The sequence below is a fragment of the Aminobacter sp. 01T433 genome (assembly GCF_056398585.1).
In genome coordinates, this window is sequence record NZ_JBFTPR010000003.1 from 55,759 (window position 1) to 110,709 (window position 54,951).

57 protein-coding genes, 2 tRNA genes and 1 pseudogene (2 of these 60 cut by a window edge) are annotated in these 54,951 nt (G+C 61.1%); 33 read left to right on the top strand and 27 right to left on the bottom strand.

Translation table 11 applies throughout. The annotated features are described in order from the left end of the window. Positions 1 to 169, top strand: the final stretch of a protein-coding gene (locus AC1DLV_RS05545) for an enoyl-CoA hydratase-related protein (RefSeq protein ID WP_476798574.1). It extends 614 nt beyond the left edge of the window; only the last 169 of its 783 coding nucleotides appear in the window; the start codon falls outside the window, past its left edge; the stop codon is at positions 167 to 169. Position 170: 1 nt separating this feature from the next. Beyond that, entirely contained in the window at positions 171 to 761 is a 591-nt protein-coding gene (locus AC1DLV_RS05550; protein WP_476798575.1) for an HD domain-containing protein, read from the top strand. 8 nt (positions 762 to 769) lie between these two features. Here AC1DLV_RS05550 and AC1DLV_RS05555 read toward each other — a convergent pair whose 3' ends face one another. From AC1DLV_RS05555 to AC1DLV_RS05570, 4 genes are read right to left on the bottom strand one after another with little or no spacing between them, the layout of a single operon-like run. Then, positions 770 to 1,270 (bottom strand): GNAT family N-acetyltransferase, encoded by a 501-nt coding sequence (locus AC1DLV_RS05555; protein ID WP_476798576.1) that lies wholly within the window; start codon positions 1,268 to 1,270, stop codon positions 770 to 772. A 5-nt stretch (positions 1,271 to 1,275) separates the two neighbouring features. Beyond that, entirely contained in the window at positions 1,276 to 2,046 is a 771-nt protein-coding gene (locus AC1DLV_RS05560; RefSeq protein ID WP_476798892.1) for an alpha/beta fold hydrolase, read from the bottom strand. A gap of 36 nt (positions 2,047 to 2,082) precedes the next feature. Then, positions 2,083 to 2,598: a DUF192 domain-containing protein gene (locus tag AC1DLV_RS05565; protein WP_476798577.1), complete on the bottom strand. Its 516-nt coding sequence runs from the start codon at positions 2,596 to 2,598 to the stop codon at positions 2,083 to 2,085. A 23-nt stretch (positions 2,599 to 2,621) separates the two neighbouring features. Next, complete coding sequence (locus AC1DLV_RS05570; protein WP_476798893.1) at positions 2,622 to 3,194, bottom strand: cold-shock protein; 573 nt, start codon at positions 3,192 to 3,194, stop codon at positions 2,622 to 2,624. 260 nt (positions 3,195 to 3,454) lie between these two features. Here AC1DLV_RS05570 and gloA point away from each other — a divergent pair, with 260 nt between their 5' ends. Next, positions 3,455 to 3,895 (top strand): lactoylglutathione lyase, encoded by a 441-nt coding sequence (gene gloA / locus AC1DLV_RS05575; protein ID WP_476798578.1) that lies wholly within the window; start codon positions 3,455 to 3,457, stop codon positions 3,893 to 3,895. Between the two features lie 3 nt (positions 3,896 to 3,898). Here gloA and AC1DLV_RS05580 read toward each other — a convergent pair whose 3' ends face one another. Together AC1DLV_RS05580 and ilvA are read right to left on the bottom strand one after the other, a co-directional pair. Further along, positions 3,899 to 4,435, bottom strand: coding sequence for a DUF1697 domain-containing protein (locus tag AC1DLV_RS05580; protein ID WP_476798579.1), 537 nt, complete (start codon positions 4,433 to 4,435; stop codon positions 3,899 to 3,901). Continuing rightward, complete coding sequence (gene ilvA / locus AC1DLV_RS05585) at positions 4,432 to 5,688, bottom strand: threonine ammonia-lyase IlvA (protein WP_476798580.1); 1,257 nt, start codon at positions 5,686 to 5,688, stop codon at positions 4,432 to 4,434. Before ilvA ends, AC1DLV_RS05580 begins: the two co-directional genes overlap by 4 nt. 151 nt (positions 5,689 to 5,839) lie before the next feature. On the opposite strand from ilvA, the gene AC1DLV_RS05590 reads away from it, so the two are divergent. Both AC1DLV_RS05590 and AC1DLV_RS05595 read left to right on the top strand, forming a co-directional pair. Then, positions 5,840 to 7,297: a TrkH family potassium uptake protein gene (locus tag AC1DLV_RS05590; protein WP_476786089.1), complete on the top strand. Its 1,458-nt coding sequence runs from the start codon at positions 5,840 to 5,842 to the stop codon at positions 7,295 to 7,297. Positions 7,298 to 7,476: 179 nt separating this feature from the next. Beyond that, positions 7,477 to 8,556, top strand: a complete 1,080-nt coding sequence (locus tag AC1DLV_RS05595; RefSeq protein WP_476798581.1) for an alpha/beta hydrolase — start codon at positions 7,477 to 7,479, stop codon at positions 8,554 to 8,556. Positions 8,557 to 8,823: 267 nt separating this feature from the next. Here the strand turns inward: AC1DLV_RS05595 and ade are convergent, their stop codons facing one another. Then, complete coding sequence (gene ade, locus AC1DLV_RS05600) at positions 8,824 to 10,635, bottom strand: adenine deaminase (protein ID WP_476798582.1); 1,812 nt, start codon at positions 10,633 to 10,635, stop codon at positions 8,824 to 8,826. 172 nt (positions 10,636 to 10,807) lie between these two features. Here ade and AC1DLV_RS05605 point away from each other — a divergent pair, with 172 nt between their 5' ends. The 5 genes from AC1DLV_RS05605 (at position 10,808) to AC1DLV_RS05625 (ending at position 14,330) form a co-directional block, all read left to right on the top strand. After that, entirely contained in the window at positions 10,808 to 11,659 is an 852-nt protein-coding gene (locus AC1DLV_RS05605; RefSeq protein WP_476798583.1) for an alpha/beta fold hydrolase, read from the top strand. Between the two features lie 190 nt (positions 11,660 to 11,849). Beyond that, positions 11,850 to 12,074, top strand: coding sequence for a hypothetical protein (locus tag AC1DLV_RS05610; RefSeq protein WP_476836126.1), 225 nt, complete (start codon positions 11,850 to 11,852; stop codon positions 12,072 to 12,074). Positions 12,075 to 12,235: 161 nt separating this feature from the next. Continuing rightward, a tRNA-Leu gene (locus AC1DLV_RS05615) sits at positions 12,236 to 12,320 on the top strand. Between the two features lie 250 nt (positions 12,321 to 12,570). Next, on the top strand, positions 12,571 to 13,524 hold the full coding sequence (locus AC1DLV_RS05620; RefSeq protein WP_476798585.1) for a SphA family protein: 954 nt from the start codon (positions 12,571 to 12,573) through the stop codon (positions 13,522 to 13,524). 566 nt (positions 13,525 to 14,090) lie between these two features. Then, positions 14,091 to 14,330, top strand: coding sequence for a DUF2188 domain-containing protein (locus AC1DLV_RS05625; RefSeq protein ID WP_476785200.1), 240 nt, complete (start codon positions 14,091 to 14,093; stop codon positions 14,328 to 14,330). Between the two features lie 77 nt (positions 14,331 to 14,407). On the opposite strand, the gene AC1DLV_RS05630 is transcribed toward AC1DLV_RS05625, so the two are convergent. Continuing rightward, entirely contained in the window at positions 14,408 to 15,379 is a 972-nt protein-coding gene (locus AC1DLV_RS05630) for an alpha/beta fold hydrolase (protein ID WP_476798586.1), read from the bottom strand. Positions 15,380 to 15,503: 124 nt separating this feature from the next. Beyond that, a complete protein-coding gene (gene wrbA / locus AC1DLV_RS05635; protein WP_280223391.1) occupies positions 15,504 to 16,133 on the bottom strand; it encodes an NAD(P)H:quinone oxidoreductase type IV in 630 nt (209 codons plus the stop codon). A gap of 185 nt (positions 16,134 to 16,318) precedes the next feature. On the opposite strand from wrbA, the gene AC1DLV_RS05640 reads away from it, so the two are divergent. From AC1DLV_RS05640 to AC1DLV_RS05665, 6 genes are all read left to right on the top strand, one after another. Beyond that, complete coding sequence (locus AC1DLV_RS05640; RefSeq protein ID WP_476798587.1) at positions 16,319 to 17,059, top strand: competence/damage-inducible protein A; 741 nt, start codon at positions 16,319 to 16,321, stop codon at positions 17,057 to 17,059. 103 nt (positions 17,060 to 17,162) lie between these two features. Next, on the top strand, positions 17,163 to 18,002 hold the full coding sequence (locus AC1DLV_RS05645) for a universal stress protein (RefSeq protein ID WP_476798588.1): 840 nt from the start codon (positions 17,163 to 17,165) through the stop codon (positions 18,000 to 18,002). Positions 18,003 to 18,119: 117 nt separating this feature from the next. Further along, on the top strand, positions 18,120 to 18,617 hold the full coding sequence (gpt, locus tag AC1DLV_RS05650) for a xanthine phosphoribosyltransferase (RefSeq protein ID WP_476787007.1): 498 nt from the start codon (positions 18,120 to 18,122) through the stop codon (positions 18,615 to 18,617). A 154-nt stretch (positions 18,618 to 18,771) separates the two neighbouring features. Then, positions 18,772 to 19,263: an NUDIX hydrolase gene (locus AC1DLV_RS05655; protein ID WP_476798589.1), complete on the top strand. Its 492-nt coding sequence runs from the start codon at positions 18,772 to 18,774 to the stop codon at positions 19,261 to 19,263. A 637-nt stretch (positions 19,264 to 19,900) separates the two neighbouring features. After that, positions 19,901 to 23,683 (top strand): vitamin B12-dependent ribonucleotide reductase, encoded by a 3,783-nt coding sequence (locus AC1DLV_RS05660; protein ID WP_476798590.1) that lies wholly within the window; start codon positions 19,901 to 19,903, stop codon positions 23,681 to 23,683. A gap of 276 nt (positions 23,684 to 23,959) precedes the next feature. Next, positions 23,960 to 24,619 carry a hypothetical protein gene (locus AC1DLV_RS05665; RefSeq protein WP_476798591.1) on the top strand — a complete coding sequence of 220 codons (660 nt, stop codon included), beginning with the start codon at positions 23,960 to 23,962 and terminating at the stop codon, positions 24,617 to 24,619. An 83-nt stretch (positions 24,620 to 24,702) separates the two neighbouring features. On the opposite strand, the pseudogene AC1DLV_RS05670 reads toward AC1DLV_RS05665, so the two are convergent. Then, a pseudogene (locus AC1DLV_RS05670) lies at positions 24,703 to 24,792 on the bottom strand (cupin domain-containing protein); the annotation flags it as partial. Positions 24,793 to 24,875: 83 nt separating this feature from the next. Between AC1DLV_RS05670 and AC1DLV_RS05675 the strand changes: the two are divergent. Continuing rightward, entirely contained in the window at positions 24,876 to 25,751 is an 876-nt protein-coding gene (locus AC1DLV_RS05675; protein WP_476798592.1) for a methyltransferase domain-containing protein, read from the top strand. 31 nt (positions 25,752 to 25,782) lie between these two features. On the opposite strand, the gene AC1DLV_RS05680 is transcribed toward AC1DLV_RS05675, so the two are convergent. The 5 genes from AC1DLV_RS05680 to AC1DLV_RS05700 all read right to left on the bottom strand — a co-directional run bounded on the left by AC1DLV_RS05680 (position 25,783) and on the right by AC1DLV_RS05700 (position 29,457). Beyond that, positions 25,783 to 26,127, bottom strand: a complete 345-nt coding sequence (locus AC1DLV_RS05680; RefSeq protein WP_476798593.1) for a cupin domain-containing protein — start codon at positions 26,125 to 26,127, stop codon at positions 25,783 to 25,785. Between the two features lie 69 nt (positions 26,128 to 26,196). Further along, complete coding sequence (locus AC1DLV_RS05685) at positions 26,197 to 27,480, bottom strand: O-acetylhomoserine aminocarboxypropyltransferase (protein WP_476798594.1); 1,284 nt, start codon at positions 27,478 to 27,480, stop codon at positions 26,197 to 26,199. A gap of 145 nt (positions 27,481 to 27,625) precedes the next feature. After that, complete coding sequence (locus tag AC1DLV_RS05690; protein ID WP_476798595.1) at positions 27,626 to 28,147, bottom strand: CoA-binding protein; 522 nt, start codon at positions 28,145 to 28,147, stop codon at positions 27,626 to 27,628. A gap of 63 nt (positions 28,148 to 28,210) precedes the next feature. Beyond that, positions 28,211 to 28,633: a VOC family protein gene (locus AC1DLV_RS05695; RefSeq protein ID WP_476798596.1), complete on the bottom strand. Its 423-nt coding sequence runs from the start codon at positions 28,631 to 28,633 to the stop codon at positions 28,211 to 28,213. 2 nt (positions 28,634 to 28,635) lie between these two features. Beyond that, positions 28,636 to 29,457, bottom strand: a complete 822-nt coding sequence (locus AC1DLV_RS05700; RefSeq protein WP_476798597.1) for an enoyl-CoA hydratase — start codon at positions 29,455 to 29,457, stop codon at positions 28,636 to 28,638. A gap of 155 nt (positions 29,458 to 29,612) precedes the next feature. Here AC1DLV_RS05700 and AC1DLV_RS05705 point away from each other — a divergent pair, with 155 nt between their 5' ends. From AC1DLV_RS05705 to AC1DLV_RS05720, 4 genes are all read left to right on the top strand, one after another. Continuing rightward, positions 29,613 to 30,077: a PaaI family thioesterase gene (locus tag AC1DLV_RS05705; RefSeq protein ID WP_476798598.1), complete on the top strand. Its 465-nt coding sequence runs from the start codon at positions 29,613 to 29,615 to the stop codon at positions 30,075 to 30,077. Between the two features lie 213 nt (positions 30,078 to 30,290). Next, a complete protein-coding gene (gene rplM / locus AC1DLV_RS05710; protein ID WP_476798599.1) occupies positions 30,291 to 30,755 on the top strand; it encodes a 50S ribosomal protein L13 in 465 nt (154 codons plus the stop codon). A 2-nt stretch (positions 30,756 to 30,757) separates the two neighbouring features. Next, positions 30,758 to 31,234, top strand: a complete 477-nt coding sequence (rpsI, locus tag AC1DLV_RS05715) for a 30S ribosomal protein S9 (RefSeq protein ID WP_476798600.1) — start codon at positions 30,758 to 30,760, stop codon at positions 31,232 to 31,234. 84 nt (positions 31,235 to 31,318) lie between these two features. Next, positions 31,319 to 31,645, top strand: coding sequence for a hypothetical protein (locus tag AC1DLV_RS05720; protein WP_476798601.1), 327 nt, complete (start codon positions 31,319 to 31,321; stop codon positions 31,643 to 31,645). A gap of 12 nt (positions 31,646 to 31,657) precedes the next feature. Here AC1DLV_RS05720 and AC1DLV_RS05725 read toward each other — a convergent pair whose 3' ends face one another. Beyond that, on the bottom strand, positions 31,658 to 32,728 hold the full coding sequence (locus AC1DLV_RS05725; protein ID WP_476798602.1) for a glycerophosphodiester phosphodiesterase family protein: 1,071 nt from the start codon (positions 32,726 to 32,728) through the stop codon (positions 31,658 to 31,660). 200 nt (positions 32,729 to 32,928) lie between these two features. Here AC1DLV_RS05725 and speB point away from each other — a divergent pair, with 200 nt between their 5' ends. The 3 genes from speB (at position 32,929) to AC1DLV_RS05740 (ending at position 35,759) form a co-directional block, all read left to right on the top strand. Continuing rightward, on the top strand, positions 32,929 to 33,885 hold the full coding sequence (gene speB / locus AC1DLV_RS05730; RefSeq protein ID WP_476798603.1) for an agmatinase: 957 nt from the start codon (positions 32,929 to 32,931) through the stop codon (positions 33,883 to 33,885). An 85-nt stretch (positions 33,886 to 33,970) separates the two neighbouring features. Continuing rightward, the gene (argC, locus tag AC1DLV_RS05735; protein ID WP_476798604.1) at positions 33,971 to 34,903 is read left to right on the top strand and encodes an N-acetyl-gamma-glutamyl-phosphate reductase; all 933 of its coding nucleotides are present in this window, start codon (positions 33,971 to 33,973) and stop codon (positions 34,901 to 34,903) included. Between the two features lies 1 nt (position 34,904). After that, positions 34,905 to 35,759: an aminoglycoside phosphotransferase family protein gene (locus AC1DLV_RS05740; RefSeq protein ID WP_476798605.1), complete on the top strand. Its 855-nt coding sequence runs from the start codon at positions 34,905 to 34,907 to the stop codon at positions 35,757 to 35,759. Here the strand turns inward: AC1DLV_RS05740 and AC1DLV_RS05745 are convergent. Then, positions 35,749 to 36,843: a COX15/CtaA family protein gene (locus tag AC1DLV_RS05745; RefSeq protein WP_476798606.1), complete on the bottom strand. Its 1,095-nt coding sequence runs from the start codon at positions 36,841 to 36,843 to the stop codon at positions 35,749 to 35,751. The genes AC1DLV_RS05740 and AC1DLV_RS05745 overlap by 11 nt on opposite strands. A 168-nt stretch (positions 36,844 to 37,011) precedes the next feature. Between AC1DLV_RS05745 and AC1DLV_RS05750 the strand changes: the two genes are divergently transcribed. Further along, entirely contained in the window at positions 37,012 to 37,230 is a 219-nt protein-coding gene (locus tag AC1DLV_RS05750) for a DUF2842 domain-containing protein (protein ID WP_476798607.1), read from the top strand. Here the strand turns inward: AC1DLV_RS05750 and AC1DLV_RS05755 are convergent. After that, positions 37,227 to 38,276: a polysaccharide deacetylase family protein gene (locus tag AC1DLV_RS05755; RefSeq protein WP_476798608.1), complete on the bottom strand. Its 1,050-nt coding sequence runs from the start codon at positions 38,274 to 38,276 to the stop codon at positions 37,227 to 37,229. The genes AC1DLV_RS05750 and AC1DLV_RS05755 overlap by 4 nt on opposite strands. Positions 38,277 to 38,364: 88 nt before the next feature. Here AC1DLV_RS05755 and AC1DLV_RS05760 point away from each other — a divergent pair, with 88 nt between their 5' ends. Further along, positions 38,365 to 39,564, top strand: coding sequence for a GNAT family N-acetyltransferase (locus AC1DLV_RS05760; RefSeq protein ID WP_476798609.1), 1,200 nt, complete (start codon positions 38,365 to 38,367; stop codon positions 39,562 to 39,564). A gap of 105 nt (positions 39,565 to 39,669) precedes the next feature. Here the strand turns inward: AC1DLV_RS05760 and AC1DLV_RS05765 are convergent, their stop codons facing one another. Then, the gene (locus tag AC1DLV_RS05765) at positions 39,670 to 41,871 is read right to left on the bottom strand and encodes a GumC family protein (RefSeq protein ID WP_476798610.1); all 2,202 of its coding nucleotides are present in this window, start codon (positions 41,869 to 41,871) and stop codon (positions 39,670 to 39,672) included. 201 nt (positions 41,872 to 42,072) lie between these two features. On the opposite strand from AC1DLV_RS05765, the gene AC1DLV_RS05770 reads away from it, so the two are divergent. From AC1DLV_RS05770 to AC1DLV_RS05795, 6 genes are all read left to right on the top strand, one after another. Beyond that, entirely contained in the window at positions 42,073 to 42,639 is a 567-nt protein-coding gene (locus AC1DLV_RS05770) for a polysaccharide biosynthesis/export family protein (protein ID WP_476798611.1), read from the top strand. Between the two features lie 15 nt (positions 42,640 to 42,654). Next, positions 42,655 to 43,797, top strand: a complete 1,143-nt coding sequence (locus tag AC1DLV_RS05775) for a glycosyltransferase family 4 protein (protein ID WP_476798894.1) — start codon at positions 42,655 to 42,657, stop codon at positions 43,795 to 43,797. Positions 43,798 to 43,896: 99 nt separating this feature from the next. Beyond that, the gene (locus tag AC1DLV_RS05780) at positions 43,897 to 45,432 is read left to right on the top strand and encodes an undecaprenyl-phosphate glucose phosphotransferase (protein ID WP_476798612.1); all 1,536 of its coding nucleotides are present in this window, start codon (positions 43,897 to 43,899) and stop codon (positions 45,430 to 45,432) included. After that, the gene (locus AC1DLV_RS05785) at positions 45,429 to 46,667 is read left to right on the top strand and encodes an O-antigen ligase family protein (RefSeq protein ID WP_476798613.1); all 1,239 of its coding nucleotides are present in this window, start codon (positions 45,429 to 45,431) and stop codon (positions 46,665 to 46,667) included. The genes AC1DLV_RS05780 and AC1DLV_RS05785 overlap by 4 nt, the downstream gene beginning before the upstream one ends. Positions 46,668 to 46,877: 210 nt before the next feature. After that, the gene (locus AC1DLV_RS05790) at positions 46,878 to 47,123 is read left to right on the top strand and encodes a DUF1344 domain-containing protein (RefSeq protein WP_476798614.1); all 246 of its coding nucleotides are present in this window, start codon (positions 46,878 to 46,880) and stop codon (positions 47,121 to 47,123) included. A 426-nt stretch (positions 47,124 to 47,549) separates the two neighbouring features. After that, positions 47,550 to 47,801, top strand: a complete 252-nt coding sequence (locus tag AC1DLV_RS05795) for a DUF1344 domain-containing protein (RefSeq protein ID WP_476798615.1) — start codon at positions 47,550 to 47,552, stop codon at positions 47,799 to 47,801. 174 nt (positions 47,802 to 47,975) lie between these two features. Here AC1DLV_RS05795 and AC1DLV_RS05800 read toward each other — a convergent pair. The 7 genes from AC1DLV_RS05800 to AC1DLV_RS05830 all read right to left on the bottom strand — a co-directional run bounded on the left by AC1DLV_RS05800 (position 47,976) and on the right by AC1DLV_RS05830 (position 52,546). Next, positions 47,976 to 48,052: transfer RNA gene (locus AC1DLV_RS05800), tRNA-Pro, on the bottom strand. A gap of 123 nt (positions 48,053 to 48,175) precedes the next feature. After that, positions 48,176 to 48,715: a MerR family transcriptional regulator gene (locus AC1DLV_RS05805; RefSeq protein WP_476798616.1), complete on the bottom strand. Its 540-nt coding sequence runs from the start codon at positions 48,713 to 48,715 to the stop codon at positions 48,176 to 48,178. Between the two features lie 113 nt (positions 48,716 to 48,828). Beyond that, positions 48,829 to 49,152: an integration host factor subunit alpha gene (locus tag AC1DLV_RS05810; RefSeq protein WP_055971437.1), complete on the bottom strand. Its 324-nt coding sequence runs from the start codon at positions 49,150 to 49,152 to the stop codon at positions 48,829 to 48,831. Positions 49,153 to 49,280: 128 nt separating this feature from the next. Then, positions 49,281 to 50,252, bottom strand: a complete 972-nt coding sequence (locus AC1DLV_RS05815) for a beta-ketoacyl-ACP synthase III (protein WP_476798618.1) — start codon at positions 50,250 to 50,252, stop codon at positions 49,281 to 49,283. A gap of 12 nt (positions 50,253 to 50,264) precedes the next feature. Next, entirely contained in the window at positions 50,265 to 51,332 is a 1,068-nt protein-coding gene (gene plsX, locus AC1DLV_RS05820; protein ID WP_476798619.1) for a phosphate acyltransferase PlsX, read from the bottom strand. Positions 51,333 to 51,437: 105 nt separating this feature from the next. Then, positions 51,438 to 51,992, bottom strand: coding sequence for a YceD family protein (locus tag AC1DLV_RS05825; RefSeq protein ID WP_476798620.1), 555 nt, complete (start codon positions 51,990 to 51,992; stop codon positions 51,438 to 51,440). Further along, positions 51,989 to 52,546 (bottom strand): ubiquinol-cytochrome C chaperone family protein, encoded by a 558-nt coding sequence (locus AC1DLV_RS05830; protein WP_476836127.1) that lies wholly within the window; start codon positions 52,544 to 52,546, stop codon positions 51,989 to 51,991. Before AC1DLV_RS05830 ends, AC1DLV_RS05825 begins: the two co-directional genes overlap by 4 nt. A 123-nt stretch (positions 52,547 to 52,669) precedes the next feature. Between AC1DLV_RS05830 and AC1DLV_RS05835 the strand changes: the two genes are divergently transcribed. Then, the gene (locus AC1DLV_RS05835) at positions 52,670 to 53,191 is read left to right on the top strand and encodes an outer membrane protein assembly factor BamE (RefSeq protein ID WP_476798622.1); all 522 of its coding nucleotides are present in this window, start codon (positions 52,670 to 52,672) and stop codon (positions 53,189 to 53,191) included. A gap of 159 nt (positions 53,192 to 53,350) precedes the next feature. On the opposite strand, the gene AC1DLV_RS05840 is transcribed toward AC1DLV_RS05835, so the two are convergent. Next, a protein-coding gene (locus AC1DLV_RS05840) for a sodium-translocating pyrophosphatase (protein ID WP_476836128.1) crosses the window boundary here: on the bottom strand, positions 53,351 to 54,951 show its 3' portion. Its footprint extends 547 nt past the window's final position; 1,601 of the gene's 2,148 nt are visible here — the last part of the coding sequence; its start codon lies off the right edge, out of view; the stop codon is at positions 53,351 to 53,353.

The window sequence follows — 54,951 nt, forward strand, 5'->3', positions numbered from 1 at the left end:
GCTGTCGGTGCGCGCCTCCAAGGCAGCGATCCGCGCAGCCTTGAGCCACGATCCAGTCGAAGCCGCGCTTGCCCAGGCGGCCGGCGACGCCACCTTCCTGAGCGACGACTATACCGAAGGCCGCGCCGCCTTCGCCGGCCGGCGCAAACCTGTGTTCAAAGGGCGATGACATGTCTTTCATAGACGACGGCACGAAAACGGAACTGACGAGGCTTTATCAAGCCGACGACCGCCACTACCACGGCATCAGGCACATCGAAGCGCTTTTGGCGCTCGCAACGGAGTATCGCTCCGAACTGAGTGATCCCGAGGCGGTCGAAGCCGCGATCTGGTTCCATGACGCGATCTACAATAGCCGCCGCAAGGACAATGAGGCGCTGAGTGCCGCGCTTGCCGCCGACAAGCTCCAAGGGCAGATCGACGCCCCTCGCCTCGCCCGCATCGTCAAGATGATCGAAGCGACCGCAACGCACGAGATCCCTGATTTCGCCGACGTTGCAGCGAAAAGCGACGCCGCCCTTTTACTCGACATGGACCTGTCGATCCTTGGCGCACCGGCAAGAACCTTCGACGCTTACGAAGACGCCGTCAGGCGCGAATATGGCTGGGTCGCCGATGCCGACTGGCGTGCAGGACGCGGTGCTGTGCTACGCAATTTCCTTGCGCGGCCACGCATCTTCCACACCGACATTTTTGTGTCGCGCTTCGAAGCTAAGGCGCGGGCGAACATGGAGCGCTCGCTCGCAAAGCTCAGCGGCTGACGGACCAGTCAGTCGGGAAAACTCTCCATGCGTTGCGCATAAGGCCTGAAGCCGGCGCGCCGATATGTCGATTGTGCGCCGGGATGATCATTGGTGTCGGTATGCAGCCACACGCGGTGCGGTCTCTGCGACCAGATCGCCCGCAAGCCGTGATCAAGCAGGTAAGGCCCAAGCTTCCTGCCCTGGAACTCCGGGATCAGCCCGAAATGGGTGAGTTCTACTTCCGCCCCACCTGCACCGACGAACTCACAAAGACCTACTGCTTTCCCGTCGACGCGCAGAATATGGACATGGGTGCCTTCGTAGCTAAGCAACGTTTGTAGCGCATTCCCAGGCATGCGCAGCCGCTGGTCCCAATTCAGCGGCTCCCCAACTGCTCGATAAAGCGCGAGATAGTCGGAAAGGCTGGGATGTTCCCTTTCGATCCGCGTCGCGGCGAGCGGAGCCGCAAATGGCTCTCCACCGGGCTGCTCCGTCATCTCCATGTAGGTGACGAGAAGATCGACCATATCCCTCAGATCGGATGTTCGGCCAAAAACTCCAGCACGCGTTTCTTGAACGCCTTGTCGCCGACGGCCAGCATGTGATCGCGGCCCTCGATTTCGAAGCTTTCGCCATGCGGCATCAACTGGGCGAGTTCGCTGGGAGAGCCACCGATGTCGTCCTTGGTGCCGACGGCGACCAAAGTTGGCTGCGTGATCCGACGGATGTCATTGTCGGTCACCAGCTCGCGGGAGGTGGAAATGCAGGCGGCAAGCGCCCGGCGGTCGCTGCGCGTCTGGTCGGCGAAGGCGCGGAACATTTTCGCGCGCGGCTGCGTGATCGTCTCGGGGTCTTCGGCCACCAGCGCAGCAGCGATCGGGTCCCAGTCGCCGACGCCGTCGACCATGCCGATGCCGAGCCCGCCGAACACCAGTGTTGCCACCCGTTCGGGCGCTTCCAGCGCCATGAATGCCGAAACGCGGGCGCCCATCGAGTAACCCATGACATGGGCGCGTTCGATGCCGAGATGGTCGAGCAGCGCAATCGCGTCGCTGGCCATCTTGCTTGGCGTATAGTCGGCCTCGTCATAACTCTTGGTCGAGCCGCCATGGCCGCGATGGTCGAAGGCGATGGCGCGGTAGCCCGCCTCGGTCAGCGTCTTGAACCAGCCCGGCGATACCCAGTTGACGAAGTGGCTGGAGGCAAAGCCATGGATCATCAAGACCGGCTCGCCGCTTCCCGCGCCGGTCGGCGGCAGGTCGAGAAACGCCAGGTCGAAACTTTCGTGGGAAAAGTGATCGATAGCCATCGTCGCTCCGATTGATCGTGGCCCGAAGCCTCAGGGATTGCCGGCGACTGCGGCGATTGCCCGGTGCTTGAGCATGACGCCCTTGGCGATGCCCGTCTTGGCCGCCGTGCCAGCCTTGAGTTCGAGCACAAAACGCGCCGGCTCTTCCGGGGCTATGACCGCTTCGGAAAACGGCGTGCCCGGCAGCACGTCGAGCACCTTGCCGTCGGGACCGGCAAAAACCAGATCGAGCGGCAGCGGCGTGTTCTTCATCCAGAAGCCGACGGGCTGGGTCTGTTCGAAGACGAAAAGCATGCCCTGGTCGTCGGCAAGATCCTTGCGGAACATCAGCCCCATGGCGCGTTCGCCCGGCTCGTCGGCGATCTCGATGCGGAACGGCACTTCGCCCTTGGCGGTCACCGCGATCAGCGGATCGGCATCGACCGGCAAGGCCATCGCCTCTTGCGCAATACTCGGTGCGGTTCCAGCGAGCGAAACGACAAAAGCCGGCACCGCAAGCAATGCGGCACCGAGCGCTCCGGCGATCAACAATCTGCGTAAGGTCATAAAATCCCCGCGGCGGTCTCGACCTAGTGCGAGACCGGCAAGGTGCCTAAATCAGGGTGAATTTCGGCAGCCATAAGGCCTTTGTCGCCTTTGCCGAAACGAACCAGCACCACCTGCCCGGGCCGAAGCTCGGTGACACCAAAGCGGCGCAGCGTCTCCATGTGGACAAAAATGTCCTCGGTACCCTCGCCGCGCGTCAGGAAGCCAAAGCCCTTGGTGCGGTTGAACCACTTGACCAGCGCGCGCTCGAGACCGCTCTCGGCGGTCACCGCGACATGGGTGCGCTGCTCCTGCATTTCGGCCGGATGCACTGCGGTCGAATTGTCGATGGAAAGCACGCGGAAGGCCTGCAGACCACGGTCGCCCTGCTTGACCAGGCAAACGACGCGGGCACCTTCGAGTGCGGTCTGGAAACCGTCGCGACGCAGGCAGGTGACATGCAGCAGCACGTCGCTTCCAACACCGCTGTCGGGGAGAATGAAGCCGTAGCCCTTGGCCACGTCGAACCATTTGATGGCGCCGGAAATTTCGACCAGACCAACGCCATCTGCGCTGTCATCGTGCTCAAATGCATCGCGGCCAGTGCCATTCTGCATCACGAGAGAGGCCTTTTCCCCCATAAGAACGCCCCCTTTTTCCTTGCAAACGCCATTACTGATTCTTGAGATAAGATTAACACTTGCACTTTGGACTTACGCAAGGGCCGTTCCGCCATTTTTCGACTTGGTTCCGAGATAGGCACAAGCTTCGCACCAGTTCCGCACAAAAGTCGCTATGGCGGTTGCCGAGCGCGTGGCGCCCGCCCTATGTATCGGCGAACCCCATCAACCCTAACCCACAAAGCCGAGGAACAGCGATGCGCTATCTCCACACCATGGTCCGCGTCAAAGACGTCGACGCCTCTTTGGACTTCTATTGCACCAAGTTTGGCATGAAGGAGATCCGTCGCTCCACCAATGAGAAGGGCCGCTACACGCTGATCTTCCTCGCCGCTTCCGAAGACGTGGGTGCCGGTAGCGAGCGCCAGACGCCGCTGCTTGAATTGACCTTCAACTGGGACACGGAAGACTATCAGGGCGGGCGCAATTTCGGCCACCTCGCCTATGAGGTCGACGACATCTACGCCACCTGCCAGGACCTGATGAACAAGGGCGTGACCATCAACCGCCCGCCTCGCGACGGCAACATGGCCTTCATCAAGTCGCCCGACGGCATCTCGATCGAGCTGCTGCAGAAGGGCGAGCGCCAGGCGCCGGCAGAGCCGTGGTTGTCCATGCCGAACATCGGCAGCTGGTAACCTTCACGCTTTTCTGGCCATCTCAAGCAACGTCAGCACGGTGCGCCAGTTGCGCATCGTGCCCGGCACCTTGAGGGTGCGCGGCAAAACTTCGGCGAATTTCGATTTGCCTAGACCATCGGGCGCGTGAAGGTAGAGCACTTCGCCCTTGACCTCGAAGCTTTCAGGACCGGTGCAGCGCTCCGCCAGCCGCGCGGTCTCTTCGGCGGTCGGCTCGCGCTCCAGCGCACTCGCATGCAGCTTGGTATGATCCGCGGCCACTTCGGGATAGGGATTGTTTGCCACCAGCGCCTCGAGCCAGCCAAGGTCGCGCACCATGATGCGCGAACGAAAGCCCCAGCGCTCTTCAAACGCCGCTTCGATCTTTGCGGTCAGTGCGGCTGCATCAGCATCCGCCTCGAACACGACATTGCCGCTCTGGATGTAGCTAGCGACGTCGGCAAAGCCGAGTTCTTCGAAGAAGGCCCGGAGTTCCGCCATCTTGACGATGCGGTTGCCGCCGATATTGATGCCTGAAAACAGCGCGACGAACACGCTCATATGATGAATCCGGCCAGCGTTTCGTTGTCGGTGATGTCCTGATACTGCACGCCTTCGACATCGAAGCGCGCCCGAAGCAGGTCGAAATTACGCCGGTCCTTGGTTTCAATGCCGATCAGCACCGAACCGAAATTGCGCGCCGATTTCTTGAGGTATTCAAAACGCGTGATGTCGTCTTCGGGCCCCATGATTTCGAGGAAGTCGCGCAACGCGCCCGGCCGCTGCGGAAAGCGGATGATGAAGTACTTCTTCAGCCCCTCGAAGCGCAAGGCGCGCTCCTTGACGTCGGGCAGCCGCTCGAAGTCGAAATTGCCGCCCGACACCACCGCGACCACGGTCGTGCCCTTCAGTTCTTTCCTGGAAAAATCCTTGAGCGCGTCGATCGCCAGCGCGCCGGCTGGCTCCAGCACCACGCCTTCGACATTCAGCATCTCGATCATCGTGGCGCAGAGCCGGTTTTCCGGCACCAGCTTGACCGCGTCGGCGGGAAAATCCTTGAGATGCTTGAGCGGTTCGCGGCCGATTTCGGCGACGGCTGCACCATCGACAAAATTGTCGACCTTGGCGAGCTTCACGCGCTTGCCGGTTGCAAGGCTGTCGCGCAGGCTGGGAGCGCCAGCCGGTTCGCAAAAGACGAAGCGCGGCGCATTGCCCGTCTCAGCGAAGTAGCGCGTCACGCCTGCCGACAATCCGCCGCCGCCGACGGGTAGAAGCACGATGTCGGGCATGCGCCCGTGCGGCATCTGGGCAGCAATCTCCAGGGCGACAGTCGCCTGGCCTTCGATGATGTCCTTGTGGTCAAAGGGCGGCACCATGTGCCCGCCCGAAGCTTCGGCGAATTCGATGGCCGCGCGGTAGCAGTCGTCGAAGAAGTCGCCGACCAGCTTGATCTCGACGAACTCGCCGCCGAACAGCCGGGTCTTGTCGATCTTCTGCTGCGGCGTCGTCACCGGCATGAACACCACGCCCTTCTTGCCGAAATGGCGGCAAACGAAGGCAAAGCCCTGGGCGTGGTTGCCGGCCGAGGCGCAGACGAACAACTCCGCCTCGTTGCCGGCGGCAAGGGTCTTGCGGAAGAAGTTGAGCGCGCCACGAATCTTGTAGGAGCGAACCGGCGTCAGGTCTTCGCGCTTCAAAAGCACGCGCGCGCCAGTCTTGCGGGAGAGATAATCGTTTTCCTGCAGCGGTGTCTCGGGAAACAACTGCCTTACCGCCTCTGCTGCCAGCGAAACCCTTTCGGCAAAACTGGTCATGGGTAAAGGCTCCTGAAATCCACCGGGCAAATGCTGTGGCCCGTTTGGACGCGCTATTGCATATTCGGCGCGGCGAAGCCACTGTCCGGCCCCGCCGTCAGGTTCAAACCGGCTCATTGGCTCGCCGCGATAGATTTGGGGATACGTCTCGGTGAACAGAATTGCCGTCCGCGCCGCGATCCACATCGCGGCCGTCTTTGCCATCTACCTGTCCGTGGCGATGCTCATCCCGGCGGCCGTCGATCTCTACTACGGCCATGACGACTGGCAGTCCTTTGCCTTTACCGCGATGTTCATGGGCGGTCTGGCTCTAGCGGTGGCACTCGCCACCCAAGGGCGTGTGCCGCCTGCCAACACCCGCTTCGGTTTCCTCCTGGTCAACTTCTTGTGGATCACGCTGGCGATCGCCGGTGCGGTGCCGTTCATGACCTCGTCGCTTGATCTCAGCATCACCGACGCCTTCTTCGAATCGGTGTCGGGCGTCACCACCACCGGCTCCACCGTGATCAACGGCCTCGACACGGCACCGCCCGGCATCCTGATCTGGCGTTCTCTGCTCAGCTTCATGGGCGGCCTCGGTGTCATCGCGCTGGGCCTGTTTCTGCTGCCGTTCCTCAACATCGGCGGCGTGTCCTATTTCAAGATCGAATCCTCCGACATCGAGGACCGCCCGTTCGAACGCTTCCACACCTTCACCGTCAGCCTGATCGGCATCTACACGGTGCTGGTCGTCGCCTGCACCATCTCCTACACAGCGGCCGGCATGGAAGGTTTCCACGCCATCAATCACGCCATGTCGACGGTGGCTACGGGCGGCTTTTCCACCCACGATACCTCTTTCGTGCGTTATGCCGACAACCCCGCCATCCTGTGGACCGGCATCGTCTTCATGTTCATCGGCGGCTTGCCGTTCTCGATCATGATCCTGTTTGCGGTGCGCGGACGCCTCGACGCGCTGCGCGATCCGCAAATCCGCGTCTATGCAGGCTACTGCATCGTCTTTGCGGTGGCTGTGGCGGTCTATCTCCGCGTCAGCATGGGCATGCCGTTCTTCACCGCCCTTACCCATTCGACCTTCAACCTGATGTCGATCATCACCACGGCAGGCTTTGCCAGCGACGACTACAGCCTGTGGGGGCCATTCGCCATCGGCTGCATCTTTGTCGCCACCTTCCTCGGCGGCTGCTCGGGCTCGACCACCGGCGGCATCAAGGCCTATCGTTTCCTGGTCTTGTTCGAACTTCTCTCGAACGGTCTGCGCCGCCTGATCTATCCCAACACAGTGACGCCGGTACGTTATGGCGACCGCACCGTGGCGCCCGAGATGCAAAGTGCGGTTGTGCTGTTCATCGCCTCTTTCATGGTTCTCTGGGCCATCACCATCGTGCTTTTGAGTGCGACCGGCCTCGATTTCATCACCGCTGTCACCGGCTCGCTTACGTCGCTGACCAATGTCGGCCCCGGCCTCGGCCCGGTCATCGGCCCGATGGGGAACTTCTCCTCGCTGCCCGATGCCGCCAAGTGGATATGCTCAGCGGCCATGCTTTTGGGCCGCCTCGAAATCCTCGCCGTTCTGGTGATCTTCACGCCAACTTTCTGGGGTCGCTAACTTCGTGAACTCAGGTACGGAAGTACTTGTTTCCGCCACAATTTTGGCATTCCGGCAACACTCGGCTAGCGATGGCTCCTCGACCTGTCTTTTTCGACTGGACCCGACTTACTTCCGCCACTATCAGACCCTCCCGAAGGTGGCACGCTGAACGCCTTGCCCGTCAGAGAGATCATAATTTGTTGCCGTCGAAGTTCTGCATAGCCATTGCCGCCCTCCTGCTGTCCGGTTGCATCGGGCAGCCGTCCGGGGCGCTGTTGACCGGCGCGGTCGTCAATGTTCCGGTGTCGGAGATCGCCGGAAACCATGCGATTTTCGTAGCGTCCACCCGTCAACACGCTGCCGACGACAAGCAAGTCTTCGATCGCGATCGTTCGGCGACGCTCAATTTCGCGCGTGTCGACGTCACCGTGCCAAGAACCCACAAGACCGGCCAGATCGAGCTGCGCAATCGCAAGGATCCCGATCCGACCAAGTATTTCACCGCGACCAACGCGACCGGCTACGCGACGCAGCCCGAATTCTCCAAGGCGCTCAGCGCCGACATCGCCGCGCGCGGCGGTCGCGCCATGCTGTTCGTGCACGGCTACAACACCTCCTTCGATGCCGGCGTTTATCGCGCCACCCAGATCGCGCATGACTCGGGCTACACCGGCACGCCGGTGCTGTTTTCCTGGGCGTCCGGCGGCAGCACGACCGACTATGTCTACGACAAGGAAAGTGCCGCGGCCGCCCGCGACCAGCTTGAGGTCACGCTGCGCATGCTCGCCCAGTCGGGTGCGCGCCGCATCGATATCGTGGCGCACTCGATGGGCACATGGGTGACCATGGAAGCATTGCGCCAGTTGGCGCTGACCGGCGACCGAGATCTCGGCGGCAAGCTCGGCGATGTCGTGCTCGCCTCGCCCGACATCGACGTCGACGTGTTCAAGGCGCAGATGCGCCGCTACGGCAAGCCGACCAAGCCGTTCTTCCTGATGACGTCGGGCGACGACCGCGCGCTCAAGCTGTCGGGCCTGATCGCCGGCTCCAAACCGCGCCTCGGCGACTACAAAAACGCCGCCGACCTCGCCGAATATGGCGTGATCGTCGTCGACCTGTCCGACGCCAAGAGCGGGGATTCCTTCAATCACACCAAGTTCGCCGACAATCCGCAGATGGTGAAGCTGCTTGGCCAGCGCCTGCGCGCCGACGACGGTTTTGCCAGCGACCGCGAGGTCACCGACCGCATCAACATGCTCGGCGGCGGGCTGCAGTAGGATACGCAGTTCCGCTGGCCGTCTAGCGAAGACGAAACACCAAGGTCGTCATCCCGGCCAGCCGATCCAAGCAAGGGCATGGCCGGGATCCATTGGTGCGGGCATCGTGTAGCGCGGCCGGGCCCTCGCCTCTGCGCGCTTCATGAATACTTCCACACACCGAGAACCCGGCCGCGCGGATCAATAGATCCCGGCTCTCGCTTCGCTCGCCCGGGATGACGCCTTCTTGTCACCGACTGGCCCACAGGCTCTCGTAATTGGACTCGCTTACAAGAACAGATCGACCTTCTCGAAGGTCGTCACATCGACCAGCCCGACGTCGGAAATCCTGAGTTCCGGGATGACCACCAACGCCAGCAGCGAATGCTGCATGTAGGCGTTGTTGAGGCTGCAGCCCATGTCGCGCATCGCCTGCACCAGTCTGTCGGCCTTGGCGGCGACGATCTCGGCGCGTTCGTCCGACATCAGGCCGGCGATCGGCATCTCGACCAGCGCCAGTTCCTTGCCTTCGGAAAACAGCACCACGCCGCCACCGACCTGCCCGAGCCGGTTGGCGGCCAGCGCCATGTCGGCCTTGTTGGTGCCGACGACGATCATGTGGTGGCTGTCATGCGCGACCGTTGAGGCGAGCGCGCAGTCCTTCATGTAGCCGAAGCCTGAAACGAAGGCGTTGGTCACAGAACCGGTGCCGCGATGGCGCTCGACGAGTGCGATCTGGCAGACGTCGTTGCGCCGGTCCATGGCGACCAGACCGTCCTCGACGGCAAGATCAGCCTCCAGCGCGCGCGTCGGCGCCTGGTTTTCGATCACGCCGATGACGCGCACGCGCACTTCGTTTGCGCCTTCGGGCGCCTTGATGTCGAAATCGACGGCCTTGAGCTTCTTGCCCAGCTTCACCGTCTTCTTGGCCTCGGCCGGATAGGCGTAGGCTGGAATATCGATGTCGAGCTTGCCAGCCTTGGCGACGCGCACGCCGCGCGCATAAACCTCGTCGATCTTGAGTTCGGCCAAGTCAGAGACAATCAGCAAGTCGGCCAGCCGGCCCGGCGTGATCGAGCCAAGCTCGCGCTCGAGGCGGAAATGCTGGGCGGTGTTGATCGTCGCCATCTGGATCGCCGTCACCGGCTTCAATCCCTGCTGGATGGCGTGGCGCACGACGCGGTCCATGTGCCCCTCATGCACGAGCGTGCCGGAATGGCTGTCGTCGGTGCACAAGATGAAGCTGCGCGGGTCGATGCCCTGCTCGGTCACCGCCTTGATCTGGCTGGCGACATCGTACCAGGCCGAGCCAAGCCGAAGCATCGCCTTCATGCCCTGGCGCACCCGGGCGATTGCGTCTTCGGCGCGCGTGCCCTCGTGGTCATCTTCAGGTCCGCCAGCGACATAGCCGTGGAACGGCAGGCCAAGGTCGCGGGAAGCGTAGTGCCCGCCCACGGTCTTGCCGGCTTTCACCGTTTCGGCGATCTCGCCCGACATGACCGGATTGTTGGCCGCGACACCGGGGAAGTTCATCACCTCGCCCAGACCGATGATGTTTTCCCAGGTCATCGCCTCGGCAACGTCCTCGACCGTCAGCGCAGCACCCGCATTCTCCAACCCAGGCGCCGAGGGCACGCAGGACGGCATTTGCACATGCACGTTGATCGGCATGGCGAGTGCCTCGTCATGCATCAGCCTGACGCCTGGCAGGCCCAGCACATTGGCGATTTCGTGCGGGTCGATGAACATCGACGTCGTGCCATGCGGGATCACCGCGCGGCAGAACTCGGTCACCGTCACCATGCCGCTTTCGACATGCATATGCGCGTCGCACAGGCCGGGCACGAGATAGCGCCCGCCGGCATCGACAACCTTGGTGCCCTGGCCGATGGCGTGGCTGGCGTTGGGCCCGCAATAGGCGAAGCGCCCGGCAACGATGGCGACATCCGTGCCGGCAATGATCTCGCCCGAATGCACGTTCACCCAGCGGCCGTTGCGGATGACGAGATCGGCCGGCCGTCGGCCCATGGCGACATCGACCAGCGTCGGTGCGGTCTCGGTCCAGGGGCGCGGCTTGGCGAAATTGGTCTTGCTGGGCATTTTCGGGGATTCCTGAACTCTTTCGCGCAACTGTAGCGGAAGCGACGCGGGAATACAGGGGCTTGGCCGGTGGAAGGATTTTTCTCACATCCTTCACGCGATGGTTTTTCCGCCCGTTGACTTTTTCCATGCAAGGGCAGTGACTTGCCACCCTCATCTTGCGGAGGCGACCATGCGTGCATTGTGGACTGCATTGACGTTTGCGTTTCTGATCCTGTTGCCGGCTGGTGCGGCAATAGCCGAGGAGCGTTGGCAAACCCTTCCCGAACCAGTTGCGATGCCCAAGTCGACCGAAAGTGGCTACGCCAAGGTCAACGGCATCGATATGTACTACGCCGTCTACGGTTCGGGCGACCCGGTACTCCTGATCCACGGCGGCCTTGGTCATGCCGATATCTGGGCAAGCCAGGTGATCGAACTGGCCAAGACCCACAAGGTGATCGTCGCCGACAGCCGCGGCCACGGCCGTTCGACCCGTGACGCCCAGCCCTTCGGCTACGACCTGATGGCTTCCGACTATCTCGCTCTGCTCGACCATCTCAAGATCGACAAGACAGCACTTGTCGGCTGGAGCGACGGCGGCATCATCGGCCTGGACATCGCCATCAACCATCCTGAACGGCTGACCAGGCTCTACGCGCAGGCCGCCAACGTGACCACCGACGGCCTCGATCCCGGAGTACTCACCAACAAGACCTTCGCCGCCTACATCGAGCGCTCCGGCAAAGACTATGCCCGGCTGTCCAAGACGCCCGCTGAATACGATGCCTTCGTCGCTCAGATCAGTCACATGTGGGAAAGCCAGCCGAACTGGACCAAGGACCAACTAGCCAAGATCGCCGTGCCGACCGCCATCGTTGTCGGCGACCATGACGAGGCAATCAAGCGCGAGCATACTGAATACATCGCATCCGCCATACCCGGCGCCAAGCTGATCATCCTGCCCAATGCCAGTCATTTTGTGATGCTGCAGGCGCCGGACGAATATACAAAATCGGTGCTCGACTTCATCGACGCAAAGTAGCTGGCGAAACCGAGACGCCTCTTGCACGGCTCTCGACCGCTTGGGTCGTTTTGCGTGCAGGGCCCCAATGGATGGATATGCCCAACAGCGTGTTCAGCCGATTGGCCCGCTTTGCCATCCCTCACCCTCCAAATCGTGTATGGAGGACCAAAGCCGCGCGACTCGCGGCGCTCTGGAACGGCGGACCCCGATGGCAATCAAATTCACTGAAAAGACAACCATCGCGGCAAAGCCGGCTCCCGCCAAGGCGGCCCCGGTAGCGACGGCGCCGAAGGACGTGGCCAAGGACGCACCTAAAAAGCCTGCCAAAAAGGTCGCTCGAAAGGCGCCGAAAGCGGCTGCGGCGGAATCTCCACTGCTGCCGCTCGATGCCAGCCAGGCAAGCGACCTGCCGGAAGATCCAAGCAAGGCTTAAGCGCAGCCCTTGTCTCAAGCCGTCTGTGCCGACTGCTTCACCATGGCTGACGTGCTGGACGAATACACGATTGCCGCGCTCCATTTTCTTGGATGCGCAAGTGACACAAGCGCTTGCCGGGACTTGCAATCTTGCCCGGCTGCTTTACCAGTTCGGGCCAAGCGGACGTGGCGGAACTGGTAGACGCAAGGGACTTAAAATCCCTCAGCCTCGGCTATGCGGGTTCGATTCCCGCCGTCCGCACCAGATTGAAATCGTTACCTTAATCAAGATATCGATGTATGCGCCGCTTTGGGCGGCCACGCTTGGCAACGAGCGCGGCTTTGGCTGGACCTGCAATGCGAGCGACCGCATCAAGCCTGAAGCGCACGGCATGTCGACAAAGCCACGGGAATCAGGAGAAATGCCTGGCAACGGCGAACCATGATACTCTGATTATCGGGGAATTCCCGGCACATCCGTTCGCGGGTGCCGGTCGCATTTGGAGAGGGACGAAATGACCAGATCAGTTGCAGGCCTGCTCGCCGCCGCGTCCGTCATCGCCACCGCCATCGTGCCTGTTCAGCAGGCCAATGCAACCGAGGCCGTCGGCGGTCGCTACATACCGGGTGCTTATGCCCGTCCTGGCGCGGGGATCGTGCCGCCCGTGCCGGGCGCCTACTGGGACATCGCCAATGTTTACTATCATGGCAAAGCAAGCACCAACGTGCCATTTGGCGACAATCAGGTCGCCTTCGGCCTGAAAGCTGATATCTGGACCACGGCACTTGCGGGCGTCTATGTTCCCAAACTTGACCTGCCCGGCAACTGGACCTACGCCGTTCAGGGCGCTCTACCGATAGGCTGGGTCAAGGCCGAGGCAGACGTCGGTGCCTTTGCATCAGTGGACAATGTGGCCGGATTGGGTGACATCGCGTTCGCACCGATCTTGCTCGGCTGGCACAACGACGCCATGAACACGTTCTTTTCGACGTCGCTGACGATAACCGCTCCCACCGGTGAATGGGAGAAAGGCGCCCTCGCCTTCATCGGCCTGAATTACTGGACTTTCACGCCGGCGGTCGCCTTCACATATCTGGTGCCCGAGCACGGCCTCGATTTGTCGGCCAATTTCGGTGTCGACATCAACACCAAGAACACCGCCACCGACTACTACAGCGGCGCGATGGCTCATCTCGATCTTGCCGTCACCAAGAATGTGACTGCGAAATTTGCCTTGGGCGCGGTCGCGGGCTTCCTCTATCAGTTCGAGGATGACCGCAGCACGTTCGCCGACGCCCATGACGGCTTCAAGGGTCGCTCGATAGGTCTAGGGCCGCTTGTCACCTACAAGGCCAAATTCGGCGAAAACACCGAGGTCGATCTGAATCTGAAATGGGTGCATGAGGTGTCTGTCGAAAACCGCATGAAGGGCAATGCTGTCTTCTTCGACGTCGCCGGAAAATTCTGACACCTGGCCGACACGATGGGTTGCCCCTCGGCTGAGTTGGGCATCCGTTGCAGGGGTTTGAAGAAACCAATCTTTCAACCCAGGAGATATGGGTTCGATCCCCATCCACATCATGAAGACGGCTTCGTTCGCTTGATTCGCCGCGAAACACCGTGATTCGTGGCAAATTTGCCACCTTTGAGTCTTTTCGTAACGTCAACCCCACCTTCAAAAATTGCGGACCATTTCGGACTGAAATACAACTGGGCCGGGTGGTGAATGAGTGGGGAGTTGCGTATGCAGTACAATTGGGAACGCGCGCCATATTTCTGGGAAAAACACCGCAGCGCCTGTTACGGGCTCGCAGCCGCGATATGCGGCCTGTGGATCGTGCTCTACACAGTGCCGCTCTGACCAAGTCGCGAGCAACTGCTGTCGATCTTCGCTGTGCGATGCAACCAATCGGCCCCGGCAACGTTTGAGCCGGCATGACCGTCGTCGAGGACGCGCCGGACAGCCCTTATGGCTGCGGTGGATGCCGAGGCGCTGGCGGCCAAGGACATCGCATCCTTCAGCGAGGGAAAATGATGGCAAAGCTCTTCTATGAAGTCGTGCAGCACGACGGCGGCTGGGCCTACAAGGTCGGCGGCACTTTCTCCGAGACGTTTCCCAACCATGAAGACGCCCTGCGCGCCGCTGAAACAGCGGCCGCCGAACAGCGCGTCTCAGGATCAACCGACGGCATCCAGTACGAAGACAGCGAAGGCCGCTGGCACGACGAGCTTGCAAAGGGCGACGACCGTCCGGACACGGAAGTTTCGGATTAGCGGCGACGGCCGCAGGGATTTTACGGCTCACAGCGTTCGAAGCACTGCAGGTGCTGGAACTGCGTTTGCACTGACGCCTATGCAAAGGCTTTTGCAGCAGTCCGCCTGATCAAGGCTGCAACCCGCTCGGGCTCGATGAACTGCGGCATGTGGCCTAGCCCCTCGACCAGATCGACTTCCAGATTGCCGATGCGGCCGGCCAGCGACTGGCCGTTCAGCCGGTAGTCGATCACGCGGTCGCCCGTGCCGACGAGCACGCCCACCGGCATGGTGATCTCCTCATAACGTGCCTCGACGCCGCCAAGATCCCGTTCGATCGCCACAAGGTCGGCGGACGTTGCGTAGATGTGGCTGGGCCGAAGGCCAGCCAACCCGCCACCTGATATGCCATAATCCTTGGTCGGCTGCTGCGGCCCGAAAACGAAAGCAAGCGTCTGCGGCGCATATTTGAGAGATGTCGGCACCCACACCGTCCGTGCCATGAGATGGCGCAGCAGGGGCGAGCGGACATAGAGCGACCTGAACTCCGGCCGCAACTCGTCTTCAAGGTGGGTCAGCGGCGACAGCAGGACCAGTCCGGAAACGGCTTCGGGATGTTCGAGCGCCAGCGTCAGAGCCACCGCGCCGCCAAGCGAATGGCCAACGACCAGCGGCTTTTGCAGCCCCAGCTTCTCGATGAAGCGCAATACCAGTTCAGCTTGCTCGCTCAAGCTGCCGGCGAAATCCGACGGCCGCGCCGAATAGCCCGACCCCGGCCGGTCCAGTGCTATCAGCCTGAAATCGCCGTCCAGCTGCGAAAACAGCGTACCGCGGAAGTGGTGCAACTGCCCGCCGAGCCCATGGATGAACAGGATCGGCCTGCCCCGCCCTTGCTCGACATAGTGGATGCGGTGGCGGCCAAATTCGACAAACTTGCCCGATGCCGGCACGGCGCGTTCTGCCTCCTTCGCAATGCGGCTGGTCGCCAGCACGAAATAGCCGACGACGAAGGCTGTCGCGAGCACCAGAAAGCCGCCGAGCCACACCAGAACCGAACCGACCGTCGCCAAAAAGCTCTCCTTCAAACGATGGCGGTCAGCTTAGTCGTCAGGGTCACCGCGACAAGCCCGGCACAACGCAAAACGGGCGACCTTGAGGCCGCCCGTTCACAAAAATCACTTTAGCTGAAGGCTGTTAGGCAACTTCCTTCACAGCATTCGAGCCCTTGCCGTGCAGGCGGATGGCGATCTCGGCCACGCGCTTGCCCTGGAAGTGGGCGCCTTCAAGTTCCTGTGCCGAAGGCTGGCGCGAGCCGTCACCATCCGAAGTGGTGGTCATGCCGTAAGGCGCGCCGCCGCGGACCACGTCGTTGCCCATCTGGCCCTGGTAGGCGTAGGACAGCGGCACGATCACCATGCCATGATGCTGCAGGTGGATCTGGGCGTTGATCAGCGCCAATTCGGCGCCGCCATGCTGGGTCGCGGTCGAAACCATCACCGAGCCGACCTTGTCGAGCAAGGCTCCCTTGGCCCAGAGCGGACCGGTCTGATCGAGGAAGTTCTTCATCTGCGAAGCCATGGTGCCGTAGCGGGTGGCGGTGCCGATGATGATGCCGTCATAGTCGGCCAGTTCGAGCGGATCGGCGATCGGCGCTTCCTGGTCGAGCTTGTAGTAGGCAGCCTTGGCGACACCCTCGGGCACCAGTTCGGGAACGCGCTTGAGGGTCACCTCGGCGCCGCCGGCACGCGCACCTTCGGCAGCGGCCTTCGCCATCTGCTCCATGTGGCCCCAGCTCGAATAGTACAGAACAAGAATCTTAGCCATTTCATCGCTCCAAATCTCGGGAAATCTCGCGGCGCCGTCTTGGGTCGGCGTCTGGGGAGAGATGTAATGCAAAGCCCGTTCAATGAAAGCGGTCCAATGCGTGACGCATCGTTCACAGAATGGCGACTATTGCTCGCTTGCGCTGCCGGCGCTATCTGACGAGGGCCCACAATGGAGCTTTCAAAATGGCCGACATCGTCACCGCAGCAATGGTCGTCATCGGCGACGAGATCCTGTCCGGCCGTACCAAGGACAAAAACATCGGCCACCTCGCCGAGATGATGACGGCCGTGGGCATCGACCTCAAGGAAGTGCGTATCGTGCCCGACGACGAGGACGAGATCGCCGCTGCGGTCAACGCCGTTCGCGTGCGCTACGACTATGTCTTCACCACCGGCGGCATCGGCCCGACGCATGACGACATCACCGCGGACTCGATTTCCAAGGCGTTCGGCGTGCCCTGCGAATACGACACCCGCGCCTATGCCATGCTGGAGGCCAACTACGCCTCGCGCGGCATGGAGTTCTCCGAGGCGCGCAAGCGCATGGCGCGTATGCCGCACGGTGCCGACCTCATTGAAAACCCGGTGTCTGTTGCGCCCGGCTTCCGCATCGGCAACGTCCATGTCATGGCCGGCGTGCCCTCGATCTTCCAGGCGATGCTCGACAATGTCATGCCGACACTGAAAACCGGCACCAGGCTTTTGTCGACGACCGTTCAGTGCCCGTATGGCGAAGGCACCATCGGCGGGCCGCTCGGCGAGATCCAAAAAGCGCATCCCGACACGATCATCGGGTCCTATCCGAAATATCTCGACGGCAAGTTCTGGACCGAGCTTGTTGTCCGCTCGCGCTCCATGGAAGCCATGGACGCCGCACGCATTGCCATCGAGGCGATGCTTGCCGACATAGCAAAAACGGCGTGATCGCAAACACGCCAGCCAATTGATCCAAGTCACATTGGAACAAGTATGGGCATGATAGTGTTTCTTTGCTGAGCGCATTTCGGCTCGCGCGCAGGAGGTTGCCATGCCGTTCAAGACAATCGTTGCCATCATCCAGAGCGAGCGCGATGTCGCCCGCGTGCTTGATGTGGCGATCCCCTTTGCCGAGCGGCATGAAAGCCACCTGATCGGCGTGCATGCCGAAGCGCTTGCCATGCCCTACACCACGGCCGTCGGTTTCCCCGACACCGAGTTCATCCAGGCCAATGCCGAGCTGTGCAAGGAACGCGCCGAAAAGGTGCAAAAGGCCTTCCTAGGCCGTATCGAGACATCGGGCGTGTCGTTCGAATGGCGCAGTTTTGAGAGCTTTTCCGGCGACAGCGCCCTTTCAGGCGTCGAAAGCGCGCGCTGCGCTGATCTTGTGATCGTCGCCCAGGCGTCGCCCGACGCCAGGGATTCGATTGCAGCCGACATCGACTCCCTGATCTACGAAGCCGGCCGGCCGGTGCTGGTGGTACCCCATTCGGCGCCGCTGATCTCGACCTTCAGCAACATCCTGATTGCCTGGAACGGCAGCCGAGAGGCCGCACGTGCCGCCTTCGACGCTTTGCCCTTCATCCTCGAGGCGGATTCGACCGAAATCCTCGTCATCGACCCCATCGAAACCGCAGCACTCAGCATGGAAACCGCCGGAGCGGAAATCGCAGCCGCCTTTGCCCGCCATGGCGCCAAGGTTTCGGTCAGCGTTGAAGAGTCCCGCGGGCACACGGTCGACGCGGTCATTCACAACAAGGTGGTGGAAACCGGCGCCGACCTTCTGGTGATGGGCGCCTACAGCCATTCGTGGCTGCGCGAGTTCCTGTTTGGCGGTGTCACGCGCAACGTCCTGCAGGCCGGCGACGTGGCAATATTGCTGTCGCGTTGAGCAAGCCCACGAAACTCGGCGCCCCGCCCTTGCCAAGGACGGGGCTTTCCGGCTAATTCCGCCTGCATTCCCCTATTTCCGCGCCATGTGGCGCGCCGAGCCGGAGTGCTGCGTCACATGTCCCTTCCAGAAAAAGCCTTTCCCGTATCCTGGGACCAGTTCCACCGCGATGCGCGTGCGCTCGCCTGGCGTCTTGCCGGCGTCAATCCGCAGTGGAAGGCGATTGTCTGCATTACCCGTGGCGGGCTCGTGCCGGCAGCCATCATCTCGCGCGAACTCGGCATCCGCCTGATCGAGACGATCTGCATCGCGTCCTACCATGACTACACCTCGCAGGGTCAGTTGCAGGTGCTGAAGGAGATCACGCCATCCCTGCTCGAAGGCGAAGGCGAAAACGTTCTGATTGTCGACGACCTGACCGATACCGGCAAGACGGCCGCTATTGTCAGGGCGATGATGCCCAAGGCGCATTTCGCCACCGTCTACGCCAAGCCCAAGGGCCGACCGCTTGTCGACACCTTCGTCACCGAAGTGTCGCAGGATACCTGGATCTATTTCCCCTGGGATCTGGGCTTCACCTACCAGAAGCCGATCGCCGACGACCACAAGGGCTGACCGCGCGGCTGTCAGCCAAAGCTGCTCGAACGATTCAACGCCCGGCCATGTTCGCCGGGCGTTTTCGTTAGGAGTCTATTTACTTTTGTTACGGAGAATTAACCGTACAATTTGTGACACGGCGCATGATTCTACAATTTGGGTAGGGCTGCCGATGCTGATGAAACCTGTCTATCACAACCATCTGGTCGAGCGGATTCGCCGACTGTTCGGCGCACCCGCCTGCAGGCTCCAGGTCGCCGCCCTGCCCTGGCACCGAACCACCACCGGTATCGAGATCATGCTCATCACCAGCCGCGACACCGGCCGCTGGGTTCTGCCCAAGGGCTGGCCGGAAACAGCCGAACGGCTGTGCGAGACTGCGGCGCGCGAAGCGAGCGAAGAAGCCGGCCTCAGCGGCTCCGTCGACCCCCACGAGGCCGGGCGTTATTTCTATCTGAAGGAACTTTCCAGCGGCGAACAGGTCGCCTGCGAGGTGCTCGTCTTTCCGCTTGAAGTGCGCAAGGTCGCCGAAAAGTGGAAAGAGCGGCGTCAGCGCACGCGCAAGTGGGTTTCACCCAGCGAGGCCTCGCGCATGGTCAACGAGCCCGATCTTTGCCGGCTGATCTCGTCTTTCGGCGCGGCCCAGCAAAAATTCGCAGCCTGAGAGGCATCGGGCGCAGCTGACAGGCAGCTTGCAGCAGGCATTTTGGGACTCTGCCGTTGTTGCGCCGGCTTCGTTCACGAAGCAGGTTCTCCCCGTTATCCACATTAGTGACACACAAGATGTTGGGGTCATTAAATCTATAAGAACGACTCCTTGACGTTGGATGCCGAGTCGCCTTTTATGACTCAGGCGCGCTTGTTGAGTGTGCGGCCGGATTGTTAAGAGCCCGGTCTTTTTCCCAGATTTTGTGCGTATCTGCTCGCATTTACCTCCGCCCTGCGGGGCGCCGAAGCGTGCGGTTTCCTGATGTCCAAGGGGTTGGATGATAAAAATGTGGGACTGGCGGAAATCTTCTGTTAACACTATATTTAGCGTTTGCGAGCAGCCTGATCGCTAGATAGTGTGAGTAGCCCTCCATGAGGGAATCGCAACCAAAGTTTCAGTTTCAAGGACCCGCAACGGTCCGCAGGCTGGCGGGAGCAGGCTCCGAAAGGAGCTTTCCAGGTCAGGCAGCGACAGTGCGGGATAGGGCAATCGGCCGTTGACGCGGCCGGATCAAGCGGGTTTGCGCCTTTCGTACACGCAACGGGAAATTTCCCGCGAAAGACGCTATATATAGACAAAAGGAAATCGACCGATGCGCATCGAGCGGCGTTTCACCAAGGATGGACAATCGGCCTATGCGGAGATCGAATTCCGCAAGGCGCTTTCCGAGATCAAGAATCCGGACGGCTCGGTGGTCTTCCGGCTCGACAACATCGATGTGCCGGCGCAGTTCTCCCAGGTCGCCGCCGACATCCTGGCGCAGAAGTATTTCCGCAAGGCCGGCGTGCCCGCACGACTGACGAAGGTCGAAGAAAACGACGTCCCCTCCTTCCTGTGGCGCTCGGTCGCCGACGAAGTCGAACTCGCCAAGCTGCCCGAAAACGAGCGCTACGGCTCCGAGATCGACGCCCGTCAGGTCTTCGACCGTCTTGCCGGCACCTGGACCTACTGGGGTTGGAAGGGTGGCTACTTCAAGTCGGAAGACGACGCCCGCGCCTTCAAGGACGAGCTGTCCTACATGCTGGCCACCCAGCGCGTCGCGCCGAACTCGCCGCAGTGGTTCAACACCGGCCTGCATTGGGCCTATGGCATCGACGGTCCCGGCCAGGGCCATTTTTATGTCGACCCCTTCACCGGCAAGCTGACCAAGTCGAAGTCGTCTTACGAACATCCGCAGCCGCATGCCTGCTTCATCCAGTCGGTCGCCGACGATCTCGTCAACGAGGGCGGCATCATGGATCTGTGGGTGCGTGAAGCGCGCCTGTTCAAATATGGCTCGGGCACCGGCTCCAACTTCTCGCATCTGCGTGGCGAAGGCGAAAAGCTTTCGGGCGGCGGCAAGTCGTCTGGCCTGATGAGCTTCCTCAAGATCGGTGACCGCGCTGCCGGCGCCATCAAGTCGGGCGGCACCACGCGCCGTGCGGCCAAGATGGTCGTTGTCGACGCCGACCACCCCGATATCGAGGCCTATATCGACTGGAAGGTGAAGGAAGAGCAGAAGGTCGCAGCACTCGTCACCGGCTCCAAGATCGTCAAGCAGCACCTCGCCAAGATCATGGCGGCTTGCGTCAACTGCGAAGGCCATGACGACGACTGCTTCGATCCGCTGATCAACACCGCGCTCAAGCGCGAGATCAAGGCCGCCAAGAAGAATTCGGTGCCGGAGAACTACATCTACCGTGTCATCCAGTTCGCCAAGCAGGGCTACACCTCGATCGATTTCAAGACCTACGACACCGATTGGGATTCGGAAGCCTACCTCACCGTCTCGGGCCAGAACTCCAACAATTCCGTCTCGCTGAAGGATGATTTCCTCCAGGCGGTCGAGAAGGACAGCGACTGGCACCTGACCGCCCGCAAGGACGGCAAGGTCATGAAGACGCTCAAGGCGCGCGACCTGTGGGAAAAGATTGGCTACGCCGCCTGGGCGTCGGCTGATCCGGGCCTGCACTTCAACACCACGATGAACGACTGGCACACCTGCGCGTCGGCGGGCGCCATCCGTGCGTCGAACCCGTGCTCAGAATACATGTTCCTCGACGACACCGCCTGCAACCTGGCGTCGATCAACCTTCTGCCCTACCGCAACACCGACGGCACCATCGACATCGCGGCCTATGAGCACACAGTGCGCCTGTGGACCATCGTTCTCGAAATCTCGGTGATGATGGCGCAGTTCCCGTCCAAGGAAATCGCCAAGCTCTCCTACGAATACCGCACGCTCGGCCTCGGCTACGCCAATATCGGCGGCCTGCTGATGACCTCGGGCATTCCTTATGACTCCGACGAAGGCCGCGCCATCGGCGGCGCGCTGACCGCGATCATGACCGGCGTGGCTTATGCCACCTCGGCCGAGATGGCCTCCGAGCTCGGCGCCTTCGCCGACTACGACCGCAATGCCGCAAACATGCTGCGCGTCATGCGCAACCACCGCCGTGCCGCCTATGGCGACAAGGACGGCTACGAAAAGCTGTCGGTCCACCCGGTGCCGCTGGTTGCCTCCGACCTCAAGCAGCAGGAACTGGTGACGCATGCCCGCGCTGCCTGGGACCGCGCCATCGAACTCGGCGAGGAGCATGGCTACCGCAACGCCCAGGCAACCGTCATCGCGCCCACCGGCACGATCGGCCTTGTCATGGATTGCGACACCACCGGCATCGAGCCTGACTTCGCGCTGGTCAAGTTCAAGAAGCTCGCCGGCGGCGGCTACTTCAAGATCATCAATCGTGCGGTGCCCGAAGCACTGCGCACGCTTGGCTACACCGAGGCCCAGATCGCCGAGATCGAGGCCTATGCCGTCGGCCACGGCAACCTCAACCAGGCCCCTGGCGTCAACCCCGGCTCGCTGAAGTCGAAGGGCTTCACCGACGAGAAGATCGAGACGTTGAACGCTGCTCTCAAGAGCGCCTTCGACATCAAGTTCGTCTTCAACAAGTGGACGCTCGGCGAAGACTTCTGCAAGGACGTGCTCGGCCTCACCGACGCGCAGCTCAACGACTTCTCGTTCGAGATGCTGCCGGCACTCGGCTTCTCCAAGCGCGAGATCGAAGCCGCCAACATCCATGTCTGCGGTGCGATGACGCTGGAAGGCGCCCCCTTCCTCAAGGACGAGCACCTGGCCGTCTTCGATTGCGCCAATCCGTGCGGCAAGATCGGCAAGCGTTATCTCAGCGTCGAAAGCCACATCCGCATGATGGCGGCAGCCCAGCCCTTCATCTCGGGCGCCATCTCCAAGACCATCAACATGCCCAACGAGGCGACGGTCGAGGACTGCAAGAGCGCCTACATGCTCTCGTGGAAGCTGGCGCTCAAGGCCAACGCGCTCTACCGCGACGGCTCCAAGCTGTCGCAGCCGCTCAACGCCTCTCTCATCGCTGATGAGGACGAGGACGAAGACGACGCCGTCGAGGCTCTGATTGCAGCACCTGCTGCCGCCAAGGCGGTGCAGGTCACCGAAAAGATCGTCGAGCGTGTCATCGAGCGCCTCTACCGCGAGCGTGAAAAGCTGCCCAACCGCCGCAAGGGCTACACCCAAAAGGCCGTCGTCGGCGGCCACAAGGTCTATCTCCGCACCGGCGAGTTCGATGATGGCCGCCTCGGCGAGATCTTCATCGACATGCACAAGGAAGGGGCCGCCTTCCGTGCGATGATGAACAACTTCGCCATCTCGATCTCGCTTGGCCTGCAATACGGCGTGCCGCTCGACGAATATGTCGAGGCCTTCACCTTCACCAAGTTCGAGCCAGCCGGCATGGTCATCGGCAACGATGCCATCAAGAACGCCACCTCGATCCTAGACTATGTCTTCCGCGAGCTCGCCGTCAGCTATCTCAGCCGCCACGACCTCGCCCATGTCGACCAGTCGGATTTCGACAAGACGGCACTTGGCAAAGGCATCACCGAAGGCAAGGCCCTGCCCTTCTCCAAGGGCCTGACCCGCGGCGCCTCCCCACTCAAGGTCGTCTCCGGCGTCACCGGCAACGATCCCAAGGGCATGGCCGCAGGCAGCCAGCCGGCGCGTGTCACGCCGGTCACCGCCTTCTCCGGCTCTAACGTGCTGTCGCTCAAGACCGCGATCTCAGTGGAAGAATCGACCGCCTACAAGCGCGACTACGAGGAGCGGGCCAAGGAACTGGTCGAAGAGATTGCGATCGAAGAGACCATCGAGGAAACCTCGGTGACGACGTCGCTGTTCACCGACGCAGCAGCCCAGGAAGCCGCCGAGGCCAAGAAACTCGCCGCCGACCGCCGCGCCAAATCGATGCTGCAAGGCTACACCGGCAATTCCTGCGCGGAGTGCCAGAACTTCACCATGGTGCGCAACGGCACCTGCGAGAAGTGCGACACGTGTGGTTCGACGAGCGGGTGTTCGTGAGAAAAATCTGATCGTTTAAACTTTAACGCGCTCGGCCCGGTCGCAAGATCGGGCCGAAAGCACAAAGGAGAACAAAACGAGAAACACATAAAGAGAGCTTTATGTGCAAAGCCTGAAACGCCAAAGCCGACCCTTTCGGATCGGCTTTGGAAACCGCGAATGAGCCGAAGCCCACGCGGGATGAAGAGACCTGACGACCTCAACCTGTAGCAAGGTCACCATAGGGGGAGTCGGTTCTCGGAGTCGAGGTAGCTAAGGCAAAACCGGACTGAAAAAATGCCCGCATTTGGAACTTCAGCCTACCTCAAACTAATCTCCCTTAATCCCAAACCTCAACGATCCGAGGTTCGCAAGCGGCTTACTCCGAGTGACAACGCTTACGATTTTCATCGGTCGCTCAGACTTCACGCCAATCGATTGCTTGCGAAGGGCGAGAGCCTTGAAAGCGTGCTTGAGTCTGTGGGACGCATCGCAAAGCTACCAGAAAGGACATCGGTCCAAACGGGCCTTACGGCTCTTATGAATTGGCGTACCTCGCATTCCGCCGAACTTTTCGAGGTAGAGCGCCAGCTTCACCTTAGTCCAAATGGCGTCTTCAAACTCAGTTTCTCTGCTGACTTCGGCACTGTGATCGACGGCAAGCGATGTGCCGTCCATCTTTGGAACACAAAGAAGCCAGCCCTGTCCGAGCGGCTAACGTCTGGAACATTGTCAATGCTCAAGACGAGCTATCCTGATGTGGACAATCTGGTCGTGCTGTCCCTGATTGACTCTCAACTCATCTGGTCAGTCGATGACGCTCGTTATGCCGCTGTTGGACACAATCTCTCACTTCGGATCGAAGAGGTAATTCTGGGTGTAGAGGAAGAACTTCGAGTGCCTGAAAACGGTCGTCGCGCTCCGCCTACACCACCCCACCCCTTGGCTGGAGCGTAAAATACACGGCCACCTTCTCCATTGCCAGAGAAGGTGGCCGACAATACGCGGGCACATGCTTCGCCGATCCCGCGCCGGCAACTTCAAAGCCTGATCACATATTCCCTACGAGTCGTTTCAAGCACTTCCCAACTTTCCCTAGAGCCGGGTCTCAGCGCGAAATTGCCGCCAGCGCACGGGTCGCTTCCAGCGCTTCTGTCTTCCAACTCCCCTCGCTCCGGCAGGCTCCGCTCCGATTGACCCAGCGGTAGCTCTGATGCAGATTGGCTGCGCTGCATTTTCGTTGCCTGACCTGCTGACGGGAGAAGGGCGTGCTTCGATGAAGCAAGACGATTATTTGCTGGGACGCGGCAAGGCCGAGGAAGCGAGACTCCGGCGACAGATCGCCAACCTCGCCCCTGACTCCGATGCACAGTTCGAAAAGATCGGGATCAGGCAGGGCGAGCGTGTTGTCGACCTGGGATGCGGCCCCGGAGGGGTCTTGCATCTGTTGGGTAAACGCGTGGGTCCGACCGGCTCGGTTCTCGGGATCGAACGCAGTGCTCATTTTGTCGACATCGCTCGCCGATTTACGAACGAACTCGCGCTACCTCAGGTCGAAGTGCGCGAGGGCGATGCCTACGAGACTGGACTGCCGCGCGCATCCTTTGATGGCGCGCATATGCGACTTGTTCTTGTCAATGTTCCCAAACCAGAGCTCATCGTCAAAGAGATGGTTGCTCTGGTGCGCCCGGGCGGGTGGGTGGCGAGCTTCGAGGCGGACTATCTCACACATATCTGCGACCCGCCGTCACCAGCCTGGACGCGGCTTCTTGATGCATACACGGCCTATTCGTCAGCGCAGGGAATTGACCTGTTCGTCGGTCGCCGCACCCATAGGCTGTTTCGCGACGCGGGCATCGCGAACATTACCGTGGACCCCGTCCTTCACACCTACCCTCCGGGTCACGACCGGCGGCCGATTCTCTGGGATTTCATCAACAATGTTCGAGACAAGTTGACCGAAGGAGGGTTTATCGGGCGCGACGAACTCGAGACAGACATGGCTGCCCTCGACAAACACCTTTCAAATCCTGAGGTGCTCGTCGTATCGCACCTTTTCTTCAGGCTGTCCGGCAGAGTCCCGAATTAGCCACGGCACAAACGACTTGCCACGCGCGACGTCAGAGCCGGATCACATATTCCTTGCGAGTCGTTTCAAGCACTTCCCAGCTTCCCTTAAAGCCGGGTCGCAGTACGAAACTGTCACCTGTGCGAACGGTGCGGGGCGCGGCGCCGTCTTCTGAGATGACCGAGACGCCAGACAGTATGTGGCAGAACTCCCACTCGTCATATTCGATCCGCCACTTGCCCGGCGTCGATTCCCAGATGCCGGCATAAAGCCCGCCATCAGCCTCCTCGGCGTTCCAGGTCCGGAATTTTGGATCGCCTGAAATCAACCGGCCTTCGGCCGGCGCGCCTGATTCCGGCTCGATGCCGCTTACGTCGATGGTGAGAAATCTCGGCAAAATCCAGCTCCCAGACAGCAAAAGGCCCCGGCAGCATAGCGCTGCCGGGGCCAAGTCTTGCACGACCGATCAGACCTTGGCCAGCGCCTGTTCGAGATCGGCGACGATGTCGCTGACGTCCTCGATGCCGACCGACAGACGCACCACATCAGGTCCGGCACCGGCTGCCACCTTCTGCTCGTCGGAAAGCTGGCGATGGGTGGTCGAGGCCGGGTGAATGACCAGCGACTTGGTGTCGCCGACATTGGCGAGATGCGAAAACAGCTCAAGTGCTTCGACGAACTTGACGCCGGCTTCGTAGCCGCCCTTGAGCCCGAAGGTGAAGACGGCACCCGCGCCCTTGGGCGAATATTTCTTCATCAGCGCGTGGTTCTTGTCGCTCTTGAGGCCGGGATAAGAGACCCATTCGACCTTGGGATGATCTGAGAGCCAGCCTGCAACGGTGAGTGCATTGTCGCAATGGCGCTGCATGCGCAGCGGCAGCGTTTCGAGACCGGTGAGGATGAGGAACGAGTTGAACGGCGAGATTGCCGGCCCAAGGTCGCGCAGGCCAAGCACGCGCGCGGCGATAGCGAAGGCGAAATTGCCGAAGGTCTCGTGCAGCACGACGCCGCCATATTCCGGACGCGGCTCCGACAGCATCGGATACTTGCCCGACTTCGACCAGTCGAAGGTGCCGCCGTCGACGATGACGCCGCCAATCGAATTGCCGTGGCCGCCGATGAACTTGGTCAGCGAATGGACGACGATGTCGGCGCCATGCTCGATCGGGCGGATCAAATACGGGCTCGCCAGCGTGTTGTCGACGATCAGCGGCAGGCCGTGCTTGCGGGCGATGTCGGCCACCTTTTCGATGTCGACAAAGGTACCGCCGGGATTGGCCAGGCTTTCGATGAAGATTGCCTTGGTCTTTCCGTCGATCTGCTTGTCGAAGCTCGATATGTCGTTGGTGTCGGCCCAGCGTGCTTCCCAGCCGAAGTTCTTGAAAGCATGGCCGAACTGATTGATCGAGCCGCCGTAAAGGCGCGTTGCGGCAACGAAATTGTCGCCCGGGCGCATCAGATTGTGGAAGACGAGCAACTGGGCGGCATGACCGGAGGCGGTCGCGAGGGCAGCGGTGCCGCCTTCAAGGGCCGCGATACGCTCCTCGAGCACGGCCTGGGTCGGGTTCATGATGCGGGTGTAGATGTTGCCGAAGGCCTTCAGCCCAAACAGCGAGGCGGCATGGTCGGCATCGTTGAAGACATATGACGTCGTCTGGTAGATCGGCGTGGCGCGGGCGCCGGTTGCCGGGTCGGGCTTGGCGCCGGCGTGGACCGCAAGCGTGTTGAAACCAGGAGCGCGCTGGGACATTTGATCCTCCAAGATTATGTCAGTCGAATTCGGCGGCTATCTTTGGCGGAGCCGCTGCCAGAAAGCAAAGACGAATATTCCTGGGCGTGCTGAAGTTGCAGCACGATTTTTCCAAGAGTTCGAGCAAACGTGGAGGTTGCTGCGGCTATTTTGCGCGAATGCCGAAGCTCTGGAACCCTTGGCGCATCACCGGACGCTTCGCGGACAGCACGCCGGAATTGACGCCATTCCAGCCGATCTCGCCGGCAAGCCTGGCATACTCGATCTTGGGACAGCGGTTCATGACGACCCTGATGCCGGCCGCCTCGGCGCGCGCGGCCGCCTCATCATCGCGCACGGTCAGCTGCATCCAGATGACTTTGGGCAGCGGTTCGAGCTTGAGCACATCATCGACGATGCCTGATACCGCAGCCGATGCCCGGAAGACATCGACCATGTCGATTGCCACAGGAATGTCGGCAAGGCTGGCATAGGTCATGCGGCCAAAGATCTCCTTGCCGGCATGGCCCGGATTGACCGGAAAGACCTCATAGCCCTTGTCGATCAGATATTTGGTGACGAAATAGCTCGGCCGGATGTCGTTGGCCGAGGCCCCGACCACGGCGATGGTGCGGACCGAATTCAAGATGTCGGCGATGTAGGCATTGTCGTAAGCGTCGTGGTTCATGGCCGTCCTCGTTCGCCGGTCCGGAATACCGGTTTTCGGCGAACCACGCAAAGGCGTCGCGTTTCACGGCAACGAAATACTGCCGTCCTTGGCGATCGGAAAATCGGGATTGTGGGCAACTTCCCACAAATGGCCCTCAGTATCGGCGAAATAGCCGTACCAACCACCCCAGAAGGCGCGCTGTGCCGGCTTGACGATGCGCCCGCCCGCGCGCTCGGCATCGGCCAAGACCTCGTCCACCTCGGCCTCGGAACGCGTGTTGTAGGCCAGCGACACGCCTGAGAAGCCACCTTTCGTCGCTGCGATACCCGCGTCGACGGCAAGCTGGTCGCGCCCCCACAGGCCGAGCACCAACCCGCCCATCTGGAAAAACGCAACACCTTCGGTGATCGTCTTGTTTCGTTGCAGCCCCATCGCTTCGTAGAAGCGCACGGCGCGGTCGAGATTGTCGACCCCCAGGGTCACAAGAGAAATTCGCTGTTCCAAGCCTATTCCCCCTTCCACTCCGCATCGCGCTTTTCGATGAAGGCGCCGATGCCTTCCTCGGCATCCCTTGCCAGCATGTTCTCGACCATCACCCGCGAGGCGTGATCATAGGCTTCCGCAAGCCCCATATCGGCCTGGGCGTAGAACGCTTCCTTGCCGATCTTCAGCGTCAAAGGTGATTTTGAAACAATGGTTTGGACGTATTTTCCGACAATGTGATTCAGGTACTCACGTGGCACCACGCGATTGACCAGGCCGAAGTCGCGCGCGGTCGTGGCATCGATCGTCTCACCGGTGAGAAGCATCTCCATCGCCTGCTTGCGCGAGACATTGCGCGAAAGGGCGACCATCGGCGTCGAGCAGAACAGGCCGATATTGACGCCCGGCGTGCAGAATGTGGATTGGTCCGACGCGATCGCGAGATCGCAGCTTGCAACCAGTTGCAACCCGGCCGCCGTGGCCAGACCATCAACTTCGGCGATGACCGGCTTGGGATGACGCACGATGGATTGCATCAGCGTCGAGCAGTGCAACATGGTCAGCTCAAAGAAGGCGCGGCCGCGGTCGGCATCGCTTCTGCGTGCCGTCATTTCCTTGAGATCATGTCCGGCGCAAAACACCTTGCCTGACGCCGCGAGCACGATCACCCGCACAGCCTTGTCGTCGCGCGCGCCGTCAAGTTGTGACTGAAGTGCGGCCATCGTTTCGAGCGAAAGCGCATTGGCCGGCGGATTGGCGAGCGTCAGGCGCAACACGCCCTTCTCCAGCGTGGACCATACCGGTCCATCCGGTTCGCTGCGCTTGATGGCGACGATTTCAGCCATATTGTCCCTCTTCGTTCGATGCAGCGAAAGAATCGCCTGCATCGAAGCATAAGCGTATACGCGCAGCCTTGAACCTTAGTTCCCAACTATGTCTTGTTGGCGACAGATCACACGCGGGAACCGGAACGCGGCTTGCGCAGGGGGAAGACCAAAATATGCCGAACCAGAGTGGATTGAAGCCGCTGATGACCGCGGCCGAGGTCAACGACCTCCTCAGGGAGGTCTACCCGCAGCTCAATGAGCACTATGATTTCTATCAGGTGACCGAAGTGTTCCCAGGCGGCTGCACCGTGCGGCTCAACGCCGATGACCGCCATCTCAGGCCGGGCGGCACGGTCTCCGGTCCGTCGCTCTTCACCCTTGCCGACATTGGCGGCTATGTCTGCGTGCTCAGCCACGCCGGGCCCGATGCGCTCTCGGTGACGACCAATCTCAACATCAACTTCATGCGCAAGGCCGAGGCCGGTCCGATCGACGGCCACTGCCGCATCCTCAAGCTTGGCAAGAGCCTGATGGTCTTCGACATCGACATCGTCGCCGGCCCTGATCAGCAGACCGTCGCGCATGCAACAGGTACCTATTCAGTGCCGCCAAAGCGTCAAGGTGGTGCGGTAAAATAATACCTCTTGCGCATCCCATTGTTTTCGTTGAATTTTATAGGAAATATGGCCTGCCGCTTCGCTTGACGCGTCGTTGACGCTCACCTATAAGCCCACTCAAAGCAGCGGCCCGCATTGGGTCGCCGTTTTGTTATTGGCTAGGGCTTCGGCCTTTGCCAATGAAAGCAACAAGAAACGCCTTCTCCGGAAGGTCCGAACCGAAAGCATATAACCATGACAACCTTTTCGCAGAAGCCTGCGGACGTGGTGAAGAAGTGGGTGCTGATCGACGCCGAAGGTCTCGTCGTCGGCCGTCTCGCCTCCATCGTCGCCAACATCCTCCGCGGCAAGAACAAGCCCACTTTCACGCCCCACGTCGACGACGGTGACAATGTCATCATCATCAACGCCGACAAGGTCGCGTTCACCGGCAAGAAGTTCACCGACAAGGTGTACTACTGGCACACCGGCCATCCCGGCGGCATCAAGGAGCGCACCGCGCGCCAGCTGCTCGAGGGTCGTTTCCCCGAGCGCGTCCTGGAAAAGGCCATTGAGCGCATGATCCCGCGTGGTCCGCTTGGCCGTCGCCAGATGAAGAATCTCCGCGTCTATGCAGGCGCCGACCATCCGCATGTCGCTCAGCAGCCAGTGACGCTCGACGTCGGCGCGCTGAACGCCAAGAACAAGAAGGCCTCGTAATCATGGCTGATCTCAGCTCGCTCGCAGAACTCGGCACCGTGACCGCTTCGGTGCAGCCTGCCGCTCCGGTTCACGTCCAGAAGCTCGACAAGAGCGGCCGCGCCTATGCCACCGGCAAGCGCAAGAACGCCATTGCTCGCGTCTGGATCAAGCCGGGCACTGGCAAGATCATCGTCAACGGCAAGGAATTCGCGGCTTACTTCGCGCGCCCCGTGCTGCAGATGATCCTGAACCAGCCGATCGTCGCGGCTGCCCGCGTCGGCCAGTACGACGTCATCGCCACCGTCGTCGGCGGCGGTCTCTCGGGCCAGGCCGGTGCTGTTCGTCACGGCGTCTCCAAGGCTCTGACCTACTACGAGCCGGCGCTGCGCGGCGTGCTCAAGAAGGGCGGCTTCCTGACCCGCGACAGCCGTGTCGTCGAGCGTAAGAAGTACGGCAAGGCCAAGGCCCGCAAGAGCTTCCAGTTCTCCAAGCGCTAAGCGCCGAGACTGCATTCTCGAGAATTTTGGAAGGGGCCGGTCAAAACCGGCCCCTTTCTTTTTGTCCCTTTGCATAAATGCCGTATGATCTTCGCAACCGGTCGGATGTCACCCACGATGCGAACCGTCATTCTTCCCATGATTGGCTGGATAGCGGCGGCTGTTATCGCCGGGAGTGGGACGGACGCCGAAGCGGCAGCGAACAGCAAGTACCAGAAGCGTGCCAGCTACTACGATACGTGTTGGCAGCGGACGGCCGACAAGGCGATAGCCAAGGGCGCCGACGAGAAGAAGGCGGCCAAGAAAGCTGATACACACTGCAAGAAACTGTCGAAGAAGCTACTGAGCGCCGGCGGTTCGAAATACGACATCAAGGACCGGCAAAGGTCGCTCCGGCAGTCGATCGACTGATCAAGTGGCACCTCAGTTCGTCGGCGCATTGCCCCGACCAAGGGCGCCCTGCCCCATTGCCGCCGCTACCGACTCTTCGACGTCCGAATAGGGCGCGCGATAGCCATTGGCAGCCAGCCATTGGATGGCTGCTTTGGGCTCGTCAGTCTGGATCATCGTTGCGCCACGCTCGGCCCAGAAGCCGAAGGTTTCTCCGGGAAAGCCTGCGGCAACTGCAAGCTCGTCGCCGCGCCCGCCGGACAGGAAACCACCAGGCTTGTTGACGATGGCATGGGTGTCGACCCAGATGTGCCAATTGCCGCGTACGGAAGCCGCCCTCACCTTGGCGGAAAACAGTGGCCCGCCTGATACTGTCATCGTCTCGGCATCGCCACGCCAAGTGATCATCTCGACCGCGCGGGCGGAAAACGCCTTGCTGGCTACCTCGACGAAGCCGGCATCGCGCACCGCATCGTCGGCGATGATCGGCATGAACTGAAAGCCCTGGCCAACCCGACGCATGGTTTCCTTGACCGTGGCCACGCGTTCGGCATCCCAAAGGTTCGCCTTCACGACAACTTGTTCCTCCATGCCCATGTCGCGCGCTATGGCAACCATGTCAGCGAGATCGGCGGTTTCCAGCTTGTTGTCGAGATTGACCAGGATCTTGCCCTTGGTGACGCCAAGCATTTCGCGCAAGGTCGGTACCGGCTCGCTGCTCACCTCGCCCGTTCCCTCAACGACGAGGTGGCAGTGACGCAATTCTTCTAGCGTGCGGGCAATCACTTCGCCTTTGCAGTTGGTCGTTCGGTCGAGCCAGCTGTCATGCATGACGATCAGTTCGCCATCCCTGGAGCGCCGTATGTCGATCTCGACCATTTCCGCGCCAAGCGCGATGACGCCGCGCACCGAGGCGATGGAATTTTCGGGATAAAGCCCTTTGCCTGCCGCCAAGCCGCCGCCGCGATGGGCCACCACCATGACGTGGTCACGCCACTGGTTGGCATCGTCGAAACGCTCGAGGATCTGCTCGGCCCGCGTTTCTGCATGCCCCACCGAGGGGCCGCCAAAGACAAGGAGTAGGACTGCCAGAACTGCCCGCATGGGAATCGCTCCATGGCCGAAGGATGCGACAACGAGTTAGCCAGCACCGATGACAAGGGCATGTAGGGCGGATGACAGAGACATGAACGCTCGGGAAAGCCGACCCGTCACACGCATTGCACCTCGGGGCTGGCATGTTGCGGCCGGCTTCTGTAGTTCTTGCCCCTCGAATTCCGATAGACCGACTGCGGAGACTGCCCATGCCCACTTCATCGATCGATCACGCCTTCACCGCGCGGACAAACACCGGCCGCTCGGGTGATCCGACCTATGCAGGGGCCCTGTCTTTCATGCGACGCAAATATTCGAAGAACGTTGCGGGCGCCGATGCGGTGGTCTGGGGCATTCCTTTCGATGCTGCGGTCACCAACCGGCCGGGCGCGCGCTTTGGTCCGCAGGCCATCCGCCGCGCCTCGGCGATCTTCGATTGCGACCCGCAATATCCTTTCAACCGCGACCTGTTCGACGATCTCGCCGTCATCGACTATGGCGATTGCCTGCTCGACAGCGGCAACCATCAAAAGACGCCAGCGACAATCGAACGCGAGGCGGCAAAAATCCTGAAATCGGGCGCGTTCCTTTTGACGCTCGGCGGCGACCATTTCGTCACCTGGCCGGTGCTCAAGGCACATGCAGCGATCCACGGCCCAATGGCGCTGGTGCAATTCGACGCCCACCAGGACACCTGGCCGGACGACGGCAAACGCATCGACCACGGCTCCTTCGTCGGCCGCGCGGTGAAAGAAGGCATCATCGATCCCGACCGTTCGATACAGATCGGCATCCGCACCCATGCGCCTGACGATTTCGGCATCAAGATCCTTTATGGCCACGAAGTCGAGGAGATGCGGGCCGCCGATATCGCCTATGCGATCGCCGAGCGCACCGGTGGCAAGAAAACCTATGTCACCTTCGATATCGACTGCCTCGACCCGGCCTATGCGCCAGGAACCGGAACCCCAGTGGCGGGTGGCCCTTCCTCGGCCAAGATCTTGTCGGTGCTGCGCCAGATGACCCAGATCGATATTGTCGGCGCCGACGTCGTCGAGGTTGCACCGGCCTACGACCATGCCGATATTACGGCCATCGCGGGCTCGACGGTCGCCATGCACTATCTTGGCCTGCTGGCCGAGAAAAAGGCACGCGACAAAGCCTGAGACGACGTTTCAAGGACTTGCCGACTTGAGTCCGAATCCGGCCATAAGCTTATGAAATGCTAAAACTTTCGACGGAACGACAGACATGAAACCGAAAATCTTCATCGACGGCGAACACGGCACCACCGGTCTGCAGATCAGGGCGCTGCTCGCCGGGCGCCATGACCTCGAAGTCATTTCGGTGCCTGTCGAGCGCCGCAAGGAACTGGCGGCGCGCGCCGAATTCCTCAACGCGGCCGATGTGGCGATCCTGTGCCTGCCCGACGATGCGGCGCGCGAGAGCGTCGCACTGATCGAAAACAACACCACCCGCGTCATCGACGCTTCGACCGCGCACCGCGTGGCAGACGGCTGGACCTACGGCTTTCCGGAAATGGACGAAGCGCAGATGAAGGCGATCGCGGCATCGAAGCGCGTCGCCAACCCCGGCTGCTGGCCACAGGGGCCGATAGCCGGCCTGCGGCCGCTCGTCACCGCAGGGCTTCTGCCGGCGGACTTCCCTGTTACCGTCAACGGTATCTCGGGCTATTCCGGCGGCGGCCGCCAGATGATCGAAGATTACGAGGCGCAGGGCGAGGATTCGCCCGAATTCCTGCCCTATGGCCTTATGCTCAAGCACAAGCACGTGCCTGAACTGCGCACCTACGCCAAGCTCGCGCACGATCCGATCATGCAACCGGCCGTTGGCAATTTCGCGCAGGGCATGATCACCGTGGTTCCGCTGCAACTGGGCCGTCTTGCCAAGGTGCCGACCGGTGCGGAATTGCACGCGGCACTCGCCGACCACTATGCAGGCCTCAAGGGCGGTGTGATCGAGGTCGCGCCGCTCATCGACTTCGAGCGCAGCGACGACATCCAGCCCGAGGTCTTCAACGGCACCAACAAGATGAAGCTCTATGTCAGCGCCAATGACAGCCGCGCGCAGGCATTGCTGATCGCTGTCTACGACAACCTCGGAAAGGGCGCCTCAGGCGCCGCGGTCCAGAATATGGACCTGATGCTCGGGCTCAAGCACTAGGGTGGATCAAGCTGCCGTTCCAGGCCGCTGGCCAGATTATTGGAATGTCAGCGATCCCGACCTCATTGCTGAAACATTCTCCAGCCGCATCTGGAAGGTGCGGCTGGCAGACGGCAGCCCTGCCGTGGTCAAGGCGCTCAAGCCGTTCGACGATGTCGCCGACGAGCTTCGCGGCGCGCATTATCTGTCTTGGCGCGATGGCGTGGGCGCAATCCGGCTGCTTGGCTTCGAGGGGCACAACATGCTGCTCGAATATGCCGGCGACCGACTGCTTGTCGATGAACTGAACGAGCGTGGCGACAGGCACGCGACCGACATCGCCAATGCGGTGATGGCCAAGCTGCTTTCGCCCTCCAACACCCCTCCTCCTGCCGACTTGCAGCCGTTGCGGGAGCGTTTTTCCAGTCTTTTCAAGAAGGCTGAGCTCGATCGTAACGCAGGACTGGAAAGTGTGTATACAGAGGCTGCGGTCATTGCGGAACGCCTGCTGTCAAACCCGCACGAACTGCGCGTGCTGCATGGTGACCTGCACCACGACAATGTCCTGCGCGGCGAACGCGGCTGGCTGGTGATCGACCCCAAGGGCATCGTGGGCGATCCAGGATTCGACGCCGCGAATTTCTTTTACAATCCGCTCGATCGCCAGGCCGATCTCTGCATCGAGCCGGAGCGCATCGCATATATGGCGGAGATTTTCGCCAAGACGCTCGGACAGCGGCCTGACGCGATCCTTGATCATGCCATCGCCTGGGGCTGCCTCTCGGCATCGTGGCATGCCGAAGACAGCAATGACGCCGACGAAAACAGCGAACTCGCCGTGGTCGCCGCAGTCCGCGACGTGCGGACTAGCTTCTGATCTCGACGTCGTTTTCCAAGGGATAAGCACCCTTGGTGCCGCGCCAATGGGCGGTGGCGAAGATCAGCACGATCAGCGCAAAGCCCTGGTGCAGCAGCGCCCAATGCATATGCGCCTGCATCAGCAATGTGCCAACGCCAATGGCCGCCTGACCAAGGATCAAGACCACCAGCATCCAGGCCCGGCGCGCATGCGTCGTCTTGGGCGCTGCCCGCATGGTCGATAAGGCATGCCAAAGTGCAACCACCAGCACGGTGTAGGCGAACATGCGGTGGATGAACTGTACGGTCTTGGGGCTTTCGAAGAAGTTGCGCCACACAGGCTCGATGACCAACAGATCGCCCGGAATGATGGCGCCATCCATCAGCGGCCAGGTGTTGTAGGAAAGGCCGGCATGGAGACCGGCGACCAACGCCCCGAGATAGATCTGAAACAGCACCAGCAGCACCATGATGCCCGAAAAACGCTGGACCTGGCGATTGGCCGGCGCTTGCGAGTAGGTCGCTAGCCCACGTGCGATGTAAGCGACCGCCGTGACGATGATACAGGCAAAAGTCAGGTGGATTGCCAGGCGGTACTGGCTGACCGAGACGCGTTCCGACAGCCCCGAAGCGACCATCCACCAGCCGATGAAGCCTTGCAGACCGCCGAGCGCCAGCAAACCTACCAAACGCGGCTTGAGCCGGCGTTCGAGACGGCCTGTGAGCCAGAAAAAGGCAAGTGGAATGGCGACAAGGAAACCGACACCACGGGCGAGCAACCGGTGCGCCCATTCCCACCAGAAGATACCCTTGAACTCGTCAACGGTCATGCCCTTGTTGACCTGCTCATATTGCGGGATCTGCTGATATTTTTCGAACTCTTCCTGCCATTCCGCCTGATTGAGCGGCGGGATGACGCCATGGATCGGCTTCCATTCGGTGATGGAGAGGCCAGAACCAGTCATGCGCGTGGCACCGCCGACCATGACCAGCGCGAACAGAACCAGCAGCACAATGTAGAGCCAGCCGCGAACGAGCGCCCGGTTGTGCAGTTCCCTGTCACGTTGAGCAAGCGGTGCAGCAGTGTTGGTCATCGCGGACATGACAATCGTTCCCGGCTCGTTCGAAACTCGCCGGACTGGTGGACCATAGCGGCTTCGCTGGCAAGTTCGACCCACGCGACACGCAGTCGCGCCGCATAGCGGCGTATCCTCGGCGGTTGCGTCGGCTGGCCGGAGCGACTATGCGAAGCCTGGATAAAGGATCAAGAAATGCCAGTTCGCGTCAAGAAGCTGATCGGAACCGTGCTGCTGGTGCTGCTGGTGATCGTGTACGCGCTGATTGCAACCATGGTGGCGGTCGCGCAGCTTTCCCAGTCCGGCCCCGTCGTGCACCTGGCCTTCTTCTTCTTCAGCGGCCTGCTCTGGATCCTGCCGGCGATGTGGATCATCAAATGGATGGTCAAGCCGCCCAAATCAGCCAAATCCTAGACAGTCACGAGACGACGGCCGCGATTTGACATCAGGGTCGTCGCGCCTGACAGCATGGCTCGCATCGCCGTCAGTTCCTGGTGACGCCCATTGACAGAAAGACGCGGCAGCGCGTGCAGGCTGCCAGCATGTTCGGGCCGAAGCACGCCGTGGCGTGTGGTCACGGCCGAGACATAGCCAGCCTCACGCGCGAGTTCGGTTTCGCGCAAGCCCACCGCCGCCGCATAGCCATAGGGATAGGCGAAATGGCGCGGCGCGCGGCCAAGCTCGGCCTCGATCATGTCGCGCGAACGATACATCTCGCGCAGTGCTGCTTCCTTGCCCAGCCGCCTGAGATTGTAATGATGGACCGTATGCGCACCGATGGTCACCAGCGGATGCGCGGCGCAGCGCCTGACCTCGTTCCAATCCATCAAAAGCTTGCGGTTGGGGGCGGAAGCATCGACGCCCGCCATGCCGGCCCAGCCGCGCAAGACCGTACGCTGATCTTCTTCCCGCACCTCGCTGGTGATGTGGTCGGCCAGGCGCCGGAACGCTTCAGAGCGACCTTCCGGCGTCGAACAATCGAGCTTCAGTTCGCCGCCCGGCATGGCAATCGAAAGCGACCTGCCCGCCTCGACTATGTCATCGAGAACTTCCCACCATAGATCAACCTCGCCGCCCGTCAGGCCCGGCGCGACATAGATCGCAATGGGCGCGGAATGCTTTTCCAAAACCGGGAGAGCCTCGGTCAGGTTGTCGCGATAAGCGTCGTCGGCGGTTAATGCTACAAACAGTCCGCCCTTTGCGGCCATGCGCAAACGCGCCACGGCCTCGTCCATCGTCACGAAGGCATAGCCCATGCGCTTCATCTCGCCGAGCAGCGCATCGAGAAAGAGCGGTGTTACGCTGAGGTGGCGGTTCGGGCTTTCCGGACGTTCGAGAAACGCGGTCACGCGATGAAGCATGAGGATCGCGCCGACGCTGCCGACCAGCGGCCTGGCAAGTGCGCTCAGACCGCCATATCCGATGAGCAGGAAGGCCAGCTTTCGGGCTACGTCGATCATTCCTTCACCTTTGGCACTTAGGCTTGGTCGCATCGAGCATGCCGAGGACTGCTCCAGGTGCCGATCAATAACCGGCAAGGATTGAAGTATGGTTGACGCCACTGCCGCCAAGAAAAACAGCGCCTTGCGTCCGGCTGCAGATTTCGGCGACACGGCAACGGCTGTTGCCTTTCCGCTCTCAAGCGAAGTCCTCGACGCCTACGGGAGCTTCACCGACATCTACGCACCGGCGCAGAGCCCAGAATGGGTATCCGCCTGGACCGACACCAACAAGCCCGACGCGATCATTGCGACCTTGATCACCAAAGGGCGGCCTGTGCTCGCTGTCGCGCTTGAAGTCAGTCGCGAAGGACCGTTCCGCATCGCACGTTTCTTGGGCGGCACACACGCCAACGGCAATTTTCCAGCAGTGGACAGGAATTGGCTGGAAACAGCAAACACACATGACATCGACGCGCTTGTCGGCTCGATCAGGCAAGCTCGTCCGGATGTAGATCTTGTAGCGTTCGACCGCCTGATTGCCGAATTCAACAATTTACCCAACCCGCTGCTCAAGTTGGGCTCCGCACCGAGCCCGAATGTGGCGCTCGCAGTCAATCTGGATGGCGGCTTCGAAGCGGTTCTCACCCGCACCAACGGCAAGAAGAAGCGCAAGCGGCATCGCAGCCAGGAGCGGAAATACGAGGCCGTTGGCGGTGCACGGCGGACAGTGGCCACCACGGCCGCCGACGCAAACGCAATGCTCGACGCCTTCTTCGCCATGAAACAGCAGCGATTTGGCGCGATGGGCATCACCGACGTATTTGCCGACGCAGAGATACGCAGCTTCTTCCGCAAACTTTTCGTCGATGCCCTGCAGCATGACAAGCCGTCCTTTGTGCTGCATGGGCTGGAGGTCGCAGGCAAATACCGCGCGGTCACCGGCTCGAGCCGGGCCGGTGGCCGCCTGATTTGCGAATTCGGGGCCATCGCCGACGACGAACTGGCCTATGCCAGCCCGGGCGAATACCTGTTCTTCGACAACATTTCCGAGGCCTGCCACCAAGGGTTCGCTGTCTACGATTTCAGCGTCGGCGACGAGCCCTACAAGCGTCATTGGTGCGATATCGAGATCCAACACGCCGATGTGCTGGTGCCATTGACGGCAAAGGGCCGCCTCTACGCGCTTGGCCTGCGATCGACGTCGCGCGTCAAGGGCGCGATCAAAAACAACGCCACGCTATGGGCTCTGGTCAAGCGGCTGAGGTCCGGCGTGCGCGGCAAGGCCGCGCCAGTCGAGGACGATTGACCCTAGAGCGCCGTGCGTCCGAATGGACGCACAAAGGACGCTCTAAGTCTTTGAACCTACGCATCGTGCTTTCCGAAAATCGATTCCGATTTTCGGGCCGATGCGCTAGGCGGCCGAACGCGTCGGCTGCGGTGTCGTCGGCAACTCATGGCCCACCGGGGTCACAAGGATGACATCCTGGTAGCCGCCCGCGCGCAGGCCTTCGGCCGCATCGGCGATCTCGTCGTCATGGCGAAGGAAGCTGACAAGCACTTCCGTGCCATCGCCGACAAGGCGCCTGATCTCGTCGGCATCGGCCGGTCCGCACTCGACCACCACCAGATCATAGGCAGTCGTCAGCGATTCCATGATGATCGGCAGGCGGTCGGCAGCGCGCATGGCGCGTGCAGGATCGGCCGTACCGACCGGCATGACATCGCAATCCGAATAATGGTCGGCGCGGATGACGTCGGTGAACTGGGCTTCTGAAGCAAGAAGATTGGTAATGCCGGGATAGCGGCCGCCATCGAGCATCGGCCGCGATGCAGCACCTGTGGCGGTCAGGTCGAGCAACAAAACGCGCAGGCCTGTATCGGCCACTTCGCGTGCGACAAGCACTGCTGTCGCCGCCGCATCGTCGCCCTCGGGCGAAATGAAGATGGCACGAGCCGCACCGCCGGCGATCAACCTTTCGGCCGCCGTTTCGATGCTGACACCGGCATGGGCAACCGGGGGCATTGGTGCCGATACGCCTAGCTCCTCTTGGGCGGCAACCGACTGCTCCTCGGGATCGTAGTCGGCAAGGTCAGCCGCAACGGCCTGTCCTTCGGCGTTATCCCACTGACGATGTGTCTCCTCGTCCGACAGGCTTGCCACGCGACGGACAGGCATCGCCACCTGGGTGACTGGCGTGACGCGGGAACCCGCCGCCGGGCGCATGGCACGGCCGGAAAAAAGCTCCTGTAGCAGTGTGAAGATCGCCATCAACAACAGCGAGCCGACGAATGCCGCGCCGACAATGGGGACAATCTTCGGAAAATAGGATTCAGACGGCACGATCGCGCTCGAAAAGACGCGGGCGTCCACCGGCAGATAGTTGCGATCCTGGCGCGAGGCGGCCTCGCGGTAGCGGGTGAGATAGGATTCGAGCAATGCGCGCTGCGCGGCGGCTTCGCGTTCCAGCGCACGAAGTTCAACTTCTTCTTCCGACACGCGTCCTGATTCGACCTTCAGCCTATTGAGGTCGGCAACCAGCTGCTTTTCGCGAAGATCAGCACTCGCGGCTTCATTGACCAGCCCCGCCAGAACCTTTTCGGCCTGGGCACGGATCTGCACATTCAGGTCGGCGAGTTGGGAATTGAGCGCCTTGATGCGCGGATGGTTGGGAAGCAAGGTCGTCGACAGATCTGCGATGTCGTTTCGCAATTGGATCTGGCGTTCGCGCAGACGCTGGATGAGGCCAGAGGACAGGACCTCTGGCACCGCGTCGATCGAACCGCCGCTTTTCAACGCCTGGCGTACACTCTGCGCAGTTGCTTCGGCGGCGGCGCGGTTGGCACGAACGCGCGACAATTCGCTGGAGAGTTCGGAAAGCTGCTGGGTGGCAAGGGCCGAGTTGTTCTGGCCGACCAACAGGTCGGACTGCGACCGGAAGCTTGCAACGCGCGCTTCGGCATCTTTGACGCGCTTGTTCAAATCGGCGATTTCGGGCTTCAACCAATCGGTCGCCTCGGTGCTCGACTCGAGCTTGGAGCTGCGCTGGAAGTCGAGATAGACCTCGGCAATCGCATTCGGCACGGCTGCCGCAAGCTTTGGATCCGCCGAAGAGAACTGGATAACGATGACGCGCGATCTTTCAACGCGATAGATGGTCAGCTTTTCGCGGAACGCCTTGAGCACACGTTCTTCAGGAGGCAGCTCGTTCGGATCGCTCTTGAGGCCGGCAATCACCAGAAGACGCGAAATCGTCGACATTTCAGATGCGGCGTCAAATTCCGGCCGGCTGGCCAGATCGAGCTTCTTGGCGACCTGCTTGAGGATATCGGTTGAGCCGATGACCTCGACCTGGCTAGTGACCCCCTCCTCGTCGAGGACTGGCGCCTCGTTGCCGGCACTACCGTCAGGGCGTGTGAAAACGGACTCGCGCGTTTCAATCAGCAGGCGCGTCTCGGCGCGGTATTGAGGCGTCGCCAGAGAGGCGAGCACAAAGGCCAGGCCGGCGACCGCCACGGAAAACAGCACCAGGCGCAACCAGTTCCTCGCAAGACTGGCGAAGAGCTGGCCGAGATCGACATCGACATCACCGGCAGTGGATTGGACGCCAGACATGCAATTCCTACTCCGAGGCTGAGCAGACTGCACGGTAAACAAACATGGTAACCCAGGTGTTAACATCGCTACGCAACGCTCGACCTGGTGCGCGCAAGATGACGCCTCCCTTTACCGAGCATTAACCCTAACAAGACGATAACAGTCGCGAACCGATATCCCGCAGCGTGGCGGCAAGCAGTCGAAGGTGTGTCTGCCGAAATGAAAAGCTCCCTTCCCTTTTGCCATGCGCTACTCGCGGCCATGCTGATCGTCAGCGGCTGCTCGAGCTATCGCCCCGCGCCTGCTGCCTTTCATGAAGTGCTCGACCAGCCCTATCGTCTCGGCGCCGGCGACCGCATCCGCGTCACCGTCTTCGAACAAGAAGGCCTGACCAATACCTATAGTGTCGACCAGTCGGGCTATATCTCCTTCCCGCTCGTCGGCGGCGTTCCTGCCCGCGGCTACACCGCCCAGGAAGTCGAAAAGGCCCTGGCCGCCAAGCTGCGCCAAGGCTACCTGCGCGACCCGGATGTTTCGGTCGAGGTCGATCGCTACCGTCCGATCTTCGTCATGGGCGAAGTGGGTGCCGCGGGGCAGTATTCCTATGTTCCAGGCCTGACCGTACAGAAGGCAGTGGCGATGGCCGGCGGCTACAGCGCCCGTGCCAACCAGGGCAATGTCGACATCACCCGCGACATCAACGGCAAGGTGATGACCGGTCGCGTGCTGACAACCGATCCTCTGCTGCCCGGCGACACGATCTACGTCCGCGAGCGACTGTTCTAAGACGCCGTGCAGCAGATAGCGCCCCGCAAACTCCGGATCGTCCACTGCTTCAGGTCGCCGGTCGGCGGCATCTTCAGGCATGTGCGTGATTTGACGGAAGCACAGGTGGCCGCTGGCCATCAGGTCGGCATCATCTGCGACTCGACCACCGGCGGCGAACATGAAGAGCGTCTGTTCGAAGCGATCAGGCCGATGCTGGCGCTTGGCATCAGACGTACGTCGATGCAGCGCCATATTGGCCCCGGCGATATCGCTTCGGGCTGGCGCACCTACAAGATCATCAAGGAATTGCGGCCGGATGTGCTGCACGGGCATGGCGCCAAGGGTGGCGTTTATGCACGTGCGTTCGGCTCACTGTTGCGGGTTTCAAGGTATTGCGTGGCCCGCGTCTACTCACCGCATGGCGGTTCCCTGCACTATGACGAAACCACAGCGACCGGAAAGCTGTTCTTCGGGCTCGAACGCCTGATGGAACGCTTCACCGACTCCCTGCTTTTCGTCTCCGACTACGAACGGCGCACGTTCATCCGCAAGGTCGGCGAGCCGCGCGTGTCAAACAGCCTCGTCTACAATGGCTTGCGCGATGCGGAGTTCGAACGGGTGCTTTCGCAACCCGACGCCGCCGACTTTCTCTATATCGGCATGATGCGCGACCTGAAGGGACCCGACCTCTTCATCGATGCACTGGACAAGGCGCGGCAAACTCTTGGTCGCGAAGTGACGGCCGTGATGGTTGGCGACGGCGAGGATCTGCCGCGCTATCACGCGCAGGTAAAGAGGCTGGACCTTGCCAGCAACGTGCGTTTCATGGCCCCGATGCCGGCGCGTGAGGCCTTTGGCCTCGCCCACGTCGTTGTCGTTCCGTCGCGCGCAGAAGCCATGCCTTACATCGTTCTGGAGACGCTTGCCGCCGGCAAGCCGATCGTGGCAACGGCTGTTGGCGGTATTCCCGAAATTCTGGGATCGGCCTCGCTTGCCCTGGTAAGTCCCGACGCTGGCGAGATCAGTCAGAAAATGCTCGCCGCCTTGAAATCGCCTGCCGGCTACGCGGCATTGATGCCGGACATCTGCACCTTGAAATCACGTTTTGGCGTGGCGGTGATGGCTCGCGATGTCGAAAAAGCATACTTCGCAGCGCTGGCACCAAGAGGCGGCTGAACACGATTTGAAGGCCCCCACCCTGTTCAAGGGTTTCTTAGCTCATCGTTGATATGTCAAACTGGCAATCCGGCGACCGGTGACAGATCGACGACGACAATGACCAATTTCGACCCAAAGCGCCGCTTCAGTGCGGAAGCCGTCAAGGCGGCTAGCGGCGACGGAAAAAAGTCCGATGCCGCCAAGCTCAGCAGCGTCGCCCAGGAGGTGGCTGCACAATATCGGCGCGACACCATGTCCCCGGTCATGGTCAGCGGTGCCTTGCGCCTCGCGGAGTTCGGCCTTCTGTTCATCTCTGGGCTCGCCCTCTACGCCTATCACGTCGGCTTCCTCGGCCATCTCGGCTGGCAATATCCATTCGTCATCCTGGCTGCGTCCTTTGCGGCCGTCGCGTTCTTCGAAATCATGGACTGCTATCAGTTGCAGTCGCTGATGCGGCCCGGCGCCACCATCGGACGGATCACCTTGTGCTGGGCGGCGGCCTTCGCGCTGATGGCCCTCGCAGCCTTCTTCATGAAGGTTTCGTCAGAATATTCGCGTCTCCTGTTCGGCGGCTGGTTCCTGACCGGGCTCACATTGCTGATCGGCCTGCGCCTGATCATGGCACGCGTGATCCGCCTGTGGGCGCGCAATGGACGCATGGAACGCCGCGCCGTCATAGTCGGTGGCGGCAAGGCCGCAGAAATGCTGATCCGCTCGATCGAGCAGCAGCCCTACAACGACATCCGCATCTGCGGCATCTTCGACGACCGCGACGACAAGCGCTCGCCGCCGATTGTTGCTGGCTATCCGAAGCTCGGAACCGTGTCCGAATTGCTGAAATTCGCCCGGATCGCGCGCATCGACATGCTGATCGTGTCGCTGCCGCTGACAGCGGAAACGCGCGTGCTGCAACTGCTCAAGAAGCTGTGGGTGCTGCCGGTGGATATCCGGCTTTCGGCGCACTCCAACCAGCTGCAGTTCCGGCCGCGCTCTTATTCCTATATCGGCGCGGTGCCGATGCTCGATATCTTCGACAAGCCCATCAACGACTGGGACTCGGTCGCCAAGCGCGCCTTCGACATCGTGTTCAGCCTGCTCGGCATCATCGTCTTTTCGCCTGTGATGCTGGTTACCGCCATCGCCATCAAGCTCGACAGCAAGGGCCCGGTGCTGTTCAAGCAGAAGCGCCACGGCTTCAACAACGAGGTGATCGAGGTCTACAAGTTCCGCTCGATGTATGCGGAGCAGTCCGATCCGACGGCCCGCAAGAGCGTCACCAAGAACGACCCGCGCGTCACCCGTGTCGGCCGCATCATCCGCAAGACGTCGATCGACGAACTGCCGCAGTTCTTCAATGCGTTGTTCGGCAGCCTGTCGCTGGTCGGCCCTCGACCGCATGCGGTGGCCGCCCAGTCGCACAACCTGCTCTACAATGAAGTGGTCGACGGCTACTTCGCGCGCCACAAGGTCAAGCCCGGCGTCACCGGCTGGGCGCAGATCAATGGCTGGCGCGGCGAGATGGACACCGACGAGAAGATCCGCAAGCGCACCGAGTTCGACCTTCATTATATCGAGAACTGGTCGCTCTGGTTCGACATCAAGATCCTGTTCCTGACCCCGATCCGCCTGCTTGATACGGAAAACGCCTATTGAGCGCGATCACCTATGAGCTGCCGCGAGCCGCGATCAACGCCAAGCTGATCGGGCTCATCTCTACCGGCGCCGTTGCGCTGGGCGTGCTGCTTTCGGGTTTTGTCCTCCGCGAGCCGGCGCCCTACGAGCTCTATATGGCCGGGCTGATTGCCGTCTGGTCACTGTTTGGCCTGCGCATTTCGCACGCCATCACCCCGCTGGTCGTGCTGATCGTGACGTTCAACATCGGCGGCATGATCGCCATGACGCAGATGTCGGACCTGATGGGCACACCGCTCTATCTGGCGGTGTCGTTGTTCCTGGGCTTCACCGCGGTCTTCTTTGCTGCTGTAACCGAGGCCAACCCGGGATTGTTTCGGGTCATTTTCCTGTCCTGGGTCACTTCTGGCGTCGTCACCTCGGTGCTCGGCATCCTTGGCTATTTCGGCGCTGTGCCTGGTGCTGAGATGTTCACAAAATTCGAACGCGCCGCAGGTGCGTTCCAGGATCCCAACGTGTTCGGGCCATTCCTCGCTTTGCCCGGCATCTATCTGCTGTATCGTGTGCTGACCGGCAATCCGCTCAAGATGGCGATCTACGCTGTGCCGCTGCTCATCGTCACCGGCGGCATCTTCTTATCCTTCTCGCGCGGCGCCTGGGGCTTGTTCGGCACCGCCGCCATCCTGCTCACCGGCTTCCTGTTTCTCCAGAGCAACAGCGGCAAGTTCCGCCTCAGGATCGTGGTCATGAGCATAGCTGCCGTGACCTTCCTAACTCTCGCGCTGTTGGTCGCCCTGCAGATCCCCAGCATCGCCGAGCTCTTCACCTCGCGTGCGCAGCTCGTACAGGAATATGACGGCGCGCGCCTTGGCCGTTTCGCGCGCTACAGCATCGGCTTCCTATTGGCGACGGAAAGACCATTCGGCATCGGCCCTCTCCTCTTCGGCCAAATGTACGGTGAAGACACGCATAACATCTGGCTCAAGGCCTTGATGGACTATGGCTGGCTCGGCTTCGCCAGCTATCTGACGCTGATCGTATGGACGATCGCGGCCGGGTTCCGGATCCTGCTGCGCGACCGGCCGTGGCAGCCCTATCTGCTGTGCGCCTATGTCGTCTTCCTTGGCCATGTCGCCCTTGGCTCAGTGATCGATACCGACCATTGGCGTCACTTCTACCTGCTGCTCGGCCTGATCTGGGGCTCGATAGCCCTGGAAGCCCGTCATCAGCGGGCCATGGCGTATTACGCCAGCTGACTCGGCACCGCCACAGGCGTTGCGCACAACCCCATCCTTTTGTGAACGGTCCGGCACCCTTTTGCCGGCTCAACTCGGCGTGACTGCTTTGTGAATCAGAGTGACCGTCCAGCCCATGGAATTCGGAAAGGTAGGCGCCTATCTGATGGTGGTAAGCGAAACAGCGAAATAAAAATCGCCTCGCTACGAAACATTGAAAGGACTACCAAAATGAAAAAGCTCATTCTCGCAGTATCTGCTGTTGCGTTCATGAGTGGCGCAGCTCTCGCTTCTGGTTCAGAAGGCGTTGTTGCCAAGTTCAATCCTGACGTTCGTGTAATTACTCTTGACAATGGCAAGAGCTATACGATTCCGCGTCACATCGGCCTCCCGCAGGTCCAGGTTGGCGACAAGGTCTCCATCAACACCAAGAGCGACGATGCCGATCAGGTAACGTCCGTGCTGCGCGCGCTCTAAGCCGCGACCAAAACCGCGCTACACCGAAAGCCATGGGCTCCTCCCGCCCATGGCTTTTCGCGTTTTAAAGCCCAGGGCCAAGGTTTGCGCCGACGCTCGCATGCTGCGATCGAACACTCCGCTACGACGGGCACAGGCTGTTACAAGCCCACGGGCGCTCCGTGCATCCATCGAATGCCTACCCCAACAGCAAAGCCATGGATGCCCGGCACCCATGGCTTTATGCATCCGAGTCATCCCATGCGCGCATTCGATGACCTACGGCATCCAGACTGAAGCCCACAAGAAACCGTGAACGATTTGTGTATCGAGTTTACCGCCTGCGATGTAACCAACGACCTCTGCCACGCGTTCTTCTGTAGTCAAAAGCAATGGATCCTCCCAAAAAATCCCCATGCTTTGAATAAATAGACACAGGAGATTAAAATGAGAAAGATCATTCTTGCCGCCGCAACACTTACCCTTATGTCGGGCGCTGCGTTTGCCACCGAAATCGATGGCGTCGTTGCGAAGTTCAACCCCGCAGTTCGCGTCGTCACGCTGACGAATGGCAACAGCTACACCATTCCGCGCGACGTCGCGATCCCGCCTCAGCTAGCTCCAGGCCAGAAAGTGGCGATCTCCGAGCATGACAACGGCACAAAAATCGATTCCGTGCTCGTCGGCTCCTACATGTAATGTAGCGTCGGGGGCGGTAGACACGCCCGGCCCACAGAAATCACGCCATGGACGCGCCCCCGCGCCCGTGGCGTTTTTCGTTGCAGCAACTTTGCAGGAAGAACGACCAACTCGGGCGGCCGAAGCTGCCGGCTGGCAGTTCGATTTTCGATATTTTTAGGGGAAGGGATAAAATGGTCGGAGTGGCCGGATTCGAACCGACGACCCCTTGACCCCCAGTCAAGTGCGCTACCGGGCTGCGCTACACTCCGGACCGGTCGCGATGTATCGTGATAATGCCGTCTCGGTCAACCCTATTCCGCGGCTTTCCCGCCAAACTTCTTCGTTCCGAATTAGCGGGCGATTTCAACGGGCCAAAAGGCGCAACGTGGCGCCTAACGAACCTGGTCGAGCAGGCGCTTGCATTCGAGCAAGTCAAACAGCGCTTCCTGGAGCAGCGCGCGGTTGTCGCGGGAAAGCTTGCTTGAGTCGGCGGTGACCGGACCGTCATCGTCGCCCTTGCCGAGACCAAAGAAGCGCCGGCTCGGCTTGGCCCTTGCCTCGCCCACCAGCATTTCCTCGTCGACCGCGCGCGGCTGTGCGGCAGGTGTCAGCGGCGCCTCTGCCTGCTTGCGCTGGGCAATCGCCTCGACGGCCTTGAGATCGCCGCTGCCGATGGCGACGAGGAACTGGTTGCCATTGTCACGCAGAAGCTTCTGCACACCCTTGATGGTGTAGCCCTGCTCGTAGAGCATGTGGCGGATGCCCTTGATCAGCTCGACATCCTGCGGCCTGTAGTAGCGTCGGCCGCCGCCACGCTTCATCGGCTTGATCTGGGTAAAGCGGGTTTCCCAAAAGCGCAGCACGTGCTGCGGCAGGTCTAGATCTTCGGCCACTTCGCTGATGGTGCGGAAGGCGTCGGGGCTCTTGTCCATGGTCGCCACTTTCGCAAAACGATTCGTGATTCATTTCAGCGGTTTGCGCGACAACATTCAAGCCCGGTGCGAATCACGCACCAGGCTATCAACCGGTTAGAGCGGAAAAATCGTTACTTGGCGGCCTTGGACTTGCCGTTCTGGTGCGCGCGCAGGATACGGCTCTTCAGCACGTTGGACGCCTTGAAGGTCATCACCCGGCGCGGCAAGATCGGCACTTCTTCGCCGGTCTTGGGGTTGCGGCCCACGCGCTCGTTCTTGTCGCGGACATGGAACGTGGCAAAAGACGACAATTTGACCGTCTCGCCGCGCACGATTGCCTCGCAGATTTCGTCGAGAACCGTTTCGACCAACTGCGCCGACTCCGTACGGGAAAGACCGACTTTCCGGTAAACGGATTCAGCGAGATCGGCTCGCGTAAGTGTCTTTCCCCCCATGCGACGGTCCCATCCTCAAAAACAACAATTTAGCAAGAGCGCCGGAGGTTAAGTAATTGATCCGTCAAGGTCAAGGACCGATGCCATGACCTTTTCGCGAACGCCGTTCGGGCGCTGTCGCGATGAAATCACCACCTGAGGAGCACGGCACCCCAGGTAAAGCCACCGCCCATGGCCTCGAGCATCACAAGGTCGCCCTTCTTGATGCGGCCATCGGCACCGGCAGCCGAAAGCGCCAGCGGCACCGAGGCGGCCGAGGTGTTGCCATGGAGGTGAACCGTGACCACGGCCTTTTCCTCGGGGATGCCGAGCTTCTTGGCCGAAGCGTCGATGATGCGCTTGTTGGCCTGGTGGGGAACGAACCAGTCGAGATCGTCGGCGGAAATGCCGGTCTGGGCAAAAACGTCCTCGATCACGTCGGTGATCATGCCCACCGCATGCTTGAAGACCTCGCGGCCTTCCATCTTGAGATGGCCGACGGTGCCTGTCGTCGACGGGCCGCCGTCGACATAGAGCTTTTCCTTGTGGGTGCCGTCAGAACGCAGGCTGGCTGCCAGAACACCGCGGTCGGCGATGGTCCCCTGCCCTTCAGCAGCCTCCAAAATGAGCGCGCCGGCGCCGTCGCCGAACAAGACGCAGGTCGAACGATCGGACCAGTCGAGAATACGCGAGAAGGTCTCGGAGCCGATGACCAATACGCGCTTTGCGAGCCCGCCCTTGATGTAGAGATCGGCGGTGGTGACGGCATAGACAAAGCCGCTGCACACAGCCTGCATGTCGAAGGCAAAACCGTGGCGCATGCCGAGCCGGTTCTGGATCTCAACGGCGGTGGCGGGAAACGTGTTGTTAGGCGTCGATGTCGCCAAAACGATCAGGTCGATGTCGTCAGGCGTCAGTCCGGCATTGTCCAGTGCTGCGCGCGCTGCTGCTTCGCCGAGCGAGGCCGTGGTTTCGTCGTCGGCGGCAATGTGGCGCTGGCGGATACCGGTGCGCTGGGCGATCCACTCGTCCGAGGTCTCGACCATGCCTTCAAAATCGGCGTTCTTCATGATGCGGCGGGGCAGCGCTGAACCGATGCCGCGCACAACTGATCTGATCACTTTGAAAAAATCCTATTCCTGATCTTCGACCGCAGCGGCAGGTCGCCCCATCGCAGCATGCGGATTGCGTGCGTGGAAAAGGTCGAGGTCGGCCTCGATGCGATCGAGCAGCCGGTTGCGGACCATATCATAGGCCATTTCGACGGCGGCAGCGAAACCATCTGCGTCAGCGCCGCCGTGGCTCTTTACCACGATGCCGTTGAGGCCCAGAAAGACGCCGCCATTGGCCCGGCGCACATCCATCTTCTCTCGCAGGCGGTCGAACGCGCCCTTGGCAAAAATGTAGCCGATCTTGGCCATCAGCGTGCGGCTCATCGCCTCGCGCAGGTAGCCGCCGATTTGGCGGGCGGTGCCTTCGGCTGTCTTGAGGGCGATGTTGCCGGCAAAACCCTCGGTGACGACGACGTCCGTCACACCCTTGCCGATGTCGTCGCCTTCGACGAAGCCCTGATAGTTCATCGAGGCCATGTTGGCCTCGCGCAGCATGCGCCCGGCCTCCTTGACCTCTTCTTGGCCCTTGATTTCTTCGACACCGACATTGAGCAGGCCGACGGTGGGCCGCTCGATGCCGAACAGCGCACGCGCCATGCCGGTGCCCAAAATAGCGAAATCGATAAGCTGGTGTGCATCGGCACCGATGGTGGCGCCGACATCGAGCACCACGCTTTCGCCGCGCGTCGTCGGCCAGATGGCCGCAATCGCAGGACGGTCGATGGTCGCCATGGTGCGCAGGCAGAATTTCGACATGGCCATCAGCGCGCCGGTGTTGCCGGCCGAGACGCAAGCGTCCGATGTGTCGGACTTGACCGCTTCGATGGCCTTCCACATCGACGACTTCCAGCGGCCATGGCGCAGCGCCTGGCTCGGCTTGTCGTCCATGCGCACGGAAACCTCGCAATGGACGAACTCGCTGACAGCAGCGAGCCGCGGCTGCTTGGCAAGTTCAGGACGGACCACTTCTTCGCGGCCGTAGATGATGAAGCGAATGTCGGTGCGCCTCGTGGCAACCTTGGCCAAGGCGGGAATGATCACGGAAGGACCGTGATCGCCACCCATGGCATCAATGGAAATCTTGATCACGCGTCGGTCATCTCACTGTTGGCGTCGCAGGGCACGCAAAAGTCCGGCGAAAATAGCGGTTCTCGATGACCGCACAACCGGGATTACGCGAAACGGCGGGCGTTTTCAAAGCTTCTTGGATATTAGACGGAGCTTTTTCTGGAATTCGCTCTCGACCGGCTCAATGTCACCGTCGTCGGCACTGGCAATCGCAGCGCCTGTCTTGCGCGGATATGGATCGATGGCAAGACCAAAGAACTCCTCGGCAAGAGCGCCCGCATCAATCGTGTCGCCGGTGAAGGTTTCGGGGGCGTCGGGGCCTTCCGCGTCGAGCAGTATCTCGCCAGCCTCATTGAAGCCCTGCCTCGCGAGCTTGGAGTCTTCGGGCAAGAAAACGCCTTCGACGTCAGCATCGATGGTCGCTTCGACCGGTTCGAGAGTGACGATGCAAGCCTGAGTGATCTGGGCCTTGACCCGGCCGCTGACCTTGATGCCGTTACGCTTCCACTTGGTGACGACGAGATCTGCCTTGTAGCGCTCGACCGACAACAGGCCATGAGCCTCCGCAAGGGCTGCGCGCTGGGCTGCGTCGGCATCGACGACTGCCGACATGCCTCGCTGCGGCATTCTCGAGACGTTTACCAGGAAGGAAACCGGGCTTGAGGTTTCGACGAGCTTCATGGGTGGCCTCCTTCAGGCGCATGGGGCACCGGATAAGTCAGTTTGCCGGCACATATGTCTTCCGAAGGCTGGGCGGCAAGGGTGCGATTCGCCGCAAAGACGTATTCGGCAAGGGCCGCGGCTTCCGGCCATTCTTTCACGTCAGGGCGAACATTGCGTAGAAGGGCTGCGGCAAACGCTGCGTGATCGTCACGTTCGAGCGCATCCTTGTAGGATTCAGTGCGGCCGTAGAACATTTTCGCCAGCTTTTTCATGCGCTTGGGCACGCCGACATCGCTGATTCCCAGCTCGCGCAGCGAATGGTCGACGTCGAGGAAGAATTCGTCGATCAGCAATTGCGCGATCTCAGCCGGAGCGCCGGCCTCGCCGCGCAGGCGGTGCAGGAACAGAAACATATGTAGCGAAAGCATCTCGAAACGGCCAAGCGGCGTGTCAGGCACGTTCCACGCCGAATAAAATGGCTCCTGCCGCGCGGCTGCCACGATTCGTGTATAGAGCGCCTCGGTGATGGCGCGATTGGCTTGGCGGTGACGCCCAAACAGACGCTGGAACATTTGAGGGCGGTCTCCCGGGGACCCGTTTCGCACAGTGGCCTTGTTGCATCGGCGCGCAAGCTGGTTTACCGGTTTTGCGGCTTCGCGCAAGCAGGGCGCTGGCACGACAGGATGGAGTTGTTGTTGCACTCGCTGAAATTCAAGATGCCATTTTCGTTGCGTCCGGCAAGCGCTGTATCGCTGATTGTGGCGGCCGCCGCGCTTTCGGCGTGCAACACCTCCAAGACATTCGGTGATCTGACCCCCAGCGAAACGCTGACCCAGGGTTACGTCATCGATCAGCAATCGATCGATTCCGTGCCGGTGGGGTCGAGCCGCGAGCAGGTTCTGCTTGCGCTCGGTACGCCCTCGACGACCGCGACTTTCGACAACGAGGTGTTTTACTACATCTCCCAGACGCGGAAGCGCTCAGTCGCATTCGCCAAGCCCAAGCTCATCGAGCAGCGCGTGCTCGCCGTCTATTTCGGCGCCGACGGCCGTGTCACCAACATTGCCAATTACGGCATGCAGGAAGGCAAGGTGTTCGACTTCATCTCGCGCACGACGCCTACCGGCGGCAAGGACCAGAACTTCCTCGGCCAGCTGCTTTCGGGTGCAGGCAAGATCGGTTCGAATGCTGCCAGCAACATCTTCGGCGGCACCTGATCCGCTCAAGGACTTCAAGAATCTCAGGCAACAGCCCGCGGAAGCAATTCCGCGGGCTTCTTTTTGCGTGGCGTCAGAAGAACTGAAAAACCCCGCCCGCAGGACGCGGACGGGGCTTAAGTCACTCAAGATCGTGCATAGGCGTAACTGCCTACCGGACTAGCCGCCACTATGCGCAAGCACTGCCAACAGCAGAAGTGCGACGATGTTGGTGATCTTGATCGCCGGGTTCACGGCCGGACCGGCGGTGTCCTTGTAGGGATCGCCGACCGTGTCGCCGGTCACCGAAGCCTTGTGGGCCTCGGAACCCTTCATGTGCTTGATGCCGTCCTTGTCGGTAAAGCCGTCTTCGAACGACTTCTTGGCGTTGTCCCAGGCACCGCCGCCAGAAGTCATCGAGATGGCGACGAACAGGCCGTTGACGATGACGCCGAGCAGCGAGGCACCGAGGGCCGCGAAAGCCGAGGCCTTGGAGCCCGAGATCAAAAGCACGCCAAAATAAACGACCAGCGGCGCCAGCACCGGCAGCAGCGACGGGATGATCATTTCCTTGATCGCAGCCTTGGTCAGGATGTCGACGGCACGAGCATAATTGGGCTTGGACGTGCCCTTCATGATGCCCGGATCGTCGCGGAACTGCCTGCGCACTTCCTCGACGATCGAGCCGGCCGCACGACCGACGGCGGTCATGGCGATGCCGCCGAACAAATACGGGATCATGCCGCCAAAGATCAGACCGGCAACGACGTAAGGGTTGGACAGGTCGAAGGAGACCGTGCCGATGTTGGCGAAATACGGGAACTGGGTCGGGTTCGCCGCGAAGTACTGCAGGTCGTAGCTGTAAGCCGCAAACAGCACCAAAGCGCCAAGACCAGCGGAGCCGATGGCATAACCTTTGGTCACCGCCTTGGTGGTGTTGCCGACCGCGTCAAGCGCGTCGGTCGAATGACGCACTTCCTTGGGCAGGCCAGCCATTTCGGCAATGCCGCCGGCATTGTCGGTGACAGGACCAAAGGCGTCTAGCGCTACGATCATGCCGGCAAGGCCGAGCATGGTGGTGACGGCAATTGCCGTACCGAACAGGCCGGCAAGCTGGAAGGTCGCGATGATGCCACCAACAATCACGATCGCCGGAAGAGCGGTCGATTCGAGCGACACCGCCAGACCCTGGATGACGTTGGTGCCGTGGCCGGTGACCGACGCCTGGGCGATCGAATTGACCGGGCGCTTGTTGGTGCCGGTATAGTATTCGGTGATGACGACGATGAGCCCGGTCACCACGAGGCCAATGAGCCCGCAGATGAACAGGTTCTTGCCGGTGATCAGCACGCCACCCCCGGTGCCGATCTCGCCCCAGCCAACCGTCAGCGAAGTTGCCGCGCCGAGACCGACGACGGACAACAGGCCGGTGACGATCAGGCCCTTGTAGAGCGCGCCCATGATCGAGCCATTGGCGCCGAGCTTGACGAAGAAGGTACCGACAATCGAGGTGATGATGCAGGCGCCGCAGATGGCGAGCGGGTAGAGCATCACGCTGGACAGGATTTCAGTGCCGCCAAAGAAGATCGCGCCGAGAACCATGGTGGCGACGACCGTCACGGCATAGGTCTCGAACAAGTCGGCAGCCATGCCGGCGCAGTCGCCAACATTGTCGCCAACGTTGTCGGCGATCGTGGCAGGGTTGCGTGGATCGTCCTCGGGAATACCGGCTTCGACCTTGCCGACGAGATCGCCGCCGACATCCGCACCCTTGGTGAAGA

What these genes read in the sequence shown, in the direction of transcription:
- AC1DLV_RS05550 (WP_476798575.1), top strand. Translation starts at nt 171, where the DNA reads ATGTCTTTCATAGACGACGGCACGAAAACGGAACTGACGAGGCTTTAT.
- AC1DLV_RS05555 (WP_476798576.1), bottom strand. Translation starts at nt 1,270, where the DNA reads ATGGTCGATCTTCTCGTCACCTACATGGAGATGACGGAGCAGCCCGGT.
- AC1DLV_RS05565 (WP_476798577.1), bottom strand. Translation starts at nt 2,598, where the DNA reads ATGACCTTACGCAGATTGTTGATCGCCGGAGCGCTCGGTGCCGCATTG.
- AC1DLV_RS05570 (WP_476798893.1), bottom strand. Translation starts at nt 3,194, where the DNA reads ATGCAGAATGGCACTGGCCGCGATGCATTTGAGCACGATGACAGCGCA.
- gloA (WP_476798578.1), top strand. Translation starts at nt 3,455, where the DNA reads ATGCGCTATCTCCACACCATGGTCCGCGTCAAAGACGTCGACGCCTCT.
- AC1DLV_RS05580 (WP_476798579.1), bottom strand. Translation starts at nt 4,435, where the DNA reads ATGAGCGTGTTCGTCGCGCTGTTTTCAGGCATCAATATCGGCGGCAAC.
- ilvA (WP_476798580.1), bottom strand. Translation starts at nt 5,688, where the DNA reads ATGACCAGTTTTGCCGAAAGGGTTTCGCTGGCAGCAGAGGCGGTAAGG.
- ade (WP_476798582.1), bottom strand. Translation starts at nt 10,635, where the DNA reads ATGCCCAGCAAGACCAATTTCGCCAAGCCGCGCCCCTGGACCGAGACC.
- AC1DLV_RS05605 (WP_476798583.1), top strand. Translation starts at nt 10,808, where the DNA reads ATGCGTGCATTGTGGACTGCATTGACGTTTGCGTTTCTGATCCTGTTG.
- AC1DLV_RS05610 (WP_476836126.1), top strand. Translation starts at nt 11,850, where the DNA reads ATGGCAATCAAATTCACTGAAAAGACAACCATCGCGGCAAAGCCGGCT.
- AC1DLV_RS05620 (WP_476798585.1), top strand. Translation starts at nt 12,571, where the DNA reads ATGACCAGATCAGTTGCAGGCCTGCTCGCCGCCGCGTCCGTCATCGCC.
- AC1DLV_RS05625 (WP_476785200.1), top strand. Translation starts at nt 14,091, where the DNA reads ATGGCAAAGCTCTTCTATGAAGTCGTGCAGCACGACGGCGGCTGGGCC.
- wrbA (WP_280223391.1), bottom strand. Translation starts at nt 16,133, where the DNA reads ATGGCTAAGATTCTTGTTCTGTACTATTCGAGCTGGGGCCACATGGAG.
- AC1DLV_RS05640 (WP_476798587.1), top strand. Translation starts at nt 16,319, where the DNA reads ATGGCCGACATCGTCACCGCAGCAATGGTCGTCATCGGCGACGAGATC.
- AC1DLV_RS05645 (WP_476798588.1), top strand. Translation starts at nt 17,163, where the DNA reads ATGCCGTTCAAGACAATCGTTGCCATCATCCAGAGCGAGCGCGATGTC.
- gpt (WP_476787007.1), top strand. Translation starts at nt 18,120, where the DNA reads ATGTCCCTTCCAGAAAAAGCCTTTCCCGTATCCTGGGACCAGTTCCAC.
- AC1DLV_RS05655 (WP_476798589.1), top strand. Translation starts at nt 18,772, where the DNA reads ATGCTGATGAAACCTGTCTATCACAACCATCTGGTCGAGCGGATTCGC.
- AC1DLV_RS05660 (WP_476798590.1), top strand. Translation starts at nt 19,901, where the DNA reads ATGCGCATCGAGCGGCGTTTCACCAAGGATGGACAATCGGCCTATGCG.
- AC1DLV_RS05665 (WP_476798591.1), top strand. Translation starts at nt 23,960, where the DNA reads ATGCCCGCATTTGGAACTTCAGCCTACCTCAAACTAATCTCCCTTAAT.
- AC1DLV_RS05675 (WP_476798592.1), top strand. Translation starts at nt 24,876, where the DNA reads ATGCAGATTGGCTGCGCTGCATTTTCGTTGCCTGACCTGCTGACGGGA.
- AC1DLV_RS05685 (WP_476798594.1), bottom strand. Translation starts at nt 27,480, where the DNA reads ATGTCCCAGCGCGCTCCTGGTTTCAACACGCTTGCGGTCCACGCCGGC.
- AC1DLV_RS05690 (WP_476798595.1), bottom strand. Translation starts at nt 28,147, where the DNA reads ATGAACCACGACGCTTACGACAATGCCTACATCGCCGACATCTTGAAT.
- AC1DLV_RS05700 (WP_476798597.1), bottom strand. Translation starts at nt 29,457, where the DNA reads ATGGCTGAAATCGTCGCCATCAAGCGCAGCGAACCGGATGGACCGGTA.
- AC1DLV_RS05705 (WP_476798598.1), top strand. Translation starts at nt 29,613, where the DNA reads ATGCCGAACCAGAGTGGATTGAAGCCGCTGATGACCGCGGCCGAGGTC.
- rplM (WP_476798599.1), top strand. Translation starts at nt 30,291, where the DNA reads ATGACAACCTTTTCGCAGAAGCCTGCGGACGTGGTGAAGAAGTGGGTG.
- rpsI (WP_476798600.1), top strand. Translation starts at nt 30,758, where the DNA reads ATGGCTGATCTCAGCTCGCTCGCAGAACTCGGCACCGTGACCGCTTCG.
- AC1DLV_RS05720 (WP_476798601.1), top strand. Translation starts at nt 31,319, where the DNA reads ATGATCTTCGCAACCGGTCGGATGTCACCCACGATGCGAACCGTCATT.
- AC1DLV_RS05725 (WP_476798602.1), bottom strand. Translation starts at nt 32,728, where the DNA reads ATGCGGGCAGTTCTGGCAGTCCTACTCCTTGTCTTTGGCGGCCCCTCG.
- speB (WP_476798603.1), top strand. Translation starts at nt 32,929, where the DNA reads ATGCCCACTTCATCGATCGATCACGCCTTCACCGCGCGGACAAACACC.
- argC (WP_476798604.1), top strand. Translation starts at nt 33,971, where the DNA reads ATGAAACCGAAAATCTTCATCGACGGCGAACACGGCACCACCGGTCTG.
- AC1DLV_RS05745 (WP_476798606.1), bottom strand. Translation starts at nt 36,843, where the DNA reads ATGTCCGCGATGACCAACACTGCTGCACCGCTTGCTCAACGTGACAGG.
- AC1DLV_RS05750 (WP_476798607.1), top strand. Translation starts at nt 37,012, where the DNA reads ATGCCAGTTCGCGTCAAGAAGCTGATCGGAACCGTGCTGCTGGTGCTG.
- AC1DLV_RS05755 (WP_476798608.1), bottom strand. Translation starts at nt 38,276, where the DNA reads ATGATCGACGTAGCCCGAAAGCTGGCCTTCCTGCTCATCGGATATGGC.
- AC1DLV_RS05760 (WP_476798609.1), top strand. Translation starts at nt 38,365, where the DNA reads ATGGTTGACGCCACTGCCGCCAAGAAAAACAGCGCCTTGCGTCCGGCT.
- AC1DLV_RS05765 (WP_476798610.1), bottom strand. Translation starts at nt 41,871, where the DNA reads ATGTCTGGCGTCCAATCCACTGCCGGTGATGTCGATGTCGATCTCGGC.
- AC1DLV_RS05770 (WP_476798611.1), top strand. Translation starts at nt 42,073, where the DNA reads ATGAAAAGCTCCCTTCCCTTTTGCCATGCGCTACTCGCGGCCATGCTG.
- AC1DLV_RS05780 (WP_476798612.1), top strand. Translation starts at nt 43,897, where the DNA reads ATGACCAATTTCGACCCAAAGCGCCGCTTCAGTGCGGAAGCCGTCAAG.
- AC1DLV_RS05790 (WP_476798614.1), top strand. Translation starts at nt 46,878, where the DNA reads ATGAAAAAGCTCATTCTCGCAGTATCTGCTGTTGCGTTCATGAGTGGC.
- AC1DLV_RS05795 (WP_476798615.1), top strand. Translation starts at nt 47,550, where the DNA reads ATGAGAAAGATCATTCTTGCCGCCGCAACACTTACCCTTATGTCGGGC.
- AC1DLV_RS05805 (WP_476798616.1), bottom strand. Translation starts at nt 48,715, where the DNA reads ATGGACAAGAGCCCCGACGCCTTCCGCACCATCAGCGAAGTGGCCGAA.
- AC1DLV_RS05810 (WP_055971437.1), bottom strand. Translation starts at nt 49,152, where the DNA reads ATGGGGGGAAAGACACTTACGCGAGCCGATCTCGCTGAATCCGTTTAC.
- AC1DLV_RS05825 (WP_476798620.1), bottom strand. Translation starts at nt 51,992, where the DNA reads ATGAAGCTCGTCGAAACCTCAAGCCCGGTTTCCTTCCTGGTAAACGTC.
- AC1DLV_RS05830 (WP_476836127.1), bottom strand. Translation starts at nt 52,546, where the DNA reads ATGTTCCAGCGTCTGTTTGGGCGTCACCGCCAAGCCAATCGCGCCATC.